51 protein-coding genes and 1 tRNA gene (1 of these 52 only partly in view) are annotated in these 57,096 nt (G+C 68.0%); 34 read left to right on the top strand and 18 right to left on the bottom strand.

The features are described 5' to 3' along the window. Positions 1–318, bottom strand: partial view of a recombinase RecA gene (gene recA / locus K309_RS0124315; RefSeq protein WP_029048829.1) — the 5' portion only. It extends 738 nt beyond the left edge of the window; the window shows 318 of its 1,056 coding nt (coding positions 1–318); the start codon lies at positions 316–318; its stop codon lies beyond the left edge, outside the window. A gap of 228 nt (positions 319–546) precedes the next feature. Between recA and K309_RS0124310 the strand changes: the two genes are divergently transcribed. The 5 genes from K309_RS0124310 to K309_RS0124290 all read left to right on the top strand — a co-directional run bounded on the left by K309_RS0124310 (position 547) and on the right by K309_RS0124290 (position 5,371). Then, entirely contained in the window at positions 547–1,236 is a 690-nt protein-coding gene (locus tag K309_RS0124310) for a response regulator transcription factor (RefSeq protein WP_029048828.1), read from the top strand. A 94-nt stretch (positions 1,237–1,330) separates the two neighbouring features. Then, entirely contained in the window at positions 1,331–2,884 is a 1,554-nt protein-coding gene (locus tag K309_RS0124305; protein ID WP_029048827.1) for a sensor histidine kinase, read from the top strand. Further along, positions 2,881–3,204 (top strand): DUF4212 domain-containing protein, encoded by a 324-nt coding sequence (locus tag K309_RS0124300; protein ID WP_029048826.1) that lies wholly within the window; start codon positions 2,881–2,883, stop codon positions 3,202–3,204. Before K309_RS0124305 ends, K309_RS0124300 begins: the two co-directional genes overlap by 4 nt. 251 nt (positions 3,205–3,455) lie before the next feature. Then, a complete protein-coding gene (locus K309_RS0124295; RefSeq protein ID WP_029048825.1) occupies positions 3,456–5,153 on the top strand; it encodes an MFS transporter in 1,698 nt (565 codons plus the stop codon). 141 nt (positions 5,154–5,294) lie between these two features. Beyond that, positions 5,295–5,371, top strand: a tRNA-Met gene (locus K309_RS0124290). A gap of 98 nt (positions 5,372–5,469) precedes the next feature. Here the strand turns inward: K309_RS0124290 and K309_RS0124285 are convergent. The 8 genes from K309_RS0124285 to K309_RS37265 form a co-directional block, all read right to left on the bottom strand. Then, positions 5,470–6,210, bottom strand: coding sequence for a GntR family transcriptional regulator (locus tag K309_RS0124285; protein WP_029048824.1), 741 nt, complete (start codon positions 6,208–6,210; stop codon positions 5,470–5,472). Positions 6,211–6,313: 103 nt separating this feature from the next. Continuing rightward, positions 6,314–7,345 (bottom strand): Bug family tripartite tricarboxylate transporter substrate binding protein, encoded by a 1,032-nt coding sequence (locus tag K309_RS0124280; RefSeq protein ID WP_029048823.1) that lies wholly within the window; start codon positions 7,343–7,345, stop codon positions 6,314–6,316. A gap of 77 nt (positions 7,346–7,422) precedes the next feature. Beyond that, positions 7,423–8,448, bottom strand: coding sequence for an Ldh family oxidoreductase (locus tag K309_RS0124275; protein WP_029048822.1), 1,026 nt, complete (start codon positions 8,446–8,448; stop codon positions 7,423–7,425). Beyond that, positions 8,445–9,380, bottom strand: coding sequence for a hydroxyacid dehydrogenase (locus tag K309_RS0124270; RefSeq protein ID WP_029048821.1), 936 nt, complete (start codon positions 9,378–9,380; stop codon positions 8,445–8,447). Before K309_RS0124270 ends, K309_RS0124275 begins: the two co-directional genes overlap by 4 nt. Further along, on the bottom strand, positions 9,380–10,555 hold the full coding sequence (locus tag K309_RS0124265; RefSeq protein ID WP_029048820.1) for a UxaA family hydrolase: 1,176 nt from the start codon (positions 10,553–10,555) through the stop codon (positions 9,380–9,382). The genes K309_RS0124270 and K309_RS0124265 overlap by 1 nt, the downstream gene beginning before the upstream one ends. Positions 10,556–10,610: 55 nt before the next feature. Beyond that, complete coding sequence (locus K309_RS0124260; protein ID WP_029048819.1) at positions 10,611–10,892, bottom strand: UxaA family hydrolase; 282 nt, start codon at positions 10,890–10,892, stop codon at positions 10,611–10,613. Between the two features lie 277 nt (positions 10,893–11,169). Further along, a complete protein-coding gene (gene mepK / locus K309_RS0124255) occupies positions 11,170–11,730 on the bottom strand; it encodes a peptidoglycan L,D-endopeptidase MepK (protein WP_029048818.1) in 561 nt (186 codons plus the stop codon). After that, complete coding sequence (locus K309_RS37265; RefSeq protein ID WP_232232472.1) at positions 11,727–13,520, bottom strand: L,D-transpeptidase family protein; 1,794 nt, start codon at positions 13,518–13,520, stop codon at positions 11,727–11,729. The genes mepK and K309_RS37265 overlap by 4 nt, the downstream gene beginning before the upstream one ends. Before the next feature lie 380 nt (positions 13,521–13,900). Here K309_RS37265 and K309_RS0124245 point away from each other — a divergent pair, with 380 nt between their 5' ends. The 3 genes from K309_RS0124245 (at position 13,901) to K309_RS37260 (ending at position 18,036) form a co-directional block, all read left to right on the top strand. Further along, positions 13,901–14,443 carry a fimbrial protein gene (locus K309_RS0124245; protein WP_029048817.1) on the top strand — a complete coding sequence of 181 codons (543 nt, stop codon included), beginning with the start codon at positions 13,901–13,903 and terminating at the stop codon, positions 14,441–14,443. Between the two features lie 180 nt (positions 14,444–14,623). Continuing rightward, the gene (locus K309_RS0124240) at positions 14,624–15,385 is read left to right on the top strand and encodes a fimbria/pilus periplasmic chaperone (protein ID WP_198030850.1); all 762 of its coding nucleotides are present in this window, start codon (positions 14,624–14,626) and stop codon (positions 15,383–15,385) included. Between the two features lie 89 nt (positions 15,386–15,474). Then, positions 15,475–18,036 carry a fimbria/pilus outer membrane usher protein gene (locus K309_RS37260; RefSeq protein WP_035878311.1) on the top strand — a complete coding sequence of 854 codons (2,562 nt, stop codon included), beginning with the start codon at positions 15,475–15,477 and terminating at the stop codon, positions 18,034–18,036. 9 nt (positions 18,037–18,045) lie between these two features. Here K309_RS37260 and K309_RS0124230 read toward each other — a convergent pair whose 3' ends face one another. Continuing rightward, complete coding sequence (locus K309_RS0124230) at positions 18,046–18,672, bottom strand: response regulator transcription factor (protein WP_029048815.1); 627 nt, start codon at positions 18,670–18,672, stop codon at positions 18,046–18,048. Positions 18,673–18,887: 215 nt separating this feature from the next. After that, positions 18,888–19,955: a CaiB/BaiF CoA transferase family protein gene (locus tag K309_RS0124225; protein WP_029048814.1), complete on the bottom strand. Its 1,068-nt coding sequence runs from the start codon at positions 19,953–19,955 to the stop codon at positions 18,888–18,890. A 376-nt stretch (positions 19,956–20,331) separates the two neighbouring features. Here K309_RS0124225 and K309_RS0124220 point away from each other — a divergent pair, with 376 nt between their 5' ends. After that, the gene (locus K309_RS0124220) at positions 20,332–20,769 is read left to right on the top strand and encodes a universal stress protein (RefSeq protein WP_029048813.1); all 438 of its coding nucleotides are present in this window, start codon (positions 20,332–20,334) and stop codon (positions 20,767–20,769) included. A 56-nt stretch (positions 20,770–20,825) separates the two neighbouring features. Here the strand turns inward: K309_RS0124220 and K309_RS0124215 are convergent, their stop codons facing one another. Beyond that, on the bottom strand, positions 20,826–21,878 hold the full coding sequence (locus K309_RS0124215) for a serine/threonine protein kinase (RefSeq protein WP_029048812.1): 1,053 nt from the start codon (positions 21,876–21,878) through the stop codon (positions 20,826–20,828). Between the two features lie 4 nt (positions 21,879–21,882). Continuing rightward, on the bottom strand, positions 21,883–23,550 hold the full coding sequence (locus tag K309_RS0124210) for a DEAD/DEAH box helicase (RefSeq protein WP_029048811.1): 1,668 nt from the start codon (positions 23,548–23,550) through the stop codon (positions 21,883–21,885). Positions 23,551–23,876: 326 nt separating this feature from the next. On the opposite strand from K309_RS0124210, the gene K309_RS0124205 reads away from it, so the two are divergent. The 15 genes from K309_RS0124205 (at position 23,877) to K309_RS0124130 (ending at position 39,928) form a co-directional block, all read left to right on the top strand. Continuing rightward, positions 23,877–25,562 (top strand): ClcB-like voltage-gated chloride channel protein, encoded by a 1,686-nt coding sequence (locus K309_RS0124205; protein WP_029048810.1) that lies wholly within the window; start codon positions 23,877–23,879, stop codon positions 25,560–25,562. A 112-nt stretch (positions 25,563–25,674) separates the two neighbouring features. Next, a complete protein-coding gene (locus tag K309_RS0124200) occupies positions 25,675–26,088 on the top strand; it encodes a hypothetical protein (protein WP_029048809.1) in 414 nt (137 codons plus the stop codon). A gap of 86 nt (positions 26,089–26,174) precedes the next feature. Continuing rightward, positions 26,175–27,527, top strand: coding sequence for a tRNA (N6-isopentenyl adenosine(37)-C2)-methylthiotransferase MiaB (miaB, locus tag K309_RS0124195; RefSeq protein ID WP_029048808.1), 1,353 nt, complete (start codon positions 26,175–26,177; stop codon positions 27,525–27,527). An 18-nt stretch (positions 27,528–27,545) separates the two neighbouring features. Beyond that, positions 27,546–28,553: a PhoH family protein gene (locus tag K309_RS0124190; protein ID WP_029048807.1), complete on the top strand. Its 1,008-nt coding sequence runs from the start codon at positions 27,546–27,548 to the stop codon at positions 28,551–28,553. Beyond that, entirely contained in the window at positions 28,554–29,315 is a 762-nt protein-coding gene (gene ybeY / locus K309_RS0124185) for an rRNA maturation RNase YbeY (protein WP_029048806.1), read from the top strand. Positions 29,316–29,448: 133 nt separating this feature from the next. Continuing rightward, complete coding sequence (locus K309_RS0124180; RefSeq protein ID WP_029048805.1) at positions 29,449–30,336, top strand: CorC family transporter; 888 nt, start codon at positions 29,449–29,451, stop codon at positions 30,334–30,336. Further along, entirely contained in the window at positions 30,333–31,940 is a 1,608-nt protein-coding gene (lnt, locus tag K309_RS0124175) for an apolipoprotein N-acyltransferase (RefSeq protein ID WP_029048804.1), read from the top strand. The genes K309_RS0124180 and lnt overlap by 4 nt, the downstream gene beginning before the upstream one ends. A 544-nt stretch (positions 31,941–32,484) precedes the next feature. Next, the gene (gene glyQ / locus K309_RS0124165; protein WP_029048803.1) at positions 32,485–33,441 is read left to right on the top strand and encodes a glycine--tRNA ligase subunit alpha; all 957 of its coding nucleotides are present in this window, start codon (positions 32,485–32,487) and stop codon (positions 33,439–33,441) included. Then, complete coding sequence (locus K309_RS0124160) at positions 33,438–34,067, top strand: hypothetical protein (RefSeq protein WP_029048802.1); 630 nt, start codon at positions 33,438–33,440, stop codon at positions 34,065–34,067. The genes glyQ and K309_RS0124160 overlap by 4 nt, the downstream gene beginning before the upstream one ends. Before the next feature lie 35 nt (positions 34,068–34,102). After that, positions 34,103–36,226: a glycine--tRNA ligase subunit beta gene (gene glyS / locus K309_RS0124155; protein ID WP_029048801.1), complete on the top strand. Its 2,124-nt coding sequence runs from the start codon at positions 34,103–34,105 to the stop codon at positions 36,224–36,226. Between the two features lie 31 nt (positions 36,227–36,257). Further along, positions 36,258–36,848 carry a D-glycero-beta-D-manno-heptose 1,7-bisphosphate 7-phosphatase gene (gene gmhB, locus K309_RS0124150; protein ID WP_029048800.1) on the top strand — a complete coding sequence of 197 codons (591 nt, stop codon included), beginning with the start codon at positions 36,258–36,260 and terminating at the stop codon, positions 36,846–36,848. Between the two features lie 47 nt (positions 36,849–36,895). Next, a complete protein-coding gene (locus K309_RS0124145; RefSeq protein ID WP_029048799.1) occupies positions 36,896–37,660 on the top strand; it encodes a lysophospholipid acyltransferase family protein in 765 nt (254 codons plus the stop codon). After that, the gene (locus K309_RS0124140; protein WP_029048798.1) at positions 37,657–38,511 is read left to right on the top strand and encodes a M48 family metallopeptidase; all 855 of its coding nucleotides are present in this window, start codon (positions 37,657–37,659) and stop codon (positions 38,509–38,511) included. Before K309_RS0124145 ends, K309_RS0124140 begins: the two co-directional genes overlap by 4 nt. Positions 38,512–38,594: 83 nt before the next feature. Continuing rightward, on the top strand, positions 38,595–39,002 hold the full coding sequence (gene gloA / locus K309_RS0124135) for a lactoylglutathione lyase (RefSeq protein WP_029048797.1): 408 nt from the start codon (positions 38,595–38,597) through the stop codon (positions 39,000–39,002). Positions 39,003–39,061: 59 nt separating this feature from the next. Next, positions 39,062–39,928 carry a DMT family transporter gene (locus K309_RS0124130; RefSeq protein WP_051320584.1) on the top strand — a complete coding sequence of 289 codons (867 nt, stop codon included), beginning with the start codon at positions 39,062–39,064 and terminating at the stop codon, positions 39,926–39,928. Between the two features lie 176 nt (positions 39,929–40,104). Here K309_RS0124130 and trpS read toward each other — a convergent pair whose 3' ends face one another. The 5 genes from trpS to K309_RS0124105 all read right to left on the bottom strand — a co-directional run bounded on the left by trpS (position 40,105) and on the right by K309_RS0124105 (position 47,225). Then, a complete protein-coding gene (trpS, locus tag K309_RS0124125) occupies positions 40,105–41,142 on the bottom strand; it encodes a tryptophan--tRNA ligase (RefSeq protein ID WP_029048795.1) in 1,038 nt (345 codons plus the stop codon). Positions 41,143–41,277: 135 nt separating this feature from the next. Beyond that, a complete protein-coding gene (rsmA, locus tag K309_RS0124120; protein ID WP_029048794.1) occupies positions 41,278–42,111 on the bottom strand; it encodes a 16S rRNA (adenine(1518)-N(6)/adenine(1519)-N(6))-dimethyltransferase RsmA in 834 nt (277 codons plus the stop codon). Positions 42,112–42,140: 29 nt separating this feature from the next. Further along, entirely contained in the window at positions 42,141–43,247 is a 1,107-nt protein-coding gene (gene pdxA, locus K309_RS0124115; protein WP_029048793.1) for a 4-hydroxythreonine-4-phosphate dehydrogenase PdxA, read from the bottom strand. A 42-nt stretch (positions 43,248–43,289) separates the two neighbouring features. Next, positions 43,290–44,762: a peptidylprolyl isomerase gene (locus K309_RS0124110; RefSeq protein ID WP_029048792.1), complete on the bottom strand. Its 1,473-nt coding sequence runs from the start codon at positions 44,760–44,762 to the stop codon at positions 43,290–43,292. Positions 44,763–44,771: 9 nt separating this feature from the next. Next, on the bottom strand, positions 44,772–47,225 hold the full coding sequence (locus K309_RS0124105) for an LPS-assembly protein LptD (protein ID WP_029048791.1): 2,454 nt from the start codon (positions 47,223–47,225) through the stop codon (positions 44,772–44,774). A 200-nt stretch (positions 47,226–47,425) separates the two neighbouring features. Between K309_RS0124105 and K309_RS0124100 the strand changes: the two genes are divergently transcribed. The 10 genes from K309_RS0124100 to purH all read left to right on the top strand — a co-directional run bounded on the left by K309_RS0124100 (position 47,426) and on the right by purH (position 56,697). Further along, the gene (locus K309_RS0124100) at positions 47,426–48,460 is read left to right on the top strand and encodes an aminoglycoside phosphotransferase family protein (RefSeq protein WP_029048790.1); all 1,035 of its coding nucleotides are present in this window, start codon (positions 47,426–47,428) and stop codon (positions 48,458–48,460) included. 88 nt (positions 48,461–48,548) lie between these two features. Beyond that, the gene (locus tag K309_RS0124095; RefSeq protein WP_232232473.1) at positions 48,549–49,250 is read left to right on the top strand and encodes an AzlC family ABC transporter permease; all 702 of its coding nucleotides are present in this window, start codon (positions 48,549–48,551) and stop codon (positions 49,248–49,250) included. Beyond that, entirely contained in the window at positions 49,247–49,570 is a 324-nt protein-coding gene (locus K309_RS0124090) for an AzlD domain-containing protein (RefSeq protein ID WP_029048788.1), read from the top strand. Before K309_RS0124095 ends, K309_RS0124090 begins: the two co-directional genes overlap by 4 nt. Continuing rightward, positions 49,570–50,307, top strand: coding sequence for an N-acetylmuramate alpha-1-phosphate uridylyltransferase MurU (murU, locus tag K309_RS0124085; RefSeq protein ID WP_029048787.1), 738 nt, complete (start codon positions 49,570–49,572; stop codon positions 50,305–50,307). The genes K309_RS0124090 and murU overlap by 1 nt, the downstream gene beginning before the upstream one ends. 119 nt (positions 50,308–50,426) lie before the next feature. Continuing rightward, positions 50,427–51,818, top strand: a complete 1,392-nt coding sequence (locus K309_RS0124080) for an aminopeptidase P N-terminal domain-containing protein (protein WP_029048786.1) — start codon at positions 50,427–50,429, stop codon at positions 51,816–51,818. Next, positions 51,815–52,297: a hypothetical protein gene (locus K309_RS0124075; RefSeq protein WP_029048785.1), complete on the top strand. Its 483-nt coding sequence runs from the start codon at positions 51,815–51,817 to the stop codon at positions 52,295–52,297. Before K309_RS0124080 ends, K309_RS0124075 begins: the two co-directional genes overlap by 4 nt. Further along, complete coding sequence (locus K309_RS0124070; protein ID WP_029048784.1) at positions 52,278–53,507, top strand: UbiH/UbiF/VisC/COQ6 family ubiquinone biosynthesis hydroxylase; 1,230 nt, start codon at positions 52,278–52,280, stop codon at positions 53,505–53,507. The genes K309_RS0124075 and K309_RS0124070 overlap by 20 nt, the downstream gene beginning before the upstream one ends. 295 nt (positions 53,508–53,802) lie before the next feature. Continuing rightward, entirely contained in the window at positions 53,803–54,870 is a 1,068-nt protein-coding gene (gene dusB / locus K309_RS0124065) for a tRNA dihydrouridine synthase DusB (protein WP_029048783.1), read from the top strand. Then, positions 54,867–55,100 (top strand): Fis family transcriptional regulator, encoded by a 234-nt coding sequence (locus K309_RS0124060; protein WP_019447044.1) that lies wholly within the window; start codon positions 54,867–54,869, stop codon positions 55,098–55,100. Before dusB ends, K309_RS0124060 begins: the two co-directional genes overlap by 4 nt. A gap of 22 nt (positions 55,101–55,122) precedes the next feature. Beyond that, positions 55,123–56,697 (top strand): bifunctional phosphoribosylaminoimidazolecarboxamide formyltransferase/IMP cyclohydrolase, encoded by a 1,575-nt coding sequence (gene purH / locus K309_RS0124055; protein ID WP_029048782.1) that lies wholly within the window; start codon positions 55,123–55,125, stop codon positions 56,695–56,697. The last annotated feature ends 399 nt before the right edge of the window (positions 56,698–57,096 follow it).

The following is a 57,096-nucleotide window of genomic DNA, read 5'->3' as shown; positions in this document are numbered from 1 at the left end:
ATGCTCGGCGTCGATAAAGGCGCAGGTGCCGCCCAGCTTCTGCATCTCGGCCACGACCTGCAGCGTCAGCGTGGTCTTGCCCGACGATTCCGGACCATAGATCTCGACCACGCGGCCGCGCGGCAGGCCGCCGACGCCAAGCGCGATGTCCAGGCCGAGCGACCCGGTGGAGACCACCTGGATGTCCTTCTCGACCTCGCCGTCGCCCAGGCGCATGATCGAGCCCTTGCCGAACTGCTTCTCGATCTGGGAGAGCGCGGCGGCAAGCGCCTTCTGCTTCTCGGCGCTCACGCCGGCACCTGCCTTCTTGTCGTCCATGGTCGTCCTTGAATCAAATGGTGTATAAATAGGCCGCATGTGGCGCGGCACCGGCTTTTGCCGGCTCCAGCGCCGGCCCGGCTGTCTGCGCGGCCGCCACTCAGGGATCATCCCAGGGCGGCCCCAGCGGAATGTGCGGGTACTGTATAAAAAAACAGTATGCTTGGCAAGCCCCATCGCGCCCATTCTCGAGGCGCCCGGCTATGCCGGCCAGGGGTGGAGACAACCATGCGTATTCTGATCGCCGAAGATGACGACACGCTGGCCGACGGCCTGACGCGGTCGTTACGCCACTCGGGTTATGCCGTCGACCACGTCGCCGACGGGCTGGGCGCCGACTCGGCCCTCTCCACCCAGACCTTCGACCTGCTGATCCTCGACCTGGGACTGCCGCGCATGTCCGGCCTGGAGGTGCTCAAGCGCCTGCGCGCCCGCGGCGCGATGCTGCCGGTGCTGATCCTGACCGCGGCCGACAGCGTCGACGAACGCGTCAAGGGCCTGGACCTGGGCGCCGACGACTACATGGCCAAGCCCTTTGCGCTGTCCGAGCTGGAAGCGCGCGTGCGCGCGCTGGTGCGCCGCGGCGCCGGTGGCGGCGCCACGCTGATGCGGCACGGGCCGCTGGCCTTCGACCAGGTCGGCCGCATCGCCTACCTGAACGAGCAGATGCTCGACCTGTCGGCGCGCGAGCTCGGCCTGCTGGAGATCCTGCTCACGCGCTGCGGGCGGCTGGTGTCCAAGGAACAGCTGGTCGACCACCTGTGCGAGTGGGGCGAAGAAGTCAGCAACAACGCCATCGAAGTCTACGTGCACCGCCTGCGCAAAAAGATCGAGGTGGGCGGCATCCGCATCGCCACGGTACGCGGCCTGGGCTACTGCCTGGAAAAATTCCAGCCGGCCGTGGCCGCGCAGCACTGACGCGGCCCTGTTGATGTGGCCCCATTGACGCGGCCCGTACCTTAGCCCCACCCTTGCAGGCGAGCACGACCGCACCCGAACGACCACCGTCGAGATGAGCCTGCTGCAACTGCCCTGGCGGCGCGCGCACCGCGCCGTGCCGCCACCCTCCCCTGCCACGCCGGCGGGCACCGCCGACCAGGAACTGGCCGACGCACTGCCGCACCTGGAGGAAAGCACGGCCACGCCCGCGCCGCGCTCGCTGTTCGGCGAGATCCTCGACTGGATGCTGGCGCCGCTGCTGCTGCTGTGGCCAATGAGCATCGCGGTGACCTACCTGGTCGCCAAGTCGATCGCCAACGGCCCGTTCGACCGGGCGCTGGAGGCCAGCGCCATCGTGCTATCGCAGCAGGTGCGCGAGGTCAACGGCCGCGTCACGCTGCAGTTGCCCCTGTCGGCGCGCGAGATCCTGCGCGCGGACGAGACCGACAGTATCTATTACCAGGTGGTCGGCAAGCACGGCGAGTACATCGCCGGGGACCACGACCTGCCGTTGCCATCGGAAGAAGACCAGGGCCACGCCGGCCTGGTGTCGCTGCGCGACGACCGCGTCGCCGGCAACGACGTGCGCGTGGCCTACACCTACGTCGACCTGCGCCATGTCAGCGGCAACCAGCCGGTGCTGGTGCAGGTGGCCGAGACGCTCGACAAGCGCGCGCGCCTGGCCAACGAGATCATCAAGGGCGTGATCCTGCCCCAGTTCGTGATCCTGCCGCTGGCGGTGGTGCTGGTGTGGTTCGGGCTCTCGCGCGGGCTGGCGCCGCTGACCGCGATCCAGCAGCGCATCCGCGCGCGCAACCCGGGCGACACCAGTCCCATCGACGAGCGCGCCGCACCGCAGGAGATCACGCCGCTGGTGGGATCGTTCAACGACCTGCTGGCGCGGCTGGACCAGTCGGTGCAGACGCAGAAGCGCTTTATCGCCGATGCCGCGCACCAGATGAAGACCCCGCTGGCGGGGCTGCGCATGCAGGCCGAGCTGGCGCAGCGAGAGCAGTCGCCGGAAGAGCTGCGGCGCTCGCTGGCCCAGATTGCGGGCAGCTCCGAGCGCACCGCGCACCTGGTTACGCAGCTGCTGTCGCTGGCGCGCATGGAAAACCTGGCCGGCGCCGGCGGCATGGGCGAGCTCGACCTGGGTGCACTGGCGCGCGAGGTGGTCAAGGACTGGCTGCCGCAAGCCTGGGCGCGCGACATCGACCTGGGGCTGGAAGCCGACGACCACCCGGTGACCGTGCTGGGCAACCGGCTGATGCTGACCGAGATGCTCAACAACCTGCTCGACAATGCCATCCGCTACACGCCGCGCGGCGGGCACGCGACGGTGCGCGTCAGCGCCGATGCCTTCGAGCCGTTTGCCTACCTGGACGTGGAAGATACCGGCCCGGGCATTGCACCGGCCGACCGCGAACGCGTGATGGAGCGCTTCTACCGCGTGCTCGGCACCAATACCGAAGGCAGCGGGCTGGGCCTGGCCATCGTGCGCGAGATCGTGCAGCAGCACGGCGGCGATGTGCAGATATCCGACCACGTCTACCAGCAATCGCCGCGCCTGGCCGGCGCGCATTTCCGCGTGACACTGCGCCGCCCCACCGATCTCTCCGCACCATGAACGACACCCCCGACCTCGCCGAGGCGCGCCAGCGCCAGGCCTGGCACCGCAACCTGCGCTGGATTGCCGGACTGCTGGCGGTCTGGTTCGTGGTCACCTTCGTGGTGGCGTGGTTCGCGCGCGAATTGCGCTTTGACTTCTTCGGCTGGCCGTTCTCGTTCTGGGTGGGCGCGCAGGGTGCGCTGGTGGTCTACGTGCTGATGGCCGCCCTCTACGCCTGGCGCATGAACCGCGCCGACGAAACGCACGACGAAGCTGACGCGCCCACCCCCCGGCCTTCGCAGGGCGCCATGCGCGGGCCCGGCTCCGATGCTGCATAGCGATATGCCGGCGGAGCCGCCAGGCAATGCCGGACATGAGCCAAGGCTGGCTGCACCGCAGCATGCGCGGCCCTGAAAACGGCTAGCGTATACCCCGACATTTTTGGCGGTTGCGCGCCGAAATCTGTCAGAACTCAGTAAGTTTCGCGAACCACAATCCTCTGCAACTCAGGCTCCCGGCCAGCGGCACGGGCCTTTTCCGCGATGTTGCCGCGCCTTGCCCGAGATCCATTCCAGACGGAGGAGACAAGATGGCAAACGTGCAAAACGTTGCGGTACCCGGAGGGGGCACGCAAAACGCACCGATGACACACGAGGAGCGCAAGGTGATCCTTGCCTCGTCGCTGGGCACGGTATTCGAGTGGTACGACTTTTATCTGTACGGCTCGCTGGCGGCGATCATCGCCAAGCAGTTCTTCGCCGGGCTGGATCCGACCTCGGCCTTCATCTTCGCACTGCTCGCCTTCGCCGCCGGCTTTATCGTCCGGCCGTTCGGCGCACTGGTGTTCGGCCGCCTCGGCGACATGATCGGGCGCAAGTACACCTTCCTGGTGACCATCCTGATCATGGGCCTGTCGACCTTCATCGTCGGCCTGCTGCCCGGCTTTGCCACCATCGGCTGGGCCGCCCCGGTGATCCTGATCGCGCTGCGCATGCTGCAGGGCCTGGCGCTCGGCGGCGAGTACGGCGGCGCCGCCACCTACGTGGCCGAGCACGCGCCGCACGGCAAGCGCGGATCGTACACCTCGTGGATCCAGACCACCGCCACGCTGGGCCTGTTCCTGTCGCTGATCGTGATCCTGCTGTGCCGCGAACTGACCGGACCGAGCTTTGAAGTGTGGGGCTGGCGCATCCCGTTCCTGCTGTCGATCCTGCTGCTGGGGACGTCGGTGTACATCCGGCTGTCGATGAACGAATCGCCGGCATTCCAGCGCATGAAGGCCGAAGGCAAGACCTCCAAGGCCCCGCTGACCGAGTCGTTCGCGCAGTGGCGCAACCTGAAGATCGTGATCCTGGCCCTGCTCGGCCTGACCGCCGGCCAGGCCGTGGTCTGGTACACCGGCCAGTTCTACGCGCTGTTCTTCCTGACGCAGGTGCTCAAGGTCGATGCCAAGACGGCCAACCTGCTGATCGCCGGCGCACTGGTGATCGGCACGCCGTTCTTTATCTTCTTCGGCTCGCTGTCGGACAAGATCGGCCGCAAGTGGATCATCATGGTGGGCTGCGCGCTGGCCGTGCTGACCTACTTCCCGCTGTTCAAGGCGCTGACCCACTACGCCAACCCGGCGCTGGAGCGCGCGCAGCAGACCGCGCAGATCGTGGTGACCGCGGATCCGAAGCAGTGCTCGTTCCAGGGCAGCCCGATCGCCCGCGAGATCGACTTCCGCAGTTCGTGCGATATCGCCAAGCGTACCCTGGCCCAGTCTTCGGCCAGCTATGAGGTGGTGAACGCGCCGGCCGGCACGGTGGCCTCGGTGAAGATCGGCGACAAGGAGATCAAGGCCTTCGACGCCAAGCTCGCCAACGGCCACAGCTTCGACGAGGCCAGCAAGGCCCAGATCGCGGCGTTCAAGAAGGAAGTCAGCAGTTCCATGTCCGCCGCCGGCTACCCGGCCAAGGCAGACCCGGCGCAGATGAACACGATCATGGTGCTGGTGATCCTGGTCATCCTGGTGATCTACGTGACGATGGTGTACGGTCCGATCGCCGCCATGCTGGTGGAGCTGTTCCCGACCCGCATCCGCTATACCTCGATGTCGCTGCCCTACCATATCGGCAACGGCTGGTTCGGCGGCCTGCTGCCCACCATCTCGTTCGCGCTGGTGGCCCAGAACGGGAATATCTACTACGGCCTGTGGTACCCGATCATCATCGCGGCCATCACCTTCGTGATCGGTGCGCTGTTCGTGCGGGAAACCAAGGACGTGGACATCTACGCCCACGACTGAACGGTCGGCTGGGCGAGACCGTGACCACAACGGCAGGCCGCCCCGGCCTGCCGTTTTTTCATGGACGCCGGTGCCCCGCAAAAATCTTCGCACGAGGGTGTTGACAGTGCCGAAAGCCCATGTATAATCTCAGTCTTCGTTGGCGAATTAGCTCAGTCGGTTAGAGCGACGGAATCATAATCCGCAGGTCCGGGGTTCGAGTCCCTGATTCGCCACCATCTATTTGAAAAGCCGCGTTCTCGCAAGAGAACGCGGCTTTTTGCTTTGGATTGCCGGGCGCGCTGCCGGCAGCTCTCGATGCCGGAAGCGTCACGCCCTACGGCTGCGACAACAGGAACTCATGCCGGCTCGTATCCAGCCGTGACACGCGGTACTCGATCCGCTCGTCGCGGTAGGACGAGGCCACGCGCAGGATCTTCAGCAACGGACTGCCCACGGCAACGCCCAGCAGCTCGTGGTCATCTTCGTCCGCCAGCGCCGAGCGCAGCCGCTCTTCGGTGCGGATGATATTGATGCCGAAGGTATCCTGGTAGAAGTTGTAGAGGGTATTGGGCCGCTCGCGCAGCTGCTTCTCTGTCAGGCCCTTGAAGCGCTCTTCCGGCACGGTGATGGCATCGATCATCATCGGCGTGCCTTCCAGCGACAGGACATTGGCGAAGCGAAACACGGGTTCGCCAACGGCCAGCCCGAGGGCGGCCGCCTCGTCCTTGTCGGCCTTCGCGCGCCGGAACCTGGCCAGGCGTACGGTCGGATATTCGCGATGGCCGTCCTGGCGCACGATACGGAAGAAGCGGAAGAAGTGATCCTCCTGCCGGTGCGTGGCGACGAAGGTGCCGCGGCCCTGGTGCCGGATCATGATGCCTTCGGCCACCAGTTCGTCGATTGCCTTGCGCAACGTGCCGATCGACACGCCAAAGCGTTCGATCAGCTTGCGCTCGGACGGAATGGCTTCTCCCGGCTTCCACTCACCCTCCGCCAGCGCGGAGAGAATGGCCTGCTTGACGTCCTTGTACAGGACGCCGCCGATCGCACTGGCGGCATCAAATCTGGCACCCACGTTAAATCCCTGTTCGCTGGCCCGCGCCGCCTTACCAGCTGCGCGGGCCGATTCATCTGGATAAGCCAGATCATACCGGAGGCCCCGTCACGCCCTGCCGGTGTTATTCGGCGCGGATGTGCTTCTCTTCGATCAGCCGTGCCCACCGCGTCACCTCGCCGTTGAAGTATTCGGCGAAGGGGCCGCTGGTCTGCGGCGCCGGGCTGAACCCCGCCGCCACGATGCGCTCGCGCATCGCGTCGGACTGCAGCATGCGCGCCACCGACGCCGCGACCTTGTCGACGATCGGCCTGGGCGTCCCCGCCGGCATCATCAGGCCGGTCCAGTTCTCGACGATCAGGTCGGGAAAGCCCGCCTCGGCCACGGTCGGCACGTCGGGCAGCAGCGGATGCCGTTCGCGCGTGGTCACCGCCAGCGCGCGCAGCTTGCCGCCCTTCACATAGGCCAGCGACTCCGGGAAATTGGAGAACACCACGTCGATCTGGCCGCCGATCAGATCGGTCATCGACGGCGCCCCGCCCTTGTACGGCACATGGGTCAGGTTGGCGCCGGTCTGGCTCTCGAACAGCGCAAGTGTCAGGTGCGGTGGTGTGCCGTTGCCGCTGGAGCCGGCATTGAGCTTGCCCTTCTGCGCCGCCGCGGCCAGGTCCTTCATCGACTTGACCGGCGAACTGGCCGGCACCACCACCAGCATCGGCGACGAGGCGATGCGCGCCACCGGCACCAGGTCTTTTTGCATGCTGAACGGCAGCTTGGGGAACAGCGTGACATTGGAGGCATGCGTCAGCGTGACCGCGAGCCAGGTATAGCCGTCGGCGGGTGCCTTCGCAACCTGGTCGGCGCCGATGTTCGCGTTGCCGCCGGGCTTGTTGTCCACCACCACGGGCCGCTTCCACTCTTCCGCGAGCTGATGCCCGACCAGGCGCGCCATGATGTCCGTCAGGCCACCGGCCGCAAACGGGACCACGTAGCGGATCGGCTTGCCTGGATAGTCATGGGCGGGCACCGACGCCTGCGCGGTGCCCTGTGCTGCGGCCGGCGCCGCGGCCAGTCCGGTGAGCGTGGATACTGCGGACAACGCGACAAGTGCGCCGGCTCCGTACCTGAGCGCGGTGCGAATCAAACCTCGATACATGGTGTGTCTCCGTTTTGTGGTCGCTGGCCCGTTCTGTGTCGGGTCCGCTTTCGTGGTGGGAATCGAATCGAAAACCGCTAGGCCTTGCCCTCCTGCAGCGCCTCGCCCGCCAGTTCGCGCAGCGCATCGAGCAGGGCGTCGGGGATGTCTATGCCGTGGGCCTGCGCGTCGGCCTGCGCGGCATCGCGCCGCGCGCCGGGCAGGCGCGTGCCCTCGTCATCCAGCATCGCCTGCAACAGGGCTTCGACACGCCCGGCATAAGCGTCGGAGCCCGCGAACGCGCCAGGGTCCAGCGCCATGAAGAGCTGGCCGATTCGCGGCCGGTTGCCGGCGTCGGTGAAAAAGGAATCCGCTTCGGCGCCGAAGCTGGCGCCTGCCAGCGAGGTCACCAGCAGCTCTACCATCAGCGCCAGCATCGCGCCCTTGACGCCGCCCGCGGGCAGCATCGAGCCACGCAGCGCGGCCTGCGCATCGGTGGTCGGCTGGCCAGTCTCGTCCAAAGCCCAGCCCAGCGGAATCGGCTTGCCCTGCTTCGCGGCCACCATGATCTTGCCGCGTGCGACTTCCGACAACGACAGGTCGATCACGACCGGCGCGTGGCCCCGGCGCGGAAACACCGCGGCAATGGGGTTGGTGCCGAACAGCGGGCGCCGCCCGCCCCAGGCGGGCATCGCGGCAGGCGAATTGCCCATGGCGATGCCAACCATGCCGACGCGCGCCACCGCGTCGAGCGGCAGCGCGGCCGCGCCAAAGTGATGGCTGTTGTTGACCGCCGCGACACCGACACCGGTTTCATAGGCCCGGCCCATTGCCTCGGCGATTGCCAGGTCGCATGCCGGGAAGGCAAAGCCGCACCCCGCATCGACCAGCGCGGCACTGCCGCGTCCGGAGCGCACCGTGGGCGTGGCGTGGCCGTCGACACGGTCCGCGTGCAGGTGCGCCACATACATCGGTACGCGCGATACGCCATGCGATGCCAGCCCCGCCGCATCGGCACGCACCAGCGCCGCGGCCGTCGCGTCGGCCTGCAGCTTGCTCGCCCCCGCACGCCGCAGCGCGGCGTTGGCGATCCGCTCCAATTGCGTGATCGGCACCCGGCTCATGTCATGTCCTCCAGCGTCTGCCGCACCTGTTGCGCGATCATCATCGACACCCGCGCATTAGCCTCCTGTGTCACGCCGCCGATATGCGGCGTCAGGATCAGGTTGGGCACGTCGGCGAGCACGCTGCCTGCGGGCAAGGGTTCATGCTCGAAGACGTCGAGCGCGGCACCGCCGAGATGCCCGTTGCGCAGCGCCTGCGCCAGCGCCGCCTCGTCGACCACGCCGCCGCGGGCGGTGTTGATCAGCACCGCGCCACGCTTCATGCCGGCGATTCGCTGCGCGTCGAGCAGATGCCGCGTAGCAGCGACCAGCGGCACATGCAGGCTGACCGCGTCGGATTGCGCCAGCAGCGCGTCGAGCGCGACGCTGCGCACGCCGGTCCGCGCCCATGCCGGGTCGGCCGCGGACAGCATCGGGTCATGCGCCACTACCTGCATGCCGAACGCCTGCGCCAGCGCGGCGGCCTGCCTGCCGATGTCGCCGAAGCCCACCAGCCCCAGCGTCTTGCCGAGTGCCTCCCTGCCCTCCGACAGGCGTGCGCGCGGCCACTGCCCCGCGGCCACTTGCGCGCTGCTGCCGTAGGCGCCGCGCAGCAGCAGCGCCGCAGTGGTGACCACGTACTCGGCCACCGAGCGCGCATTGGCCCCGGCCGCGGGGATCACGCGGATGCCGCGCTCGCGGCAGGCATCGACATCGATATTGTCGAGCCCGACCCCGAGCCGCCCGACCACGCGCAGCGACGGCGCACCGGCCAGCAGCGCGGCGTCGACCTGCGTGCGGTTGCGCACGATCAGCGCCTGCGCGCCGGGCAGCGCATCGAGCAGTTCGGCGCGGCGGTCCACCCAGCCCGGCTCGTAGCGCAGGTCAAAGCCCGCCCGCAGCGCCTGCACCGCGGCATCGTCCATGAACTCGCTGATGCAGATCCGCTTCATCATGCCGACTCGTGGATGCGGGTCAGCACGAACTCCCGGTGACCGAGCGCTTCCGCCGCGGTCCAGCGCCCGTTGACCGTGGCCAGCATGCACTCGAGCAGCTTGTCGCCGGTCTGGTCCAGCGTCAGCTCGCGCTGCAGCAGGCCCGAGCAATCGACGTCCATATGCTCGCTCATCAGCCGCACCGTGCGCGGATTGGCGCACAGCTTGATTACCGGCACGATCGGATTGCCGATCACGTTGCCCTGCCCGGTCGGGAAGAAATGCACCACATAGCCTGCCGCGGCGCACAGCGTGACCATCTCCGCCGCGGCCGACGACGAATCCATGAACCACAGGCCCGGGTGGGTCGGCTCCTCGGCCTTGTCGAGGACGCCGTCGACCGTGCACTTCTTGCCGATCTTCTGGATATTGCCCAGCGCCTTCTCTTCGATCGTGGTAAGGCCACCGGCGATATTGCCCTTGGTCGGCTGCGACTCCGACAGGTCCGAAGTCTTCCAGCGATCGATCATGCCCTGGTAGCGCTCGAACATGGCCATGAACTGGTGGCGCACTTCGTCGTTGGCGCAGCGCGCCGCCACGATATGTTCGCCGCCGGTCAGCTCGGAGGTCTCGCCGAAGACCAGCGTGGTGCCGAGCGGATGCAGCTTGTCGAAGGCATTGCCGACGGTCGGGTTGGCGCCGCAGCCGGAGGTGGTATCCGACTCGCCGCACTTGGTCGACACCCACAACTCGCTGATCGGACATTCCACGCGGTGCAGCGCGGTGGCGTACTGCACGTACTCTTTCGCGGCCTTCGACGCCCGCATGATGGTGTCATGGTCGCCATGGCCCTCGATGCCGAAGCCGACCACCGGCTTGCCGGTTTTGGCGATGCCATCGACCACCTTCTTGGTCCAGCCGTCCTCGATGCCGATCACCACCACGGCGGCGACATTGGGATTGCTGCCCGCGCCGATCAGCGTGCGGAAGTGCAGGTCGAGGTCCGGCCCGAACTGCAGCCGGCCATACGGATGGGGAATCGCCATGGTGCCCTTGATGGCGACGGCAACCGCCTCGGCGGCGGCGTTGGACAGGTCGTCCAGCGGCAGGATGATGACGTGGTTGCGCACGCCGACGCGGCCGTTGTCGCGGCGGTAGCCCCAGAAGGTGGTGTTTTGATCGATCACGGACATGGCTTGGGTCTCGGGTATGGGGTGGGGAGATGAATGGCGGGGACGGGGGCGCGGCTTACCAGCGCTTGGTCTTGATGTTGTGGACGTGGGCGTGTTCGCCCGCCTTGATCGGCGCCACCACCTTGCCGATGTCGATGCCGTACTTGTAGACAGTGTCGTTGGGATCCATGTCGCACAGCGCCACCTTGTGGCCGATGGGGATCGGCTGCAGCGCGGTCACGGTCACGATCTTGTCCTCATCCATGATCCAGGCGTTGAGCTTGGTACCGGCCTGGATCCCTTCCACCACGGCCACCGCCACGGTGTCCTTGGCGTCGTGCAGCACTACGTGAATCATCGTTGTCTCCTCTGTGTGGGTCGTCTTGGTGGATTCATGTTATGCAAACCAGTGATCCATGTCAACCAACTCATATATATCACTTAGTTGAGCGTGAATGGGCGCGTAGGGCGCGCGGGATTGCGGCAGGTCATCGCTGACCTGCCGATCATTCCGTGGCGGTGTCGTGGGGAAGGAGGTGCTGCCGTGGGAGCGGCCTGTTCAAGGCCGCCGTGCCGGGCATCGGCGTGCCCGGCCAGCTATCGGGAGCGCAAGCGGTGACGGCCTGCCGCAGCGGTTACCAGTAGCGTACCCGGCCCGTATCCAGGTGTACGAATTGCTCGCCCTGGTAAAAACCGACACCGCCGCCCTTCAGCGTCTTCGCGGCATCGCGCAGGTCGTCCAGCGGCACACCGGCCACGCGGATGTCGATGGCCTTGCCGTCCATGTGCAGGCTGTGCCTGGCGACCCCGCCGCCACGCGAGTTCCGCAGGCGTGAATTGGTGGCCGGGCTGCGATACCCCGAGATGACCTGGAACGGTTCGCTGGTACCGAGTTCCCGGCGCACCTGGTACAGCAGGTCGAACAGTTGCGGATCGATCACGCCTACCTGGCCGGAATAGTGGTCGCGCAGGAAACCATTGAGCGACGTGAGTGCCTCGGGCACAAAGTTGTCGCCGACGGCATAGACGAGCTTGATGCGCTCGCCGGTATGGGTGTGGTCGAAAGCCAGCGAGCGCGCATCGGGCAGGCTGGCAAGCGCCTGGCGCGGCGCCAGGGGCATCAGGCCGGCGGCCAGTGCCAGGCCTCCGGTGGTATGTAGAAAGCGGCGGCGTGCCTTGCGCGTCGCATCATTCATGGTACTTCCTCTGCATGTGCTGGGCGCGCCTTACTGCCTGCAGCAGCGGCGCGCGCTATGGCTGGCGGCGAGGGGCGCCCGTTGCGTTGCCGCAGCGCCTTGTCCAGCAGTTTGTCGTGACCGTAGATGTCAGGCAGGAAGGATACACGACCATCGGCCCGGGCGATGACCGTGCCATAGGCCAGCACCACCGGCAGCGGTTGCTGCAGCCTCACCGTGTTCGACTTCCCGCGTGTCATCGCCTCGCGGATACGCTCCTCGTTCCAGTCTGGCATATCCTGCAGCACGAACTGCGCCAGTGCCACTGGGGATTCCACGCGGATGCAGCCGTGACTGAAGTCGCGCCGGTCGCGCTTGAACAACTGCGGCGTCGGGGTGTGGTGCAGGTAGATGTTTTCGTTGTTGGGGAACACGAACTTGATGTCGCCCAGCGCATTCATGGGGCCGGGGCGCTGCCGGATGCGCATGCGGCCATTGAGCACGGCCTCCAGGTTGTCCTCGGACAGCGTGGTCACGGCCTTGCCGTCGCCGGCCACGAACTCGAAGCCCTGCCGGTTGAAATACGCCGGATCGCGCCGCAGCCGGGGCACCGTCTCGCGCTTGGCGATCGATGGCGGCACATTCCAGTACGGGCTGAACTCGATGTAGCGCATGTCTTCCTCGAACAACGGCGTGCGCGTGTCCAGCGCCTTGCCGACGATCACCTTCATCTCCAGCTTGATGTCGAGCTTGCCGTCGCGGATCTCGTAGGCGCGCAGCATGAACTCCGGCACGTTGACCACGATCATGCGCGGGCCATCCAGCGGGGTCCAGCGCATCCGCTCCATGGTCAGTTCGATCTGCCGCACCCGGCTGGCCATGGGCAGATTAAGTTGCGCCAGCGTTCCGGCGCCGACCACGCCGTCGGCCTGCAGCCCGTGCCGCGACTGGAACGCCTTGACGCCGTTGACGAGTGCGCCTTCATAGCGCGCCGGTGGCTTCGTACCGGCCGGCAGGTCGCCCAGCGCCACCAGGCGCGCCGTCAGCGCGGCAGTGCCCGCCCACGGCTGTCCCGGCGTCAGCTTGCCCGCGGGCAGCGCCGGCAGCGCTTGCGCCCAGACCGGCTGCGCGGCGATCTCGCGGTAGCGGGCCAATGCCGCGCGCAGCGTGCCATACAGCGGGAAAGTGGGGGCGGCCTGGCGCACGGCGTCCGGCAGGCGATGCTGCGCGACCGCTTCGCGCAGCACCGTCGCGGCGTCATACGGGCGTTCATCCTGTGGCGCGAAATTGGCCCGGACCGCGCTTGGATTGATACGGCCGCTGTGCAGATCGGCCAGCATGCGCTCCATCGCGGCGCTCAGCGCGGCGTCGAGACGGGCGGCGGCATCCGTTGCGAGCGCCGGCCCGGTGGCCGCCTGGTGCACTGCCTGCCGCAACGCCTCGGCATCGTAGTCGTGGGGATCGAGCCCATCAGCGGCCGAGCTGGACAGCGCGTCGACCGCCTGCCTGGCCTCCGGTATGGGCCTGCCCTGGGCGAACCACAGTGGTCCCTGAGGGGCCGGAGTGGCTTGTGGCACCGAGGCCTGTGGCGCCTGTGGTACTGCTTGTGGCGCTTGTGGGGTCTGGGTCGGCTGAGGCGGCTGGGCCAGGACCGGGGCTCCTAAGGCGCCTGCCAGCAGCAGTGCGGCGAACGCAAGCTTCATGTTGCCGGGACGGCGGCTCGGACGGTCGCCGCCGACGTGACGCGCGCCCAGGCAAAGCGAAGGGAGAGCAGCCTTGGCTGCAGCAAGACCGGCGCCGGTCAGGCGCATGGCGGCTGTCGGGAACGAAGGCATCGTGCGGATGGGCTCGTTTCGTGGCACACGCCCACAGTCTACCCGTCTTGTGGAAGCGGCGTCAGGAGCGCACAGCGGCCGCTTCGCGCCAGCGTCGAATCGGAGCAGATGCCCAGGCAGTCCGCCTCAGACCACATTGAACGACGCAAGTCACCGGTCCGGCTTGTTGAGTAGGCAAATTCAGCCGATTCAATCAGCTTGCTCGGAAGTTTCACACGGTGGGCGTATCGCCATATTCCTACACTGGGCCCGGTTCACAAGGCAATTCCGATGTCCGGATGCAGCCACCGCCTTGGAACGCCCGCGTGTCACGGCAATCGTGCGGCGGCACGCCATCCACAACCAAGAGACCCAACATGAAATTCGCATTTGCACCGGTGGTACTTGCCGCCGGCATCGTCTTCGCGTCGCAATCCGCGCATGCCGTCGACGGCACCATTACCTTCAACGGCAACATCACCCCCAACTCGTGCGAGATCAATGGCAATGGCACCGGCTTGAAGTCGTTCACCGTCACGCTGCCAACGGTGTCCGCAAATACGCTGAACTCGGCGGGTGCGCGCGCCGGCCGCACCCCGTTCACCATTGCGCTGAACTGCGATTTGGCTGCCGGCGCGATCCATACCTACTTCGAACCGGGACCGACCACCGATGCCAGCACCGGCAACCTCGTGATCAACAGTGGCACCGGCACGGCGGGCAATGTGCAGATCGGGCTGCTCAATGCCGACTTCACGCAGATCAAGGCCGGCTTTGCGGACAGCGCCCAGAACTCGCAGGCGGTGCCCCTGGTCAACGGCGCGGCAACCCTGTCCTACTTTGCCGAATACGTCGCCACCGGCCAGGCCACCGCGGGCGCGGCCAATTCCAGCGTGATGTACACCATCGCGTACCCATGACGCCAGCGTTGCTGAGATTTCCCTGAAGGGCAAATCCGATTCCGGGCCTGGCGCACATGTGGCGCGGTCCGGTGCGTCGGCACGCACCATGTTGGCGGCGAGTGCCGCCCCATTTCCCTCTGCTGTGCTTGCCGATCCTGCCAACGACTGGTTCCTCAAGCCCTGTTCTCCAGCCTCACCATGCTGTCCACATCCCTGCGAAACTTGCTGGCCGTCCCCATGGCCGCGCTGGCGTTATCGTGCGCATTGCCCGCCAGCGCCTCCGTCATCGTCGGCGGCACGCGCGTGGTCTATCGCGCCACGGACAAGGAAGTCACGCTAAAACTGACCAACGAAGGGCAATCGCCCGCGCTCACGCAGGCGTGGGTCGATGCCGGGACAGCGACCCCGACGCCTACCTCGATCGAAGTGCCCTTCACCGTCACGCCGCCGATCGCGCGCATCGACCCGGGCAAGGGCCAGACGCTGCGCATCCTCTATACCGGCGAGCCGCTGCCGCAGGACAAGGAATCGCTGTTCTGGCTCAACGTGCTTGAAATCCCGCCGAAGCCGTCCGCCGATGAAGCCGGTGTCAACTCGCTGCAAATGGCTTTCCGTTCGCGCTTCAAGCTGTTTTTCCGCCCCGCCGGGCTGCCAGGCAGTGCTACGGAGGCGCCGTCTGCGTTGCGCTGGGAACTCGGCAGCCGCGACGGCAAGCCCGTGCTGGTGGCCCATAACCCGACGCCGTACCACGTGTCGCCGGTTAGCGTCGAGGTCATCGCCGGCGAGCACCTTGTCAAGGCGACAGACCTCGACCTGATTGCGCCTGGCGCCAGCGCGACCTTCCACCTGGACAGCGACGTCCGCAACCCTGCCGGCGCCACCGTGCGCGTGCACTGCATCAACGACTTCGGCGGCAGGGACAAATTCAGCGCGCCGCTGAGCGCCTCCGGCTCCCGCTAGCCCTCACTCAACCCACGGTCCGTTACGCCCTCTCGGCAGCCGCTGGCTGCCGGGTGCCTGCGTGCGGCCATCGTCGACACGCCGGTGCCATGCCGCCACTCCCTCCCCGCCACGTTCCGTTTCGCCTGCGTCCGTTTCATGCCTTGCTGCTGGCCCTGTTCGCCAGCGGCGCAGGCGCAGCCGGACAACCCGACGCCAGCCCGCGGCCCGCCCGTTCCGTGCAGGACGTGGAGTTCAGCGATACCTTCCTGCAGGGCACTGCGGGCGGCGTTGCGGACCTCAGCCGCTTCAGCAAGGGCAATCCGGCGCTGCCCGGCCATTACCGTGCCGAGTTGTATGTCAACGAAATCTGGCTTGGCCGCGCCGACGTAGAGCTGCGCCAGTCCGGCGACCCCGCTGCCCCTGCGGTGCCGTGCTTCGATCGCAGCCTGCTGGAGCGCATCGGCGTCGACCTGGCCAGGCTGCCGGCCGCGCCATTGCTGGATGGCGACGGCTGCCAGCCGCTGCCAGCGCTGGTCGCCGACGCCACGGCGAGCTTCGACAACGGCGAGCAACGGCTCGACGTCAGCGTGCCGCAGGCTGCGATGGTGCGCCGCGCGCGTGGTTACGTCAGCCCGGAGAACTGGGACGACGGCGTGCCGGCGGCACGCCTGCAATACAACGCCAACGTCTATCACTCCGACGCATCCGGCCTGTCGACCACGCAGGCCTATGTGGGCCTGAACGCCGGCATCAACGTGGGGCCATGGCGCTTCAGCCACCAGGGTAGCCTGAACCGCGACGAACGGCAGGGCACGCGCTACCAGAGCGTGCTGACCAACCTGCAGCGCGCCATTGCGCCCTGGAAAAGCCAGTTGGTGATCGGCGATGCCTTTACCGACGGTACGTTGTTCGACAGCATCGGCTTTCGCGGCGTGCGCCTGGCAAGCGACGAGCGGATGTATCCCGAATCGCTGCGCGGCTATGCACCCATCGTGCGCGGTATCGCGCGCAGCAACGCCCGCGTGCAGGTCCGCCAGCAAGGCAGTATCCTCTACGAAACCACGGTGGCGCCGGGACCGTTCGAGATCGATGACCTGTACCCGACCGGCTATGGCGGCGACATCGAAGTCGTGGTCACCGAGGCGGACGGCAGCGTGCACGTATCGACGATGCCTTACGCCGCCGCGGTGAACGCCCTGCGTGCCGGCCAGAGCCGCTACAGCGTCACCGCGGGCCAGTACCGCAATACCGTGCTGCAGGGCTCGACGCTGCTGCTGCAGGGCACTTACCTGCACGGCTTCACCAATATGGTCACCGGCTACGGTGGCTTCGTGGCTGCGCAAGGCTACGCCGCGATCGCCGCGGGTGCGGCGCTGAACACCGACCTGGGCGCTTTTGGCGCAGACATCACGCATGCCGGCACGCGGCTGCAGGGTCAACCGGACCGCAGCGGCCAGAGCGTGCGGCTGAGCTACAGCAAGCTGGTAGCACCGACCAACACCAATTTTTCGGTAGCGGCATACCGCTACTCCAGCCGCGGCTACCTTGGCCTCGCCGATGCCATGTCCTGGCTCGCGCTTGACCAGGCGGAGCGGCTGCCGAGCCTGCCGACCGCGCGCGGCAAGCTGCAGCTGAGCATCAACCAGGCCTTGCCGCCCGGATATGGCAATTTCTACCTGACCGGGTCGGTGCAGAGCTACTGGCAAGGCAGCGGCACCGTCAGCCAGTTCCAGGCCGGCTACAACAATGCTTACCGCGCCATCGCCTATGGCGTGTCGGCATCGCGGCAGCTGAACGTCACCACCGGCAAGTGGGACACGCGCGTGATGCTGACCGTCGGCCTGCCGCTGGGCAAGTCGGCACGGGCTCCCTACTCGCTTACCAGCGTCGAGCGCGGCTCCGACGGCACCTTCACTGCACAAGAGACGGTGACCGGCACGCTCGGCAGCGACAATGCCTTCAGCTATGCGCTCAATGCCGGCCATAGCGGAGGGGGGGCCGGTAGTGCCAACAGTATCGGGGGCAGCGTCGCCTATATCTCGCCGTTTGCGACAATGACCGCCAACGCGTCCAGGAGTACCGCTTATACGCAGGCCGGCGCAGGCATTTCCGGCGGTATCGTGGCCTATGCGGATGGCGTGGCGTTTTCGCCTTCCCTGGGCGATACGGTCGCGGTGGTCGAGGCCAAGGACGCGGCGGGCGCGCGCCTGGCCAATGGCGCTGGGCTGCGGGTGGACCCGTGGGGCCATGCCGTGGTATCGAACCTGGTGCCATTCGCGCGGAACGAAATTGAAATCGATCCGCAGGGCCTGCCGCTGGAAGTCGCACTCAAGTCGACGCAGCAGCGGATCGCGCCGACCGCGGGCGCCGTGGTGCGGGTGCGCTTCGAAACCGAAAATCCCGGCCGCGCGGCAATCCTGCGCACGCGCCTGCCGGATGGCGCTCCGGTGCCGTTCGGCGCAGAAGTGTTCAATGCCGACGGCAAGCCGGTCGGGACCGTGGCGCAGGCTGGCCGCGTGCTGGTGCGCGGCCTGGCAGCGGACGCCGGCACGCTGACGGCACGGTGGAGCCAGGCCGGCAGCGATACCTGCACGCTGCGCTATGACCTAGGCAAGCCTGGCAACGAGGCGGCGGCGATGGTCGTCAGGGACGCACTTTGCACGCGCTGATGCAGCCGTTCACCAGACCAGTTGGTGGCGCCGCGCATAGTCGACCATTTCCACCAGCGAGCCGACATTGAGCTTGGCCATGATATTGGCCTTGTGCGTGCTGACCGTCTTGCTGCTGATCAGCAGCTCCGCGGCGATCGCCTTGTTGGAGTGGCCGCGCGCCAGATATTGCAGGATGGTGATTTCGCGATTGCTGAGCCGCGGGATGCCCGAGTCGAGCGCATCGCCGAGCTGGCGCGCGGCTTCCAGCGTGTGCATGGGGAACACCAGGTAGCCGCTCAGCACGCCGCGCGCGGCCTGCAGCACCTCGGGCACGCCGCGGTGCTTGACAACGAAGCCGTGCGCGCCGGCTCGCAGCGCCCGCACCGGGGCGGCGGTGGCGTCGGTGCCGGACAGCACCAGCAGGTGTACCGCGGGAAAGGTCGCCGACACGCGCCGGACGAAATCGACGCCGGGATTGCCGAAATACTCGACATCGACCAGCACCAGCCCCGGGCGGTGATCGCGCACCAGCCGGAAGGCATCGCGCACGCCGTCGGCTTCCAGCACTTCGGCGGCATCCAATGCCATCGCCAGTTGGCCGGACAGCGACGTGCGGAACCGGGAAGGCTCGTCGACGATCAGCGCGTGGTGCAATTGGAACTCCTTGACACTTGGGGAATTGCCAAGATTAAGGGCCATGCTGCGTGCTGAAGCGCGGAATACTCGCTGGTCGGGAGCAGCAGAATCTGCGCGGCAGTCGGGCAATTCCGCACGGGTGGACAGCCAGGCGTAGCCAGGCTGTCCCGCGCGTCAGGACTTGGCGGCGTCCGGCGCCGCGGGGAAACAACAGTGGACGGCGAACCCGCCACTCACTCCGTGCCGGCGGGCAGGAAGCGCGGCGCCGGGGCCGAGCGCGGCACTTCGCGCTCGCCCTGCCGGAACATCCGGTAGGTGCCGCGCGCCTGGTTGTGCGGATGGCAGGCGGCCTCATCCAAAGTCAGCACGCGCGCGAAGCAGACATCGGTGCCGCCCAGCAGCGCTTCCCAGTGCTTGCTCGGCTGCGCCGCGATGCAGGCGGCGATGCGCGCCTTCAAAGCGGGCCACTGGGCGCGGTCATATTGCGCAGCGGGATCGACGTCGGCCAGATCCAGCCGTTCGAGCAGTTCGCGGTAGAACTGCGGCTCGAGCGCGCCCAGCGTGATGGCGCGGCCGTCGGCGCAGCGATAGACGTCATAGAACGGCGAATCGTGGAACGGGCTTGGCTGGGGTCCGCCGAGCGTGCCGGCGGCCCGCGACACCTGCACCAGCGAGCCGAGCATGGCAACGATGTCGGTGATCGCCGCATCGACCACGCAGCCCTCGCCGCTGGCACGCGCGCTCAGGATGGCGCTGGTCAGGCCGAAGGCCAGGCCGAGGGCGCCGGTGGCGTCGCCCATCACGGTCGGCGGCACCATCGGCAGCGCATCGTCGCGCGCGGCCATCGACAGCAGGCCGGTCAGCGCGATGTAGTTCAGGTCATGGCCGGCGCTCTGCGCCAGCGGGCCACTCTGCCCCCAGCCGGTCATGCGGCCGTACACCAGGCGCGGATTGCGGGCGTGGCAGGCCTTGGGGCCCAGGCCCAGCCGCTCCATCGCGCCGGGGCGCAGCCCTTCGATCAGCGCATCGGCACCCGCCACGAGGTCGAGCGCCGCGGCGACGCCCTCGGGCGATTTCAGGTTCAGCTGCACTACCTGCTTGCCGTGCTCCAGTTCCATCTCCGGTGGCACGGCCTCGCCGCGCAGGATGCGGCGCGCGTCAGGGACGACCGGCCGTGTCACCAGCGTTACCTCGGCGCCGAGGCCGGCCAGCATGGCGCCGCACAGCGGGCCGGGGCCGATGCCTTCGAATTCCACCACCTTGATGCCGCGCAGGGGCAGCAGCTTGCCATGCTCACTCATTTCCTTGTCTCCGGTTGCCGTGCGCCGGGATCCGGGTCCCGGGCCAGCCTGTGTGGGATGTGTCGTGCGCCGCGTCAGTACGGCTGCCTGCCGGCCAGTCACGGCGCTCGCGAACCATGCTACGCGCCGAGGTGCCGGGGCGGCAATGGCCGAAACTGCCAGCCGGGTTGACGGATTTGCCACGCGGCCGGTTATCGCACGCGAGGCCGTGGCGGCATCGTAGTTTTCCGAACGAACTTGATCTAAGTCGGGTCACAGCGAGAAACTAGCTGCGATGATGGTTTCAGATGGCGCCGACGCCCCCCCGGCGGCAGCGTCAGGAGGTGTTCTTCAACCTGGCTCGTCCCGACAGCCCCCAATCCAGGAGATTCCCGTCATGACCAATATCGTGCTCGCCACCGATGGCTCGGCCTTCAGCGATGCCGCGGCGCGCTTTATCGCCGAAGGCAAGCTGCTGCAGACCGGCTTTACTGTGCATGTTGTGCATGTGGCCCCCGAAGTGAGCGGCCAGGTGCGCGCCTTTGTCAGCAAGGAGACCATCGACGACTGGCACAAGGAGGCCAGCGACAAGGCGATGGCGGGTGTCAGCGAGATCCTGTCGGCGGCCGGCGTGCCGTTCGAGCGGCATGCGCTGCATGGCTTCGCGCCGGAGCGCATCATTGCCTATGCGCGTTCGGTGAATGCAGAAGCCATCGTGATGGGCACGCATGGCCGCGGTTCCTTCTTCGATGCGGTGATCGGTTCGGTGGCCGGACGCGTGCTGGCCCAGGCGGATTGCCCGGTGCTGCTGGTCAAGGCGCCTGAGAAGAAGTAAGGCAGAAGTCAGGCAATCCCAGGACACGCGGCGCGCCCGGCGCCGCGGTTCGTTTTTCAGGCGCCCCACAGGGGCGCTTCGTCCATCAGCGCGACCTGTTCGCGCAGTTCCAGGATGCGGTCCTGCCAGTAGCGGGCCGTGCCGAACCACGGGAACGCGGCCGGGAACGCGGGGTCGGCCCAGCGGCTGGCCAGCCAGGCACTGTAGTGCAGCAGGCGCAGGGTGCGCAGCGCCTCCACCAGCCACAGTTCACGCGTGCGGAATTCGGCAAAGTCTTCGTAGCCGGCCACGATGTCGGCCAGCTGGTCCTGCATCGCCGCGCGGTCGCCCTCCAGCAGCATCCAGATGTCCTGGACCGCCGGCGCCATGCGGCTGTCGTCGAAATCCACAAAATGCGGGCCGGGCGCGCCGTGGCTGCCGCCGCGCGCATCGTCTTCGTCGATCCACAGCACATTGCCGCGGTGGCAGTCGCCATGCACACGCAGCAGCGGCACGTCGCCAGCGCGTTCGTAGCAGCGGCGCACGCCGTCCAGCGCGAGGTCGGCGACCGACTGCCACGCCGGCAGCAGGTCGGCGGGAATGCAGCCGTTGGCCAGCAGCCAGTCGCGCGGGGCAACGCCGAAGGTATCGATATCCAGTGCGGGCCGGGCCTGGTACGGCTGCGTCGAGCCGACGGCATGGATACGGCCGATGAAGCGGCCGAGCCAGGTCAGCGTGTCCTTGCGGTCGAGCGCGGGTTCGCGGCCGCCGCAGCGCGGGAACACCGCAAAACGGAAGCCGGCGTGGTGGCGCAGCGTGCCGGCATCCGGCGCGCCGGTCGGCAAAGCCAGCGCCGGCACGGCCGGGATCTCGGCATCGGCCAGCTGCTGCACGAAGGCGTGTTCTTCCAGGATGGCCGCGTCGGTCCAGCGGCCGGGACGGTAGAACTTGGCGATGACCGGCGCGGCATCCTCGATGCCGGCCTGCCACACCCGGTTCTCATAGCTGTTGAGCGCCAGCAGGCGCCCGTCGGGGCGCAGGCCGGCACTCTCCAGCGCGTCCAGAATCCGCTCAGGCGTCAGGCCGGCATAGGGAATACCGGAATCGGCCGGGGCGGTGGACGCTGTCATGGTGTCAGTCGCGGTTGCGGTTGCCGCCGAGCAGCGCGGCCTGCGGCGCCGGGCGGCGGTTGCGTGCGGGGGCCGGGGCGGCATCGTGCGGCTGGCGTGCCGGCTGGGCGGCGGCGCGCTGCTGGCCGCCCTGGCGCGATGCGCCGTTGCGCGCGCCGCCATTGCCGCCACCTTGGTTGCCGGCGTGGTTGCCGGCGTTGGCGTTGGCGTTGCCACCGCCGCGGCGCTGGCCGCCTTCGGCCTGGCGCTGGCGCGGCTGGCCACCCTGGCCCTGGCGCGGTGCGTCCTGGGCCTGGCGCGGCGCGCGTGCGCGTTGTGCCGGCTCGCCCTCGGCGCTGGCCTGGCGTGGCTGGCTGCGGCCGCGACCTTGACCTTGCCCTTGCCCTTGCCCTTGCCCTTGCCCTTGCCCTTGCCCTTGCCCTTGCCCTTGCCCTTGCCCTTGTCCTTGTCCTTGCCCTTGCCCGCCGCCGCGTTGCTGGCGGCCCTTCTGGATCGGCTCGGGCGCGATGGTCGGGTCGACTTCAAACCCCGGCAGCACAGTCTGCTCGATCTTGCGCTTGATCAGGCGTTCGATATCGCGCAGCAGCGCGTGCTCATCCACGCAGACCAGCGAGATCGCCTCGCCCTCGGCGCCGGCGCGGCCGGTGCGGCCGATGCGGTGCACGTAGTCCTCGGGCACGTTGGGCAGGTCGAAGTTGACCACGTGCGGGAGCTGGTCGATGTCGATGCCGCGCGCGGCGATATCGGTCGCCACCAGCAGCCGCAGCGTGCCGGCCTTGAACTCGGACAGCGCGCGCGTGCGCGCCGACTGGCTCTTGTTGCCGTGGATCGCCAGCGCCGACAGACCGTCCTTGGTCAGTTGCTCGGCCAGGCGGTTGGCGCCGTGCTTGGTGCGGGTGAACACCAGCACCTGGTGCCAGTCGTGCTGGCGCACCAGGTGCGCCAGCAACTCGCGCTTGCGTTCGCGGTCGACCGGGTAGACGCGCTGGTCGACGGTCTCGGCGGTGGTGTTGCGCCGCGCCACCTCGATCGAGGCGGGGTTGTTCAGCAGGCGGTCGGCCAGCGCGCGGATATCGTCCGAGAACGTCGCCGAGAACAGCAGGTTCTGGCGCTTGGCCGGCAGCACGTTGAGGATCTTGCGGATATCGTGGATGAAGCCCATGTCAAGCATGCGGTCGGCTTCATCGAGCACCAGCAGCTCTACCTGCGACAGATCGACGGTGCGCTGGGCCACGTGATCGAGCAGGCGGCCCGGCGTGGCCACCACGATATCGACGCCGCGCTTGAGCTGCTCGATCTGCGGGTTGATACCGACGCCGCCGAACATCACCATGGAGCGCAGGCGCAGGTACTTGCCGTAGTTGCGCACGCTTTCCTCGACCTGCGCGGCCAGTTCGCGCGTCGGCGTCAGCACCAGCGCGCGTACCGGCGGCTTGCCGGCGCGCGGCGCGTTGCCGGCGGCACGGGCCGCGGCGGACTCGGACAGCAGGTGCAGCATCGGCAGGGTGAAGCCGGCGGTCTTGCCGGTGCCGGTCTGGGCGCCGGCAAGCAGGTCGCCGCCCTTGAGGACGGCCGGGATCGCCTGCGCCTGGATGGGAGTCGGTGAGGTGTAGCCCTGTTCGGCCACCGCACGCACAATCTTTTCGGACAAGCCGAGTTCGGAAAAAGACATGAATTGCTGCTTCGGCCATCCCTGCGCACGCGGTGCGCCGAGTGCGGGATGGCTCGCGTAATCGATGTTCGGTATCGGTAACAGGAGCGGCCGGGGGGACCGGCCTGGCGGGCCAATGGCCCGTCCGCGGGAAAGGACGCTAGTGTACCAGTCCATCGCGAGCCGGTTCTGCACATGCGGCAGGGCCGCATGCGCGGCGGCGCACACCGGCGCCGGCCAGGTGGCGCTGCGCTATCATGGCTCGCTCTGCAGCGGTCCGCCCCCCTGTGGCCGCTGTCAAGCCTGCCCACCCTGCCTTGCCCCGGCCCCCGGCCCCGGAGCCCGCCATGCGCTTGCGTTTCCTTGAAGACCAGGAAGTCACCCTGTTTGCGGCCATCCCGGTCGGCATCGTGGCAGCGATTGCGACCACGCTGTTCAAGGAGGCGCTGGACGGTGCCGGCGTGGTGCTGTTTTCGACCCATGCCGATGTGGTGGTCGTCTTTGCGGCCCTGGCACTGGGCTGGCGCGTGGTGGTACCGGCAGTGGGCGGCGCGCTCGCCGGCGCGCTGCTGGTCCTGTCCAACCGGCTGGCCAAGGGCCACAGCGGCGCGACCGACTATATGGAAGCGGTGGCAAATGGCAGCGGCCGGCTGCCGGTGCGGATCACGCTGCTGCGGGCGATGTCGTCATTCTTCTCCATCGTCAGCGGCAGCTCGGTGGGCAAGGAGGGCGCGATGATCCAGCTGGCCGCGCTGTGCGGGTCGCTGTTTCCGACCACCCGGCTGGAGCGCGGCGGCGGCTCGAACATGCGCCGGATGCTGACCGCCTGCGCCGCCGCGGCGGGCCTGGCGACGGTCTATCACACCCCGTTCTCCGCCGCCGTCTTCGTTGCCGAAGTGGTGTTCGGCGCACCGGCCGTCCAGCGGCTGATGCCCCTGTTCCTTGCGTCGGTGGCCGGCGCCATGGTCAGCCAGTGGCACGGCGGATTGCAGCCACTGTATCCGGGGCTGGATATCGCGCCCGACCTGCGACCGCACATCCTGCTGGCGGCAGCCGGGCTCGGCGTGGCGGCTGGCATAGTCGGGGCGCTGTTCATGCGCGCGTCTGGCTTCGCCCGCAGCCGCTTCGCCGCGATGCCGGGCGGGCCGGTGGCGCGGCTGGCGCTGGGCGGCGCGCTGGTCGGCGCGCTGGCGATGGCCGTGCCGGAGGTGGTGGGCAACGGCTACCACACCATCCAGACCATCCTGCAGGAACAGCCGCTGAGCGTGCCGGTGGCCGGTGTGCTGCTGGCCAAGCTGGTGGCCACGGTGATCAGCATGGGCTCGGGCGCGGTCGGCGGGGTCTTCACCCCGTCGCTGTTCGTCGGCGCGGCGCTGGGGCAACTGCTGGCGCTGGCCATGCATGGCGTCGCCGACAGCGCCACGCCGCTGCTGCCGCTGGTCGGCATGAGCGCTTTCCTGGCGGCAACCAGCCAGGCGCCGCTGATGTCGGTGCTGATGGTGTTCGAGATGACGCTGGCGCCGGCGCTGCTGCTGCCGTCGATGATCGGCGCGGTGGCGGCGTACTACACGGCCTCGCGCTGCCAGACGCTGTCGCTGTACAGCGTGATCGCCGAGCGCGCGCAGGCGTCGGCCGCGGCCGAGCAAGCGCGCACCATGACGCTGGCGGGGCTGTGCGACCCGACCGCCACCGTGCTCGACCCCGACGCCAGCCTGGCCGAGGCCGCCGACAAGTTCGCCGAGACCGGTACCCGCTATCTCTACCTGGTGCAGTTCGACGGGCGCCTGCTGGGCGCGCTGTCGATCCACGCCGTGCAACGCGCCCAGCGCGAAGGCTCGCAGCAAGGCGTGCTGGAGCTGGCCGAGCGCGACTTCCCGGCGCTGACGCCCGATTCGCGCCTGCGCGATGCGCTCGAGGTGTTCGCCGAACACGGCATCAACCGGATCCCGCTGGTGCGGAACACGGTCGACCGTGAGCTGATCGGCACAGTGTCGAAGCAACGTGTGCTGCAAGAAGCATCCTGCCTGTTCTGAATGCTGTCTTGTCTGGCCGCCCCGGTGAAGCGCCAAGCGAGTAAAATGGCAGGTTGCGCCCGCTCCGGGCCATTCCCACCCACGCTTCGCCTCACTTGACGGAGTTTCCCCCATGCCAGCAGGTCGTGATACGCGCCGCGAGGCGCCGGAAAGTACCAGGTTCTTGCGCGGGCGGTTGCCGAGGCTGGCGTGCGCAACGGTAACAGTAACGGCAACGGCCCTGCTGCTCGGCGTGGCCGCCGCCTCCGCCCAGCCGGTGCGGGTGATCCCGCAGGACGCGCAGGCAGCCAGGCTGGTGCTCGCCGCCCCGTCGGCCAGCGCGCCGCAGACCGCCACGCTGGACGGCAAGACCGTGGGTGTGGCACCGGGCCTGCGCCTGTTCGGTACCGACAACCAGCTGCTGGCCACCACCGCGGTGGCAGGCCAGAAGCTGCCGGTGCGGTACAAGCTCGACCTCTACGGCCAGTTGCTGACCGCCTGGGTGTTGAGCGAGCCGGAGCAGAAGGCGCTGAAACAGAAATCGTAGTCCCCCGAAAGAGCGCGGCGTGCCCCACGCGACCGCGCGTTGTTGCAACACCCTGATGCCCCCAGGTCAACCACTGAGATCGGCATATGAAGAAAGTTTTCGTCAAGACGTACGGCTGCCAGATGAACGAGTATGACTCGGACAAGATGGTCGACGTCCTCAACGCCAGCCAGGGGCTGGAACCCACTGACAACGTCGAAGACGCCGACGTGATCCTGTTCAACACCTGCTCGGTGCGCGAGAAGGCGCAGGAGAAGGTGTTCTCCGAACTGGGCCGGATGAAGGCGCTCAAGGCGGTCAAGCCCGACCTGGTGATCGGCGTGGGCGGCTGCGTGGCCAGCCAGGAAGGCGCCAGCATCGTCTCGCGCGCGCCGTATGTCGACGTGGTGTTCGGCCCGCAGACGCTGCACCGCCTGCCCGACCTGATCGCGCGGCGCCAGCGCACCGGCCAGTCGCAGGTGGACATCTCCTTCCCCGAGATCGAGAAGTTCGACCACCTGCCGCCCGCGCGCGTGGAAGGCCCTAGCGCCTTCGTCTCGATCATGGAAGGCTGCTCCAAGTACTGCAGCTACTGCGTGGTGCCCTATACCCGTGGCGAGGAAGTGTCGCGCCCGTTCGAGGACGTGCTGGCCGAAGTGGCCGGCCTGGCCGATCAAGGCGTGCGCGAAGTCACGCTGCTGGGCCAGAACGTCAACGCCTATCGCGGCAAGATGGGCGACACCACCGAGATCGCCGACTTTGCGCTGCTGATCGAGTACGTGGCCGAGATCCCCGGCATCGAGCGCATCCGCTACACCACCAGCCACCCGAAGGAATTCACCTCGCGGCTGGTCGAACTCTACGGCCGCTGCGACAAGTTGGTGAATCATTTGCACCTGCCCGTGCAGCATGCTTCGGACCGCATCCTGATGGCGATGAAGCGCGGCTACAGCGTGCTGGAATACAAGAGCATCATCCGCAAGCTGCGCGCGCTGCGCCCGCAGATGTCGATGTCGTCGGACTTCATCGTCGGCTTCCCCGGCGAAACCGATGCCGACTTCGAGAAGCTGATGGCGATGATCGAGGAGATCGGCTACGACACCTCGTTCTCGTTCATTTTCAGCCCGCGTCCGGGCACGCCCGCCGCCAACCTGCACGACGACACCCCGCACGAGGTCAAGCTGCGCCGGCTGCAGCGCCTGCAGGCCACCATCGAGGAAAACGTGCAGCGCATCAGCCAGAACATGGTCGGCACGGTGCAGCGCATCCTGGTCGAAGGCCCGGCGCGCAAGGACCCGACCGAGCTGCATGGCCGCACCGAGAACAACCGCGTGGTCAACTTCGCGCTGCCCGGCGTGCCCCAGGCGGGGCGCGACCGGCTGGTCGGCCAGATGGTCGATGTCAGCATCACGCAGGCATTCCCGCACTCGCTGCGCGGCGAGATCGTGGTGCGCCAGTAATCGAGCCTCCGGCAAAAGATGAAGATCCCTTCGGCAGAATTCGTCGCCCCCAAGGACGACAACACCCGCCTGCAGAACCTGTGCGGGCCGCTCGACGAAAACCTGCGCCAGATCGAGCAGGCGCTGGACGTGACCATCCAGCGGCGCGGCCATCGCATGACGGTGCGCGGCAACCATGCGCAGGACGCCGCGCTGGCACTGGAGCGTTTCTATAACCACGCGCGCACGCCGCTGTCGATCGACGACGTGCAGCTCGGCCTCGTGGAGACGCGCCAGCTCAGCGCGCATGGCAGCTACCTGCCCGGCAACGACGCCGACAAGGGCAACAACGACGAGCGCGAGTTCGAAGATGAATCGCCAGTGCTGCACACCCGCCGCACCGGCCTGCAGGGCCGCACCGTGGCGCAGCGCGAGTACCTGCGCAACATCCTGTCGCACGACCTGACCATGGGCATCGGCCCGGCCGGCACCGGCAAGACCTACCTGGCGGTGGCGTGCGCGGTCGACGCGCTGGAGCGCGACGCGGTCAAGCGCATCGTGCTGACGCGCCCGGCGGTGGAAGCCGGCGAGCGCCTGGGCTTCCTGCCCGGCGACCTGGCGCAGAAGGTCGATCCTTACCTGCGCCCGCTGTATGACGCGCTGTACGACCTGCTCGGCTTCGACCGCACGCAGAAGATGTTCGAGCGCCAGATGATCGAGATCGCACCGCTGGCCTATATGCGCGGGCGCACGCTGAACCACGCCTTCATCATCCTCGACGAGGCGCAGAACACCACGCCCGAGCAGATGAAGATGTTCCTGACCCGGATCGGCTTCGGCTCCAAGGCGGTGATCACCGGCGACATCACCCAGATCGACCTGCCCAAGGGACAGAAGAGCGGCGTGGTGGAAGCGCTGCATGTGCTGCGCGACGTGCGCGGCATCGCCTGCACCCGCTTTACCAGCATCGACGTGGTGCGCCACCCGCTGGTGGCCCGCATCGTCGATGCCTATGACGAATACCACGCCCAGCACAAGGACGCGTAATTGAAATCCCCGAAAAACCAGAAATCCAAGGCCCCCGGCGTCAGCCTGACCCTGTTCGATGGCGATGGCCGCGCGCGCAAGAGCGCCGCGCACGCGCTGCGCGTGCAGCTGCCCGACGGCCGCAGCCTGACGCTGGACCTGTCGCAGGCCGCCGACGGCGTGGTCGCGCTGCTGGCCGAGCATACCGACACCAACCAGCAGGCCGGCCTGCTGGTGCGCCCGGACAACCATGACTCTCTGTCCGTGGCCGTGACCGCCACGCCGGTCGTGACCACCACCGGCACCCCGGCCACGCCGCCGGCGCTGGAACTGGAGATCCAGCAAGGGAACGGCATCGGCAAGCAGGACGGCCTGCCGCCGCGCCGGAAGATCGAAACCTGGGTCAAGTCGGCACTGTATGCCGATGCCGCGCTGACGATCCGCTTCGTCGGCGAGGAAGAAGGCCGCCTGCTGAACCGCACCTATCGCGGCAAGGACTACGCCACCAACGTGCTGACCTTTGCCTATGCCGAGAACGAGGACGACCCCGTGACCGGCGATATCGTGCTGTGCTGCCCGGTGGTCGAAGCCGAGGCGCGCGAGCAGCGCAAGCCACTGGAAGCGCACTATGCGCACCTGGTGGTGCACGGCGTGCTGCATGCGCAGGGCTACGAGCACGAGGAAGACGCCGAAGCCGAGGAAATGGAGGCGATCGAGACCGAGACCCTGCAGGCGCTGGGCTACGCGGACCCCTATCTCGCCGAGCGCACCGGCACCGCGTGATTGACGGCGCACCGGCGGCGCGACGCGAAGGCCGCCGGCATCACATCCGGCAGCCGCTGCCCGGCGGCTGTCACGGGATCGACAGCCTTTTGGTGTATCCTTCAGTCGATCTCCACCACGCGCTCGCCGCGAAATGAACGACCCCTATCCCAGTTCGAAGCCCGCCTACCTGAAGCAGGTCGATCGCCCCAGATCGCTTCTCGAACGCCTGTCAGACCTGATCTCCCCCGAGCCGGACACCCGCGCAGAACTGCTCGAAGTGCTCCAGGAAGCGCATGAGCGCAACCTGATCGACGCCGATTCGCTGTCGATGATCGAGGGCGTGTTCCAGGTCTCCGAACTGACCGCCGGCGACATCATGGTGCCGCGCGCGCAGATGGATATGGTCAATATCGCCGACGCGCCGGAGACCTTCATCCCGTTCATGCAGCAGACCGCGCATTCGCGCTTCCCGGTCTGTGAAGGCAGCCGAGACAACATCATCGGCATCCTGCTGGCCAAGGACCTGCTGCGCTACTACACCGATCCCGCCTTCGACCTGCGCGAAACGCTGCGCCCGGCGGTGTTCATCCCCGAATCCAAGCGCCTGAACATCCTGCTGCGCGAGTTCCGCATCAACCGCAACCATATCGCCATCGTCGTCGACGAATACGGCGGCGTGGCCGGGCTGGTGACGATCGAGGACGTGCTCGAGCAGATCGTCGGCGATATCGAGGATGAGTTCGACCTGGACGAAGACCAGGACAATATCCTGCCGATGCCCGACGGCAGCTGGCGCGTGCATGGCCTGACCGAGATCTCCCAGTTCAACGAGGCCTTCGGCACCGGCTTTTCCGACCACGATGTCGACACCGTGGGCGGACTGCTGTCCAACCACGTGGGCCACGTGCCCCACCGCGGCGAGGTCATCACCTTGCCGCCGATCCGCTTCGAAGTGCTGCGCGCCGACGCGCGGCAGGTGCACCTGCTGCAGGTCCGCCGCGAATCCCTGGCTGACAGCGCGAGCGCTGCCGGCGCATGAAGCGTCCCGCCCCGATCCCCAACGGCGCCGCTGCTGCCGACGCCGGTGCTGGCAGCGTGCCCGGCGCGCGTTCGCGCGCCGCCGCCATGGCGCGGCTGCTGCTGGCCGGCGTGCTCGGCATTGCCCATACCCAGGCCTTCGCCCCGCATGACTGGTGGTGGCTGCAGATCCTGTCGCTGGCCGGCCTGGCCGCGCTGATGGCCGACGCGCCGCGCGCGCGCATCGCCGCGGCCACCGGCTATGCCTTCGGCCTGGGTTGGTTCCTGTCCGGCATCTGGTGGCTCTATATCAGCATGCACGTCTACGGCGAGATGCCGGCGTGGATGGCAGCGCTGGCGGTAGTGCTGTTCTCGGGCTACCTGGCGCTGTGGCCGGCGCTGGCGGGCGCGCTGTGGCACCGGCTGACGGCACGGCTGCGCGCCGGCACATGGGCCGCGGCGCTGCTCGCGCCGCTGGCGTTCGGTGCCGCGTGGGGGCTGTCGGAGTGGCTGCGCGGTGTCGTTTTCACCGGTTTCCCATGGCTGTCTGGGGGCTATGCCCATACCGACGGCCCGCTTGCCGGCTTTGCGCCGCTGGCCGGCGTCTATGGCATCGGCGCGCTGGCGGCCGCCGTCGCGGCCTTGCTGGCCGGGGCCGTGCGCGGGCTGGGGCAAGATGCGCGCACGCGTGCCGTTGTATCGCTGGCGCTGGCACTGCTGCTGCCGGCTCTTGGCGCCGCGCTGTCGCCGCTGGCCTGGACCACGCCGGCCGGCAAGCCGCTGACGGTGCGCCTGCTGCAGGGCAACGTGCCGCAGGACATCAAGTTCGAGGCCGCCGGCATCCAGCGCTCGATCGCGCTCTACCGTGACATGATCACCGCCGCGCCCGCCGACCTGGTGGTGACGCCCGAAACCGCCTTCCCGGTGATCCTGCAGGACCTGCCGGTCGACGTCGCCGTGGCGGTGCGCGACTACGCGCTGCAGAGTGGCACCACGGTGCTGTTCGGCGCGGCCGGCGCCGATTCGCCGGTCGATTTCACCAACAGCGTGTTCGGGCTGGGGCCGCTGACCGAGCGCCTATACCGCTACAACAAGCACCACCTGGTGCCGTTTGGCGAATTTATCCCGCTGGGCTTCCGCTGGTTCGTCGACATGATGAAGATGCCGCTGGGCGATTTCCGCCGCGGCGGGCTCGACCAGCCTTCGCTGCCGGTGCGCGGCGTGCGCGTGGCGCCCAATATCTGCTACGAGGATCTGTTCGGCGAGGAGATAGCGCAGACGCTGCGCCAGCAGCCCGCGCCCGCCAATGTGCTGGCCAACCTGACCAACCTGGCCTGGTTCGGCGACACCATCGCGCTGGACCAGCACCTGCAGATCTCGCGGATGCGCGCGCTGGAAACGCGCCGCCCGATGCTGCGCTCGACCAATACCGGCATGACCGCGGTGGTGCGCCCGGACGGCACCGTGCAGGCGCGCCTGCCCACCTTCACGGTCGGCACGCTGGTGGCCGAGGTGCAGGGCATGCAGGGGCTGACCCCGTATATCCGCTGGGGGAATGCGCCGGTGCTGGCGCTGTTTGCGCTGGTGCTGGGCGCGGCCGCCTGGCGCTCGCGGCGCGCGGGCTGAAGCCCCCATTTGGCGGGGCGCGGCGGACGCGCCGGGTCTCCCGCCGCGTTCGCCCGAGCCGCGGCGTCCATGGCGCGTCAGGCGCGCGCCGGCTGCGTCAGTTCAGCAGCCCGGTCGCCACCGACACGGCGGCCGCGGCAATCATGACCGCGATTGCGACCAGGTAAGGTTTGCGAGAAAGGAGCGTCATGATCCCAAAGTCCCCATCGTTAATCGTCTACCGGCAGGACGGCCAGGCCTGCCAACCGCAACTCTCGAGCGGGTTGCTTACTGATACTGTATACAAAAACGGTATCGGCCAGCGGTCCCGCAACTTGAAAACGGGGTCGGTATTTTCCCCATGCGTTGCGAAAGACCGACATCCGCTGGCACCTCCACGCACCAGCCCACACCCCGCCAATCGGGGCGGGCGGCCAAAAAGCCGATAGAATTCAGGGTTTGGCAAAATCCGTAAGCGGCGGCCCCGGCACGGGCTGCGCCGCCAGCATGCCGGGCGGCGCAACTTCGCCCCCAGCCGACCGATCAGCCACTACCTAGTCTTCATATGCTGACCTTCCAACAAATGATTCTGACCCTGCAGGCCTACTGGGACCGGCAGGGTTGCGCGCTGTTGCAACCCATCGATCTGGAGGTCGGCGCCGGCACTTCCCACGTGCATACCTTCCTGCGCGCGATCGGCCCCGAGCCGTGGCGCGCCGCCTATGTGCAGCCGTCGCGGCGCCCGAAGGACGGCCGCTATGGCGAGAACCCCAACCGCCTGCAGCACTATTACCAGTATCAGGTCGTGCTCAAGCCCGCGCCGGAGAACATCCTCGATCTGTACCTGGGCTCGCTGGAGGCACTTGGCCTGGACCTGAAGCAGAACGACATCCGCTTTGTCGAGGACGACTGGGAGAACCCGACGCTGGGCGCGTGGGGCCTCGGCTGGGAAGTCTGGCTCAACGGCATGGAAGTGACCCAGTTCACCTATTTCCAGCAAGTCGGCGGCATCGACTGCAAGCCGATCACGGGCGAGATCACCTACGGTATCGAACGCCTGGCGATGTACCTGCAGAAGGTCGAGAACGTCTACGACCTGGTCTGGACCGAATGGGTAGAGAACGGCGACACGCGCCGCCTGACCTACGGCGACGTGTACCACCAGAACGAGGTCGAGCAGTCGACCTACAACTTCGAGCACAGCAACACCGAGATCCTGTTCCGCCATTTCGCCGAGCACGAGGGCGAGGCCAAGCGGCTGATGGGCAATGCCGAGGGCGCCGACGGCACCGGGGGGGGCCAGGCCACCGGCACGCGCCTGGCGCTGCCCGCTTATGAACAGGTACTGAAGGCCGCCCACACGTTCAACCTGCTGGACGCCCGCGGCGCCATCTCGGTGACCGAGCGCGCCGCCTATATCGGCCGCATCCGCCACCTGTCGCGCCAGGTGGCGCAGGCCTACTATGATTCGCGCGAGGCCCTCGGCTTCCCGATGTGCGGCAACGGCGGAGCCCGGGCATGACGCAACTGGCGCGCAGCGCGCTGTGCTGCGCCTTGGCCATCGCCACGCTGTCTGCCGCCGGCAATGCCGCCGCCGCGCGCGCCGTGGCCGCCCCCGCGCCGCAGGCGCTGCTGCTGCCGGCCGAACTGAGCAATGTGTGCGAAGCCGACCCGCAGGCGCTGCAACTGGCCATGTCGCGCCACTGGCGCCCTTCGCTGAACGCGCTCGACCAGTGGACGCAACTGGTGCGCTCGTTCGCCTGCGACCTGTCGGGCCAGCGCGACCTGGGCTGGCACCGCGTGCCGCTGCGCGCCTATGAAAGCGCGATCCGCTACCCGCTGACCTGGGTGGAGGTGGAAACCACCAACGGCCGCACCCGGCGCAAGACCAAGACCTATTACTCGGCGGCACAGCTGCCACCGAAGATCGATTTCTGGGTGGGCGGGCGCATCGACGAGATCCGCTACGACAAGCGCCTGCGCCGCATCGACGCGCGCTTCCCCGCAGCGGGCAGCCGCGGCGGCAGCAACGGCGCGGCCAGCGCCGCGGCGGCCGCGCAATGCGCCTTCACCACGCTGCAATTCCGGCAACAGAACGGCCTGTGGCTGCTGTCCGGAGTGGAACCTAATCATTCGCCGCGCTGCTGACAGCAGCGCGCGCCACAACCTGTTGGATACGATTCATGTCGCAACCCATGACCGACTCGCTGCTGATCGAACTGTTCACCGAAGAGCTGCCTCCCAAGGCGCTGGCGCGTCTGGGCGACGCCTTCGCGCAGGGCCTGTTCGCCGGCCTGGGCGAGCGCGACCTGCTTGAGCCGGGCGCCACCGTGACGCCGTTCGCCACGCCCCGCCGGCTGGCCGCGCTGGTGTCGGGCGTGCGCCGCAGCGCGCCCGACCGCGAGCAGCGCGAGAAGGTCCTGCCGCTGTCGGTAGCGCTGGGCGCCAACGGCGAGCCCACGCCGCCGCTGGCCAAGAAGCTGGCCGCGCTGGCCAAGTCGGTCGGCGTCGCCGAGATCGACTGGCAGTCGCTGGAGCGCGCCTCGGACGGCAAGGCCGAGGCCTTCTTCTATCGCTACACCGCCCGCGGCGCCGAGCTGGCCGCGGGTCTGCAGGCAGCGCTGGAAGACACCATCGCCAGGCTGCCCATCCCCAAGGTGATGAGCTACCAGCGCCCGGACGGCGGCACCGTGCACTTCGTGCGCCCGGCGCACAGCCTGATCGCGCTGTTCGGCAGCGAGATCCTGCCGGTGTCGGTGCTGGGCCTGCAGGCCAGCAACGTGACGCGGGGCCACCGCTTCCTGTCGCATGGCGCGATCGAGATCGCGCATGCCAACGACTACGCGAAGCAGCTTGAATCGGCCGGCCGCGTGCTGGCCAGCTATGCCGAGCGCCGCGAGCGCATGCGCGCCGCGCTGCTGGCCGAGGCCGGCGCCGACCAGGTGATCATCCCCGAGTCGCTGCTCGATGAAGTCAACTCGCTGGTGGAATGGCCGGTGGTCTATGCCTGCCACTTCGAGGAAGCCTTCCTGGCGGTGCCGCAGGAATGCCTGATCCTGACCATGCAGACCAACCAGAAGTACTTTGCGCTGACCGATGCCCAGGGCCACCTGCGCAACCGCTTCCTGATCGTGTCGAACCTGGCCACCGAGACGCCGCAGTCGATCATCACCGGCAACGAGCGCGTGGTGCGTCCGCGCCTGGCCGATGCCAAGTTCTTCTTCGACCAGGACCGCAAGAAGACGCTGGCCTCGCGCGTGCCGCAGCTGGCCGGCGTGGTCTACCACAACAAGATCGGCACGCAACTGGACCGCGTGCAGCGCCTGCAGCAGATCGCCGGCCATGTCGCCGATGCGCTCAACGCCGCCGGCGTGGCCACCGACAAGGCCGCCGCGATGCGCGGCGCCGAGCTCGCCAAGGCCGACTTGCTGACCGACATGGTGGGCGAGTTCCCCGAGCTGCAGGGCACCATGGGCACGTACTACGCCCGCCACGACGACGAGGCCGAGGAAGTGGCGCTGGCCTGCTCCGAGCACTATCGTCCGCGCTTCGCCGGCGACGCGCTGCCCGAAGGCTCGGTCAGCACCGCGGTAGCGCTGGCCGACAAGCTGGAGACGCTGGTCGGCATCTGGGGCATCGGCCTGCAGCCGACCGGCGAGAAAGATCCGTTCGCGCTGCGCCGCCATGCGCTGGGCATCCTGCGCATGCTGATCGAGAAGCCGCTGGCGCTGTCGGTGACCGGGCTGCTGGCGCTGACGCAGCAGACGTTCGAAGGCATTGCCGCGGTCAAGCCGGCGCCGGATGCCATCGCCGACTTCCTGTACGACCGCGTGCGCGGCTACCTGAAGGAAAAAGGCTACACCACCAACGAGGTCGAGGCCGTGGTCAGCCTGCGCCCGGACCAGCTGCATGACGTGCTGGGCCGCATGGAAGCGGTGCGCACCTTCGCCGCGCTGCCCGAGGCCGAGGCCCTGGCCGCCGCCAACAAGCGCATCACCAATATCCTGCGCAAGAACACCGAGCCGGTCGGCGCGGTGAACCCGGCGCTGTTCCAGGAAGAGGCCGAAGGCGCGTTGCACGCGGCCATCGAGAAGGTGCGCCCGGCCGCCGAAGCCGCCTTCGCCAGCGGCGATTTCACCGTCGCGCTGCGCGACCTGGCCCAGCTGCGCGATGCGGTCGACCGCTTCTTCAACGACGTGATGGTGATGGCCGAGGACGCGCAGCTGCGCGCCAACCGCCTGGCGCTGCTGGCCTCGCTGCATGCGCTGGCCAACCGCGTGGCCGACATCTCCAAGCTGGCCGCCTGAGCGCCGCCAGTACGCGATACCGGAGCCGCACATGCCGCAGACGCCGCCCAAGTTTGTCATCCTGGACCGCGACGGGGTGGTCAACCTCGACAGCGACCAGTTCATCAAGTCGCCCGACGAGTGGGTTCCCATCGACGGCAGCCTGGAAGCCATCGCCGCGCTGAACCAGGCCGGCTATCGCGTGGTGATCGCCAGCAACCAGTCCGGCATCGGCCGCGGCCTGTTCGAGATGAGCACGCTCAACGCCATGCACGAGAAGATGTACGCGGCGTTGGCACGCCTGGGCGGACGCATCGAGGCCGTGTTTTTCTGCCCGCATACCGCCGCGGACGGCTGCGACTGCCGCAAGCCCAAGTCCGGCATGCTCGAGCAGATCAGCGAGCGCTTCGGCATCGAGCTCAGGGGCGTGCCGATCGTGGGCGATTCGCTGCGCGACCTGGAGGCCGGTGTCGCGGTCGGCTGCGCGCCGCACCTGGTGCGCAGCGGCAAGGGCATGAAGACCCTCGACCAAGGCGGCCTGCCGCCCGGCACGCAGGTGCATGACGACCTGCGCGCCTTTGCGAGCTGGCTGACCGGCAACCATGGCGGCAACGACGGCGCCACCCGCGAGTCCGCACAATAAGCCATTGCCGAGGCTGGCACCGACCCTCTTTTTTTGCGCCCCCACGCATGACGTTTCTCCGTTCCCTGTTGTTTGCGCTGTACCTGCTGGTGCTGACGCCTCCCTACGCCTGCGCCTGCTTCCTCGTCTTTCCGTTCATGAACGCCGACCAGCGTTTCCGCTTCGTGCGCGGCTGGCCGTGGCTGGTGATCTGGGCCGCGCGCGGCATCTGCGGCATCCAGTACCGCATCGAAGGCCATGAACACATGGATGGCATGCTCGACAAGCCGGTGGTGCTGCTGTCCAAGCACCAGTCGGCATGGGAGACGGTGGCCTACGTGGCGCTGATGCCCAGGCCGCTGTGCTTCGTCTTCAAGCGCGAGCTGCTGCTGGTGCCTTTCTTCGGCTGGGCGCTGGGCATGCTGAAGATGGTCCATATCAACCGCAAGGAAGGCACCCGCGCCTTCGCCTCGGCCGTGCGCCAGGGCCGCGAGCGGCTGGCCGAAGGCGCCTGGATCATCATGTTCCCGGAAGGCACGCGCACGCCGTCGGGCCTGGAAAAGCCGCGCTACAAGAGCGGCGGCGCGCGCCTGGCGGTCGAGACCGGTGCCTGGGTGCTGCCGATGGCGGTCAATTCCGGCCGGGTGTGGCCGCGCAACAAGTTCCTCAAGTACCCGGGCATGGTGACGATCTCGGTCGGCCCGCCGATCGCCTCGGCCAACAAGACCGCCGACCAGCTCAACCAGGAAGTGGCCGACTGGATCGAGCGCGACATGCGCCGCATCGACGCGGACAGCTACCGCAGCGAAGTACGGGTAGAGCCGGCCGCATGAAGCTGCTGCGCCCCGCCTCCGACGTCGACGGCGCGCAGCTGGAACTGCCGCTGGCAGAGGCCGCTCCCGGTGTCCATGTACCGGCGGCGCCGCTGGCGCCGGTGCCGCCGGCGTGGCCGGTTCCGCAGCCCAATGGCCGGCTGCTGCATGTGGGCGAGCGCGCGCTGCACTATACGCTCAAGCGCTCGTCGCGCCGCACCATCGGCTTCACCATCGACGACCGCGGCCTGTCGATCACCGCGCCGCGCTGGGTCACGCTGGCCGACATCGAATCGGCCATCCTGGAGAAGCAGCGCTGGATCTTCAACAAGCTCGGCGAATGGCGCCACCGCGAGGCACGCCGCGTGCTGCCCACGGTGCAGTGGCGCGACGGCGCCAGCCTCCCCTTCCTGGGCCAGCCGCTGACGCTTTCGCTGGAGTCGCCGATCGGCGCGCTGCTGTTCGACGCGGACCGCCGCGTGCTGCACCTGGCGCTGCCTGCGCACGCCGACGAGCAGCAGATCAAGGACCGCGTGCAAGGCTGGCTGCAGCAACAGGCGCGCCGGCTGCTGCCGGAGCGGCTCGATGTCTATGCCGGCAAGCTGGGCGTGCGCCATACCGGCTTTGCGCTGACTTCGGCAGCCACGCGCTGGGGCAGCTGCACCGCCGACGGCAAGATCCGGCTGAACTGGCGCCTGATGCATTTTCCGCTGTCGATGATCGACTACGTCGCGGCGCACGAACTCGCCCACCTGAAGGAAATGAACCACGGGCCGCGCTTCTGGCAGACCGTGGAATCGATCTTCCCGGAATTCCGCGACGCCCGTGCGCAGCTGCGCGCGCATCCGCCCGAGCTGCTGCCGAGCTTTTAAGCCACGGCCAAGCAGCCGGTGCGTTTCGGCCAAACGCACTAAAATGGCGCCTTCCAATACCTAAAACAGTTGAAGGCCCTCACATGCGACTCCTCCACACCATGCTGCGCGTCGGCGACATGCAGCGCTCCATCGATTTCTATACCCGCATTCTCGGCATGCAGCTGCTGCGCGAGAGCGACAATCCCGAGTACAAGTACCGCCTGGCCTTCGTCGGCTACGGCCCCGAAAGCGAAACCGCGGTGCTGGAGCTGACCTACAACTATGGCGTCGACCAGTATGACCTGGGCACGGCCTATGGCCATATCGCGCTGGAGACCGACAACGCCGCGGCGGCGTGCGAGCGCATCCGTGCGGCCGGCGGCAAGGTCACCCGCGAAGCCGGCCCGGTCAAGGGCGGCACCACCGTAATCGCCTTCGTCGAAGATCCGGACGGCTACAAGATCGAGCTGATCGAGCGCCATTCCACCCGCGACGCCAGCCGCCCGTAACGCGTCCATCGACCGCGGCCGTGGACGCGCAAACCCTGAGCCGCCGGCCGCTGGACGGCATGGCGGTGGGACTGATGGTGCTGCTGTGCGCCGGCTGGGGCCTGCAACAGGTGGTGATCAAGGTGACCGCCCCGCTGATGGGCACGGTGCTGCAGGCGGGCGTGCGCTCGGCGGTGGCGGCGCTGCTGGTATTCGGCTTTGCCGCCTGGCGGGGCACGCCGATCTGGCGCCGCGACGGCACGCTCAACGCCGGGCTGCTGGCGGGGCTGCTGTTCGGCGCCGAGTTCTTCTGCATCTTTGTCGGGCTGGGCTACACCACGGCCTCGCGCATGGCGGTGTTCCTGTACACCGCGCCGATCTTCACCGCACTGGGGCTGCATTTCGTTGTCCCGGGCGAGCGGCTGCACACCGGCCAATGGCTCGGCGTGGCGCTGGCCTTCGTGGGCATGGCAATGGCGTTCGCCGATGGCATCGCAGCGCCGTCGGTCCATGGCAGCACGCTGCTGGGCGATGCGCTGGGCATCCTGGCCGGGGCGCTGTGGGCCGCCACCACCGTGGTGGTGCGTGCCAGCCCGCTGGCGAGCGCGCCGGCCAGCAAGACGCTGCTGTACCAGCTGGCGGTATCGGCGGTGCTGCTGCTGGCGATGGCGGTGGCCGCGGGCCAGACCGCGACCGCGCAGGTGGACGGCGTGGTGCTGGCGAGCCTGTTCTACCAGTCGGTGCTGATTGCGTTTGCCAGCTACCTGGCGTGGTTCTGGCTGCTGCGGCGCTACCTGGCGTCGCGGCTGTCGGTGTTTTCTTTCCTGACCCCGCTGTTCGGGGTGGCATTCGGCGTGCTGCTGATGCACGATGCGGTGGGGCCGCGCTTTGCGGTGGCGGCCGTGCTGGTGCTGGCAGGGATCGTGCTGGTCAATCGGCGCGCGTGAGGCGCACGTCAGGGTTCGGGTTAGAACCGTTGGCTTTGTTGGTGTGGCGCCTTGCTAGCCCACCCCTCACCCCGGGCCCTCTCCCCCTGAGGGGAGAGGGAGAACACCTTGCTTAGGCAAGCTCGGGCGGCCTGGGAGCACCCAAAACCGGTGGGCTCTTTTGGCCGCCCTCAAGATCAGCGGCGCGCCTCGAACGAGAACATTCCCAGCGCGTCGCGCACTTCCTCCAGCGTCTGCTGGGTCAGCTCGCGCGCCTTCTGCGTGCCCTGGCGCAGCACATCGAACACATAGTCCGGATTCTTGGCCAGCTCTTCGCGGCGGGCGCGGATCGGGGCCAGCATGTCCTGCAGGATGCCCTCGATGCGGCGCTTGAGCACCATGTCGCCCAGGCCGCCCTTGCGATAGTGCTCCTTCAGCGCCTCGACTTCCTCGGTGTTCGGGTCGAACGCGTCCAGGTACGTGAACACCACGTTGCCCTCGACCTGGCCTGGATCCGACACCTTCAGGTGGTTCGGGTCGGTGTACATGCTGTGCACCGCGGCCTTGATCTGCTCCGGCGACGCGCCCAGCGCGATCGCGTTGCCCATCGACTTGCTCATCTTGGCCTTGCCGTCGACGCCGGGCAGGCGGCCGAACTTGGGGATCAGCGCCTTGCACTCCGGCAGCACGTCACGGCCGACCTGGTGGTTGATGCGGCGCACGATCTCGTTGGTCTGCTCGATCAAAGGGGCCTGGTCTTCGCCCACCGGCACCACCTGGGCCTTGAAGGCGGTGATGTCCGCGGCCTGCGCGGCCGGGTAGCACAGGAAGCCGGCCGGGATATCGCGGCCGAAGCCGCGCGCCTGGATCTCTTCCTTGATGGTCGGGTTGCGCTCCAGCCGCGATACCGTGACGAAGTTCAGGTACATCAGCGTCAGCTCGGCCAGCGCCGGCAGGTGCGACTGCACGGTGATGGTGGTCTTGGCCGGGTCGATGCCGACCGCCAGGTAATCGAGCGCCACTTCCAGCACGTTGCGGCGCACCTTGTCGGGATCGTGCGCGTTGTCGGTCATGGCCTGGGTATCGGCCAGCAGCAGGTATTGCTCATGCGAATCCTGCAGCGCCACGCGGCTCTGCAGCGAGCCGACGAAGTGGCCGAGGTGCAGCGGGCCGGTGGGACGGTCGCCGGTCAGGATCACGGGACGCCGGTTGGTTTGGCTGGTTTGGGCTGTCATGGGACGGTCTTGCACGAAATAAGTCGCGGGGATTCGGGGATTCGGGGATTCGGGGATTCGGGGATTCGGGGATTCGGGGATTCGGGGATTCGGGGATTCGGGGATTCGGGATTTCGGGTTCGTTGATCTGTGGCTTCAGGCGGCCTGCCCTGTGGCGGCGCCGCCCAGGCGGCGGGCCAGTTCGACATACTCGCCGACGGGCACTTCCTCGGCACGACGGCCAAGGTCGAAGCCCATCGCGTCGAAGTCGACCTGGCCGCGCAGGAACGACAGGGTATTGCGCAGCACCTTGCGCCGCTGCGAGAAGGCCGCGGTGACCACGTCGCCGAGCACGGTGATGTCGCAGTCAGCATGCGGCGAGCGCAGACGGCCATCGTGATGGCGTGGCCACGGGATCATCCGCACCACGGCCGAATCGACCTTGGGCGGCGGGTTGAAACTGCCCGGCGGCACGTCCAGCACATGTTCCATGTAGTAGCGCACCTGCAGCATGATCGACAGCCGGCCGAAGGCCTTGCTGCCTGGCTCCGCCACCATGCGCTCGACTACCTCCTTCTGCAGCATGAAGTACTGGTCGCGAACCCGGTCGGCGAACTGCATCAGGTGGAACAGCAGCGGGCTCGAAATGTTGTATGGCAGGTTGCCGACGATGCGCAGCGGCCTGCCCGGCACTTCCAGCTTGCCGAAGTCGAAGTCCAGCGCGTCGCCGGCGTGTACCTGCAGGCGCTCGCCGTAGCGGCGGCGCAGGCGCTCGACCAGGTCGCGGTCGAGTTCGACCACCTGCATCTGCGGGATCCGTTCGAGCAGCGGGCTGGTCAGCGCGCCGAGCCCCGGCCCGATCTCGACCAGCACGTCCTCGGCTTGCGGATTGATGGCATTGACGATGCCGTGGATGATGGTGTCGTCGACCAGGAAGTTCTGCCCGAATCGCTTGCGGGCCACATGGCCCTGGTGCACGTTGGAACGCATGGTTCGATGTTGCAGCATGAGGTCCGGCTTCAGCAAGGCGGCTGCAAGCCAGGATTGGGATGGCCCGGATGGCTGGCGCCGCCGGCGCCATCGGGATGGCGGCCGTTGGCATGGCCGGCCATGGTGACCGCGCTGCGGATGGCCTCGATCATGCTGCCATGCTCGGCCTGGCCGGTGCCAGCCAGATCCAGCGCGGTGCCGTGGTCCACCGAAGTGCGGATGAAGGGCAGCCCCAGCGTGATGTTCACGCCGTGGCCGAAGGTGCCGTATTTCAGCGGCCCCAGCCCCTGGTCATGGTACATCGCCAGCACGCAATCGGCATCGCGCAGGTGGCGCGGCTGGAACAGCGTGTCGGCCGGGAACGGACCGCGCGCATCGATGCCGGCATCCTTGGCCTGCGCCAGCGCGGGCACGATCACGTCGATCTCCTCGCGGCCCATGTGCCCGCTTTCGCCGGCGTGCGGGTTCAGGCCCGTCACCAGGATGCGGGGGCGCGCGATGCCGAAGTAGTGGCGCAGGTCGGCATCGATGATGGTCAGGGTCTGCAACAGCAGCGGGACGGAGAGCGCATCCGGCACCGCGCGCAGCGGCAGGTGGGTCGTCGCCAGCGCCACGCGCAGCATGGCGTTGTCGTGCGCGGGCTGCGGGCCGGCCAGCATCATTACCACGCGCGGCACGCGGGCGCTGTCGGCCAGGTATTCGGTGTGACCGGTGAACGGCACGCCGGCGTCGTTGATGGTGCTCTTCTGCACCGGCGCCGTGACCATGGCCGCATAGCGCGGCGCGGCGCGGCCATGCGGGCGGCAGCCGGCGATGGCGGCATCGAGCAGCGCCAGCACGTACGGGCCGTTGCGTGCATCGAGGCGGCCGGGTTCGCATGCGACGGCCAGCGGGATGTCCTCGATCACCACATCGCCGTCGGCGATGCGCCGCTCCCAGGCGTGCGTCACGCCCAGCGCCGCGGCGCGTTCGGCCAGCAGGCGGGCATCGCCCAGCACATGGAAGCGGTAGTGCCCGCTGCCGCCATTGTTGCCATGGTTGGCGCCGGCGAGCTGCAGCAACGCCCCGATGGTGATATCGGGGCCGATGCCGGCGGGCTCGCCGGTGGAAATGGCCAGGGATAGCGGGTCAGGCATGTCGGCGTGGGCGGGAGGGCGGGTGAGCGGCGCTTGCGCGCGTCAGCGCTGCCGGTTGATGCGGTACTCGACGTACGCCTGCGAGCGCAGCTGGCGCACCCAGTCATCATACGCGGCCCGCAGCTTCTGTTCGCGGACCTCGGCGCGGGCAAAGTCGCGCTGCTTCTCGGGCGACAGCTCGGTCTCGCGGCGGTTCAGCACCTGGATCAGGTGCACGCCGAACTGCGTGACCACCGGCTCGGAGATCTCGTTCGGGCGCAGGCGGCTCATGGCCTGCTCGAATTCGGGCACCAGCTCGCCCGGCGAAACCCAGCCGAGGTCGCCGCCGTTCTGTGCCGAGCCATCCTGCGAGAAGCGCTTGGCCGCGTCGGCGAAGTCACCGCCGTGGGTGATGCGGTCGCGCAGCGTGCTGAGCTGGCGGCGCGCCTCGGCTTCGGGCATGTTGGGGCCGGTGCGGATCAGGATATGGCGCACCTGCGTCTGCGTGATCTTGCCTGCCGCGGCCTGGCCGGATGCCGGGGCAGCGCGCTTGGCCACCAGCTTGACCACGTGGAAGCCCGCGGCACTTTCCACCACCTGGGGCGCCACGGCGCCAGGCTGGAGGTCGACCACCGAGTTGGCGAACAGCGCCGGCAGGCGGCCGATCTCGCGAAAGCCCATGGCGCCGCCCTGCGCGGCTTCCGGGCCTTCCGAACTGGCTTGCGCCAGCTGTGCAAAGTCGGCGCCGCCCTGGGCCTGCTTCAGCAGCCCCTCGGCCTTGGCGCGCAGCGCCTGCTTCTGCGCGTCCGAGGCATTCTCGGGCACGCGCACGAGGATCTGCGCCACGTTGTATTCGGTCGGGCCGGTGGCCCCGGCCTGGCCACCGCGTGCAGCGAGGAAGTTGTCGATCTCGCCGTCGTAGACCTGCACCTTGGAATCGACCTCGCGCTCGCGCAGGCGGATCACCTGCACCTGCTTGCGCAGCTCGTCGCGGTACTTGGTCCAGGTCATGCCGCTGGCTTCCACGCGGCGGCGCAGCTCGGTGGCGTTCATGCGGTTCTGCTGCGCCACCGATTCGATGGCGCGGTCGATCTCCTGGTCGGTCACGCGGATGCCGGCTTCCTGCGCGGCCTGGGTCTGCACGCGTTCCATCACCAGGCGCTCCAGCACCTCGCCGAGCAGGTCGGCGCGCGGCGGGATCGGACGGCCGGCGGCGCGCAGCTGGCCTTCGATCTCATCGGCGCGGTCGAGCAGCTCGCGGCGCGTGATCACGCTGTTGTTGACCACGGCAACCACCTCGTCGACCAGCTGCGAGCGCTTCTGGTCGCCGGGCTGCGGCACGCCGAGCTTGGGCTGGCTCGCCGGCGCGGTGACGTCGGACGACTGCGGCACGAAGATGCCAGTGGCACGCCCGGTGCCTGGCGCCTTCAGCTGCGCGGCGGCCGGAACGGCGATCGCGGCCAGCACGGCCGGCAACAGCAGGCGGTGCCACGACGTCATGAGAAAGGAAAACAAGGCGAATTCTTGACGTTTCATCTTAATCCGTCATTCATAGTGATCGTACTGGGTCGTCGGCACCGGCTTGGCGGACACGGGCTCGTAGCCCGGCACGTTCAGGCGCAGGATGTTCAGCGGATTGGACCCGATCTTGGAAAGGCCACGGAACTCCACCTGCAGGAAGACCCGCCCGGTGTAGCCCTGCGTGGTGTTGCGGAAACGCTGGTAGACCACGCGGCCGACCCAGCAGTCCGCGGCGTATTCGACGCCGGCCAGCGTATCGACCATCTGGCTCGCGCTCAGGTCGAAGGCGAAGCGCGCGATGGCGTAGGCACGCCGCGTGATCGGCCACTGGCCCGACAACTCGAACTGGTCGATCGCGGTATTGTCGGTCACGGCGGTCGGACGGCGGTAGCGGTAGCCGGCGTTGAAGACCTTGCGCGGCTCGGGACGGTATGAAAACGCCACGTTGCCGTAGTTGACCCGGTCGGTATCCAGGTTGTACTGCACGCCCATGTCCAGGTAATAGCCCCGGAACATCTGGATGGTCGTCGCGGCGAGCAGGTCGGAGGCGCCAGGCTTGGGGTCCGCCAGCGTGCCATTGATCTGCACGCGCTGCCCGGTGAAGTCGTAGCGCTGCGCGATGGTGCCGCGGAAGCGCTCGATGCCGGAGTCCGACTCGATCAGGCGCGTGGTCAGGCCACCAGTGATCTTGTTGTTGTCGGCGATCCGGTCGTAGCCGGTGAACGGGTTCTCGCTGAAGATCTGGCCATAGCCGAAATCGGACTGGACCGTGTCGAACAGCGGGAACAGGCTCTGGTCGCGGAACGGCGTGTAGACGTAGAACAGGCGCGGCTCCAGCGTCTGTAGGTAGTTCACGCCGAACAGCCGGCTCATGGTCGGCGCCTCGCGCTCGAACGTCATGCCCGAATCAAGGCTGACGGTGGGCAGCACGCGCGAGAAATTGGTCTGCGCGTTGGGCGTATTGTCCTGCGACTCCATCTGGTACTGGGTCGCGTTGAACGTGACCTTCGGCGTCACGTACCAGCCGGCGCGCACGATCGGGTAGCTGATGCTCGGCTGGACATACATGCGCTCGCCCTGCGGCTGCTGGAAGCCGGTGGACGTCAGCGGGATGCGGAAGCGGGTGTAGTCCGCCTCCACCTGCACGTCGAAGCCGCCCAGGTCATAGCGGATGTACTTGCCGTTGAGCTGCGGCTCGCGCTCGTACGATGGCTCGCTGGGGCGCAGCGTCTGGAACTTCTGCACCCGCGCCATCAGGAAGAAATCCTGCCAGTTATAGGTGACGCCGCCTTCCTGCACGTACTGGCGCTGCGCGGACTGCGCCACGCTGCGGTTGAAGTCGTCCGGGTACTGGTCGTCCGAGACCCGGTTGACGTTCAGGTAGGCGTTCAGGCCCTTGGCCAGGTTCTGGTTGTGCTGGATCGAGTAGGCCCAGCGGTTCGAGTTGGTCTTCTGGTCGTCAGGCAGGAACTCGGCGCGGATGCGGCCGGAGTAGCCCTGCCCCAGGTAGCGGTACTCGCCGCCGAGCTGCAGGCCCCGCTCCGTCATCAGCCGCGGATAGATGGTCAGGTCGCGGTTCGGCGCGATGTTGAAGTAGTACGGCATCGTCAGGTCGAAACCCGAGCGCGAGCCGTAACCCATCAACGGCGCCAGGAAGCCGCTGCGGCGGTCATCGTTCAGCGGAAAGCTGAACGCCGGCGCCGCCGCGATCGGCACCCCGAAGAAATTCAGCACCCCGCCATAGGCCACGCCCACCTGGCGGTCGCTGTCCAGATCGATCTGGTTCGCGCTGAAATACCAGTCCGCGTTGTCCGGCGAGCAGGTGGTGTACGACGCCCGCTTGATAGTGCTGCGGTCCTTGTCCAGGAAATCGATGCGCTCGGCCTTGCCGGCGCCGCCGGTCTGCTGGAAGTAGTAGTCCGGCGAAAGCATGTAGCCTTCGTTGGCCTCGACCTTCAGCTTGGCCTCGGGCCCCACCGCCAGCGTGCCGCTGCGCGACAGCCGCACGTTGCCCTCGGCATGGGCCTCGTCCGTATCCTGGTCGTAGCTCAGCTTGTCGCCCTTGACCACGCCGCCGTCGCGGCGCAGCTCGGCATGGCCTTCGAGTTCGACGCCGCGCTCGCTGTAGCCCGTCATGCGGTCGCCTTCAATGAAGGTCGGCGCGCCGGAATCAGGCTCGCTGGTCTTGGGGGGCTCGGCCAGCCGCGGCACCAGTTCGCCGGAGACCGTGGGCGGCTCGGGCGCCTGCGGTGCGGCTTCGAACACCGGCTCGACCTGATCCAGGTCCGGAATCGCCGAGCCCGACATCTGCGCCTGGGCGCCGGCCGACAGGCCGGCCATGGCCAGCACCAGCGGGCGCAGCCGGCCAGCGTTCAGGCGGCCATTCAGGCGACCAGCGAGCCTGGCGCGGGCGGCGGCGCCAGTGGAGGCAGGCGAAAGCAAGGCCTTGTTATTCGGTGTTCGTCGTTGTTCGGTCATTCGCACGGGTTGTCAGTCTCGGCGTGGGCTGCGGCCGCCTGCAAGCCGCCAACCCCTGCCAGAGCAGGCTGCGGGGCAACGAAGGCCCCTCCCGGGGGCCGCCCGGCGCCCGGGTCTGGTCGGGTATTATACGGGGCATCCAAACCTGCCCTTGCGGCCGGCTTGCCCCGCTCCACGATATTTTTCCGCGCCCTTCCTGTATGGCAGCTCTTCCCCACGACCCACGCCTGGACCAGCTCAAGGCCTGGGTGTCCGGCCTTGGCCCCGCCTGGTCCGCCGATCCCGATTCCTGCGTGCCCGCATCGGCCGATGCCAGCTTCCGGCGCTATTTCCGCGTGCGCACCGGCAACCCGGCGCACCCGACCGCCATCGTCATGGACGCGCCGCCGGCACACGAGGACTGCCGACCCTTCATCCACGTCTGCCAGCTGTTCGGCGAGGCCGGCGTGACCGTGCCGACCGTGCTGGCGCAGGATCTGGCGCAGGGTTTCCTGCTGCTTGCGGACCTGGGCAGCCAGACTTACCTGTCGCGCCTGGACGACTCCACGGCCCATGGCATGTATGCCGATGCCGCCGCGGCGCTGGTCCGTATCCAGGCCGCCACCCGCCCCGGCGAACTGCCCGCGTACGACCGCGCGCTGCTGCAGCGCGAGCTCGACCTGTTCCCGCAGTGGTACGTGGCCAGGCACCTTGGCGCCACACTGAGCGACGCCCAGCAGGCCGATCTGCGCGAAGTGATGGATACGCTGCTTGCCAACAACCTGGCGCAACCGCAGGTCTACGTGCACCGCGACTACCACTCGCGCAACCTGATGATGCTGGACGGCGGCGCCAATCCTGGCGTGCTGGATTTCCAGGACGCGGTGATCGGCCCGATCACCTATGACGCGGTCTCGCTGTGGCGCGACGCCTATATCGAATGGGAAGAGGAACAGCAGCTCGACTGGCTGATCCGCTACTGGGAGCGTGCGCGCAAGGCCGGCCTGCCGGTCAATGCCGATTTCGGCGAGTTCTACCGCGATTTCGAATGGATGGGCCTGCAGCGCCACCTGAAGGTGCTGGGCATCTTCGCGCGCCTTTACCACCGCGACGGCAAGGACGGCTACCTCGCCAACCTGCCGCTGGTGCTGAAGTACACCCGCAGCGTTGCCGGCCGCTATACCGAGCTGCGCAAGCTGATCCGCCTGCTGGATGCGCTGGAAGGCGTGGCCAGCCCGGCCGGCTATACCTTCTGACGAAGTGCCTGACGTCAACGATCCGGCCCGCCCCCCCGCCATCACCGCCTTCGGCGAGTGGCTGGCCGGCGCGCGCGCGCTCGCGCCGATGCTGCTTGGCGTGGTGCCGTTCGGCCTGATCTACGGCGTGCTGGCGGTCGGCGCCGGCATGCCGGCATGGCTGGCCTGTGCCATGAGCGCGATCGTGTTCGGCGGCGCCTCGCAGATGATCCTGACCCAGCTGTGGACCGCCGGCACGCCCGCGGTGGTGATCACGCTGACGGTGGCGATGGTCAACCTGCGCCACGCGCTGTATTCCGCCACCATCGCGCCAACGCTGGCCCACCTGCCGCGCCGCTGGAAGGCGCTGATCGCCTACCTGCTGACCGACGAGGCCTTCGCCGCGATGACGCACCGGCTGGGCGATACCGGCCCGCGCGCGCAATACCGCCACTGGTACTACTTCGGCGGCGGCTTCGCGCTGTGGGCCAGCTGGCAAGTGTCGACGCTGGCCGGCGTGCTGGTCGGCGCCCAGGTGCCGCGCGACTGGCCGCTCGATTTCTTCCTGCCGCTGACCTTCATCGGCATCATCGTGCCCGGTCTCAAGCACCGCTCGCACGTGGCCGCCGCAGTGTCCGCCAGCGTGCTGGCGGTGGCCTGCTTCGGCCTGCCGCACAAGCTCGGGCTGATGGTGGCGGCGCTGGGCGGCATCGCCGCCGGCATGCTGGTGCTGGGCCGTGGCAACCGCCCCGGCGCGCGCCGGGCCGGGGCGGCGGATCGTTCCGGCTCGGTCGGCAAGGAGGCCGCATGAATGCGCTGACCTTGCTATGGGTCTTCCTGGCTGCGGGCCTGGCGACCTTCCTGATCCACCTGTCATTCATCGCCGTGGAAGGCCGCGTGCGGCTGCCGGCGTGGTTCCGCACCGCGCTGCAGTTCGTCCCGGCCGCCATGCTGTCGGCGCTGATCGCCCCCGACCTGCTGATGCAGGGCGGCGAGCTCGCGCTTACCCCAACCAATGCGCGGCTGGTGGCCGGCGTGGTCGCCATCCTGATCGCCGCGCGTACCCGCAGCGTCGGCTGGACCATTGCCGGCGGCATGGCCGCGCTCCTTGCCCTGGAGGCCCTCTTCTGATGAAGGTCATGATCTTCGCCGCCGGCCGCGGCGACCGCATGCGCCCGCTGACCGATACCTGCCCCAAGCCGCTGCTGGCCGTGGGCGGCAAGCCGCTGATCGTCTGGAAGATCGAGGCGCTGGCGCGCGCCGGCCTGCGCGACATCGTCATCAACCACGCGTGGCTCGGCGAGCAGATCGAGGCCGCGCTCGGCGACGGCAGCCGCTTCGGCGTGCGCATCGCCTACTCGCCCGAAACCGAGGCGCTGGAAACCGCCGGCGGCATCGCCAAGGCCCTGCCGCTGCTGTCGCACGACCCGGCACGCGGCGAGATCTTCCTGGCCGTGTCTGGCGACATCTTCTGCGACTACGACTTCCGCACCCTGCTGCCCCGCGCCGCCGCGCTGGCAGGCGCGGCCGAGCCGCGCATGCACCTGGTGATGGTGCCCAACCCCGCATTCCACCCGCGCGGCGACTTTGCGATGGATGCCCAGGGCCGACTGTCGCTGGACGAGCATCCGACGCATGGCGAGCGCCTTACCTTCGGCAATATCGGCCTGTACGACACGCGCCTGTTCACTGGCATCGCCCCCGGCAGCCGTGTCGCCATGACGCCGCTCTACCGCGCCGCAATCACCGCGGGCACCGCTACGGGCGAACGTTTCGCAGGTCGCTGGGAGAACGTCGGCACGCCGGCGCAGCTGGACGAGCTGAACGCCAGTATTGCGCCTGTGGCGGCCGCCTTCGTGGGCCGCTGATCGAGGCGGACCCGAGCCGTGCCATGGCAGTGGCGCGGCGCGCCTTTTGCTGCACCGACGCTGCAACCTGCCCGGCGGCGTTAGAATCGGCCTGATCCTCCTCTTTCCCAGGCCACACCATGTCCGCACCCGACAACGCCCTTCTCGCCGCCTGCCGCGAACGCCGCGCCCGTGTGCTGCAGCACCTGCGCGCCGGCGGCGGTGGCGTGGCGATCCTGCCTACGGCGCCGGAAGCCATGCGCAACCGCGACAGCGACTATCCGTACCGGCACGACAGCTATTTCTATTACCTGACCGGCTTCACCGAGCCCGAGGCCGTGCTGGTGCTGGTGGCCGGCGCGCCCGGCGACCCGGACGATGCCGACCGCAGCATCCTGTTCTGCCGTCCCAAGCATGAGGAGCGCGAGATCTGGGACGGTTTCCGTTACGGCCCCGAAGGGGCACGCGCCGCGTTCGGCTTCGACGAGGCGCATTCGTTCGAAGAAATCGACGCGACGCTGCCGCCGCTGCTGGCCAATCGCGGACAGGTGGCCTACCCGCTGGCCGAGTCGACCCGCACCGACATGCAGATGCGCCGCTGGCTCGACGCCGTGCGCATGCAGGGCCGCGCGGGCGTGTCCGCGCCGTCGGCGGCGATCGATATCCGCACGGTGCTCGACGAGATGCGGCTGTTCAAGGACGCGGGCGAACTGGCGATCATGCGCCGCGCCGGCGAAATCTCCGCCGGGGCCCATGTGCGCGCGATGCAGGCCACGCGCCCGGGCCTGCGCGAATACCACCTCGAAGCCGAACTGCTCTATGAATTCCGCCGCCACGGCGCGCAGAGCGTGGCCTACAACTCGATCGTCGCCGCCGGCCCCAACGCCTGCGTGCTGCACTACCGCGCCGGCCCGGCCGAGCTGAAGGATGGCGACCTGTGCCTGATCGATGCCGGCTGCGAGCTTGACGGCTACGCTTCGGACATCACCCGCACCTTCCCGGTGTCGGGACGCTTTTCGCCCGCGCAGCGCGAGTTGTATGACCTGGTGGTAGCAGCGCAGGAAGCCGCGATCGCCGAAACCCGCGCCGGCGTGCCCTACAACGTGCCGCACGATGCCGCCGTGCGCGTGCTGGCGCAAGGCATGCTCGATACCGGCCTGCTCGACCGCAACAAGGAAGGCACGCTCGACGACGTGCTGGCCAGCGGCAGCTACCGCCGCTTCTACATGCACCGCACCGGGCACTGGCTTGGCATGGACGTGCACGACGTGGGCGAGTACCGCGTCGCCAGCCACAGCGGCGAAGGCGAGCGTCCGTGGCGGCCGCTGCAGCCGGGCATGGTGCTGACCATCGAGCCCGGCATCTACGTGCGCCCGGCGGAGGACGTGCCGGAGCGCTACTGGCATATCGGCATCCGCATCGAGGATGACGCCGTGGTGACCGATGGCGACTGCGAGCTGATCACCCGCGGCGTGCCGGTACATGCCGACGAGATCGAAACGCTGATGCGCGACGCCGGAGGCCGGCGATGATCGGCTGGCTGCGCAGAATCTTTCCCGGCCAGGGCCGCACCCAGGCTTCGGCCTCGCCAACGCGCGATCCGTCAGAACCGTTCATCATCAACCTGTTCGACGACCGCGTCGTGGTGCACCGCCCCGATGGCCAGCGCGAGGAAATCGCGTGGGACACGCTGGAACGCGTCGTGGTGCGCGTCTCCAACCGCGAGCCCTGGGCGGGCGCCGCCTGGCTGATCCTGGTCGGCGCGCCCGACAGCGGCCAGGGTTGCGTGGTCCCGGCCGATGCCGCCAACTATGCCGCGCTGCTCGAGCAACTGCGCGCGCTGCCCGGTTTCAACCAGCAGAAGCTCGACAATGCGCTGCGCGACGCCGCGGCCGGCAAGTCGCGCACTGACGCGATCTGCTGGAAGCGCGGTGCCGGCGAGACTGGCGGCGGCAGCGATGCCCCGGGCGGCAATACCGGAGGCAGTGACAATGCCGGTCGCACCAGCTGATCTCCACGACATCGCCATCGTCGGCGGCGGCCCGGTGGGACTGGCGCTGGCCTGCCAGCTGCTGCGCACCACCGACTGGCGCATCGCGCTGATCGATGCGGCCACGCCGGCGCGCGCCGCGCGCGATCCGCGCGCGATCGCGCTGTCGTACGGCAGCCGCCAGTTGCTCGAACAGATCGGCGCCTGGCCCGTGCCAGGCTGCCCGATCGAGCATATCCACGTGTCGCAGCGCGGCCGCTTCGGCCACGTCCGGTTGCACCATGATGACTACGGCGTGCCGGCATTGGGCTATGTAGTCCGCTATGGCGAGCTGTGCGACGTGCTCGAACGCGCCCTCGCGCGCGCCGCGCAGGCTTGCCCGGCCGACCGGCTGCAGCGCGTATTCGAGACCCGCATCGACCAGATCGAGCAGCCACCATCGGCCGGCACCGGCGACGATGCCGACGGCGGCACGGTGCAGCTGACCGGCACCGCCCATGACGGGCAGACAGCGGTCTTTGCCTCCCGGGTGGCGATCCAGGCCGAGGGCGGCTTGTTCCACGAGCAGGCCCGGCACCAGGGCCGCGGCGCGCGCACGCGCGACTACGGGCAGACCGCCCTGATCGCCCATGTGGCCTGCTCACGCCCGCAGCCGGGTTGGGCCTGGGAACGCTTTACCGAGGAAGGCCCGCTGGCGCTGCTGCCGCACGACCAGCATGGCGTGCCGGGCTACGCGCTGGTGTGGTGCTGCCCGCCGGAACAGGCCGCACGGCGGCTGGCGCTGCCCGACGCGGAGTTCGCACTGGAACTTGGCCGTGCCTTCGGCGACCGCATGGGCTATTTCACGCTGGCGGGCAAGCGCCATGCCTTTCCGCTGGGGCTGAACGCCGCGCCGGTCACGGTCAGCGGCCGCGTCGCTGCGGTCGGCAATGCGGCGCAGACGCTGCACCCGGTGGCGGGCCAGGGCCTCAACCTGGGCCTGCGCGACGCCTTCGCGCTGGCCGACTCGCTGCGTGCGGCCTGCACGCCGCAGGCGCTGCAGGCCTTTGCCAGCCGGCATCGGCTCGACCGCGCGGTCACCATCGGCGTCACCGACCTGCTGCCGCGGCTGTTCGGTGTGCCCTACCCGCTTGCCGCGCATGCCCGCGGGGCGTCGCTGGCGGCGCTGGCCTGCCTGCCGCCGTTGCGGCACGCGCTGGCGCGCCACATGATGTTCGGTATGCGCCGCTGAAGTCGGGCATCGGGGATCTGTGGCGCGTGCGCCACGTACCACAGATCCCGCTACAGATTGCGCCATCGATGCTCAATTCTTGGGCAGTCGCTCCCGTTTGGCGGTAGAATCTCGCCCTCGCACATGTCCCGATCCATCGCCGGCTGCAGTTTCGGCAGGGGCATGTTTTTCCGTTTCGTCTCTGTTTCGCCCGATCGTCACAAGAAGGTCCCCGAACCAGAGCAGGCCATCCCGATCCTTCCCGGCGCGCGCGCCGCCAGGGCGGCAGGGCCCCCAGCAGAACCGCCGCCCTATCGTGCAGATCGGACCTCACCAACTCCGCAACAACCTGTTTGTCGCCCCCATGGCGGGCGTGACGGACCGGCCGTTCCGCCAGCTGTGCAAGCAGCTCGGCGCGGGTTATGCGGTGTCGGAAATGGTGGCGTCCAACGCACAGCTGTGGAAAAGCGAAAAGACCATGCGCCGCGCCAACCACGCAGGCGAGGTCGAGCCCATCGCCGTGCAGATCGCCGGCGCCGAGCCTTCCATGATGGCCGAGGCGGCGCGATACAACGTCGACCGCGGCGCGCAGATCATCGACATCAACATGGGCTGCCCGGCCAAGAAGGTGTGCAACGTGGCCGCCGGCTCGGCGCTGCTGCAGAACGAGCCGCTGGTGGTGCGCATCGTCGAGGCGGTGGTCGCCGCCGTCGGTGATCGCGTGCCGGTCACGCTGAAGATCCGCACCGGCTGGAACCGCGAGAACCGCAATGCGCTGCGCGTCGCGCGCATGGTCGAGGACGCGGGCATCAGCATGCTCACCATCCACGGGCGCACCCGTGCCGACCTGTACCACGGCGACGCCGAGTACGAGACCATTGCCGCGGTCAAGGCAGCGGCCTCGATCCCGGTGGTTGCCAACGGCGACATCACCACGCCGCAGAAGGCCAGGCAAGTACTGGCGCTGACCGGCGCGGACGCGATCATGATCGGCCGCGCGGCGCAGGGCCGGCCGTGGCTGTTCCGTGAGATCGAGCACTTCCTGAAGACCGGCGAGATGCTGCCGTCGCCCGAGGTGGCCGAGATCCGCGCGATCATGAACGCGCACCTGGAAGACCACTACGCCTTCTACGGCGAGTTCACCGGCGTGCGCACCGCGCGCAAGCATATTGCCTGGTACACGCGCGGCCTGCGCGGCGCGAACCTGTTCCGGCACCGGATGAACACGCTGGAGTCCACCACCGAGCAACTGGCGGCGGTCAACGCCTTCTTCGACGAGCAGGCGCAGTTCTCGGACCGGCTGGTGTACGTGGACGACGATCAGGGCAGACAAGATAAAGACGAAGCGAACAACAACAAAAACGGGGAGTTGCTTGCCGCATGAGCCGCAACGCTATCGACCAGTGCATCCGGGATAGCCTGGACACGTATTTTCGCGACCTGGACGGTGAAGAGCCTTCCAATATGTACAACATGGTGCTCGAGGCCGTCGAACGGCCGCTGCTGGAAGCCGTGATGGTGCGCGCCGAGCGCAACCAGTCGCTGGCGGCCGCCTACCTGGGCATCAATCGCAACACGCTGCGCAAGAAGCTGCAGCAGCACGGTTTACTTTGAATTTGAAGCGTTTCCCACAGCCATGATCAAGCAAGCCCTCCTTTCCGTTTCCGACAAGACCGGCATCGTCGAATTCGCGCGCGAACTGAACGCGCTCGGCGTGACGCTGCTTTCCACCGGCGGCACCGCCAAGCTGCTGGCCGACAGCGGCCTGCCCGTGACGGAGGTGGCCGACTACACCGGCTTCCCGGAAATGCTCGACGGCCGCGTCAAGACGCTGCACCCGAAGGTCCACGGCGGCATCCTGGCGCGCCGCGACCTGCCCGAGCACATGGCCGCGCTGGCCGAGCACAATATCCCCACCATCGACCTGCTGGTGGTGAATTTGTACCCGTTCCAGCAGACCGTGGCCAAGGATGACTGCACGCTGCCGGACGCGATCGAGAACATCGATATCGGCGGCCCGACCATGCTGCGCTCGGCGGCCAAGAACCACCGTGACGTGACCGTCATCGTCGACCCGGCCGATTACGCCGTGGTGCTCGGTGAAATGCGCGCAAACGGCAACAGCGTCGGCTACGACACCAACTTCCGCCTCGCCACCAAGGTGTTCGCGCACACGGCGCAGTACGACGGCGCCATCACCAACTACCTGACCAGCCTCGGCGCCGACAAGTCGCACCAGGCCCGCAGCGCCTACCCGCAGACGCTGAACCTGGCGTTCGACAAGGTCCAGGAAATGCGCTACGGCGAGAACCCGCACCAGTCGGCGGCGTTCTACCGTGACCTGAAGGCGGTGGATGGCGCGCTGGCCAACTACGTGCAGCTGCAGGGCAAGGAGCTGTCGTACAACAACATCGCCGATGCCGACGCGGCTTGGGAATGCGTCAAGTCGTTCGACGCGGCCAATGGCGCGGCCTGCGTGATCATCAAGCACGCCAACCCTTGCGGCGTGGCGCTGGGCACCAACGCGCTGGAAGCGTATGAGAAGGCGTTCAAGACCGACTCCACCTCGGCCTTCGGCGGCATCATCGCTTTCAACGTGGAACTGGATGAAGCCGCTGCGCAGGCCGTGGCCAAGCAGTTCGTTGAAGTGCTGATTGCGCCGTCGTTCAGCGCCGCCGCGCGCGCCGTATTCGCGGCCAAGCAGAACGTGCGCCTGCTGGAGATTCCGCTGGGCAAGGGGATCAACCAGTATGACTTCAAGCGCGTCGGTGGCGGCCTGCTGGTGCAGAGCCCGGATGCCAAGAACGTGCAGCCGTCCGAGCTGCGGGTGGTGACACGCCGTCATCCGACGCCGAAGGAAATGGATGATCTGATGTTTGCCTGGCGTGTGGCGAAGTTCGTCAAGTCCAATGCCATCGTGTTCTGTGGCGGTGGCATGACGCTGGGTGTCGGTGCCGGGCAGATGAGCCGTGTGGATTCGGCTCGCATCGCCAGCATCAAGGCGCAGAATGCCGGGCTGACGCTGGCTGGCTCCGCCGTGGCGTCGGATGCGTTCTTCCCGTTCCGTGATGGGTTGGATGTTGTTGTGGATGCGGGTGCTATGTGCGTGATTCAGCCGGGTGGGTCGATGCGGGATGATGAGGTGATTGCTGCGGCGGATGAACGTGGGATTGCGATGGTGTTGACTGGGACGCGGCATTTCAGGCATTAAGCGTTTTGGTTGACGGCTGGGGTTGTTGCTGTTGGTGACATGCTGTCGGCTTTTGAAGCTGTGTTGTCGCCGTTGATGACATGCTGTCGGCCGTTGAAACGCCTGGTTCCGCCCTCCTGGGCGGGTCACTTTTTGTCCGAGCGACAAAAAGTAACCAAAAAGCGCGTCGCCTTAGCGGCTGGCTATCAAGTTGGCGGTGTGGGTGGTTCGGGCGGTGGTGATTTCCGTTCGATGTAGCCAGTGGTTCGAGCCTGCTACGCCAGGTGAGTCTGGGATAGTGGCTGCGTCGACCCACCATTGAACGATCCCCATGCCGGGCGTAGGCCGCCTGCTGCCGGCGTCAACGCGAGGACGCCTACGGCTGCGCTGCGCGCGCTCAGTATCGTAGGTCGGGGGCTC

This window comes from Cupriavidus phytohabitans, assembly GCF_000426345.1.
Taxonomy (GTDB): Bacteria; Pseudomonadota; Gammaproteobacteria; order Burkholderiales; family Burkholderiaceae; genus Cupriavidus.
The sequence above is the reverse complement of the archived record's forward strand: the minus strand, read 5'-3'. Positions and strand labels throughout refer to the sequence as shown.

Excerpts from the sequence above, each read along its gene's own strand:
- lnt (WP_029048804.1), top strand. The coding sequence starts at position 30,333 with ATGAAGCGTCCCGCCCCGATCCCCAACGGCGCCGCTGCTGCCGACGCC.
- mepK (WP_029048818.1), bottom strand. The coding sequence starts at position 11,730 with ATGAATGATGCGACGCGCAAGGCACGCCGCCGCTTTCTACATACCACC.
- K309_RS0124130 (WP_051320584.1), top strand. The coding sequence starts at position 39,062 with ATGGCGGTGGGACTGATGGTGCTGCTGTGCGCCGGCTGGGGCCTGCAA.
- murU (WP_029048787.1), top strand. The coding sequence starts at position 49,570 with ATGAAGGTCATGATCTTCGCCGCCGGCCGCGGCGACCGCATGCGCCCG.
- rsmA (WP_029048794.1), bottom strand. The coding sequence starts at position 42,111 with ATGCGTTCCAACGTGCACCAGGGCCATGTGGCCCGCAAGCGATTCGGG.
- K309_RS0124280 (WP_029048823.1), bottom strand. The coding sequence starts at position 7,345 with ATGTATCGAGGTTTGATTCGCACCGCGCTCAGGTACGGAGCCGGCGCA.
- K309_RS0124060 (WP_019447044.1), top strand. The coding sequence starts at position 54,867 with ATGAGCCGCAACGCTATCGACCAGTGCATCCGGGATAGCCTGGACACG.
- pdxA (WP_029048793.1), bottom strand. The coding sequence starts at position 43,247 with ATGCCTGACCCGCTATCCCTGGCCATTTCCACCGGCGAGCCCGCCGGC.
- K309_RS0124080 (WP_029048786.1), top strand. The coding sequence starts at position 50,427 with ATGTCCGCACCCGACAACGCCCTTCTCGCCGCCTGCCGCGAACGCCGC.
- K309_RS0124205 (WP_029048810.1), top strand. The coding sequence starts at position 23,877 with ATGCGCTTGCGTTTCCTTGAAGACCAGGAAGTCACCCTGTTTGCGGCC.
- K309_RS37260 (WP_035878311.1), top strand. The coding sequence starts at position 15,475 with ATGCCGCCACTCCCTCCCCGCCACGTTCCGTTTCGCCTGCGTCCGTTT.
- K309_RS0124075 (WP_029048785.1), top strand. The coding sequence starts at position 51,815 with ATGATCGGCTGGCTGCGCAGAATCTTTCCCGGCCAGGGCCGCACCCAG.
- K309_RS0124275 (WP_029048822.1), bottom strand. The coding sequence starts at position 8,448 with ATGAGCCGGGTGCCGATCACGCAATTGGAGCGGATCGCCAACGCCGCG.
- K309_RS0124105 (WP_029048791.1), bottom strand. The coding sequence starts at position 47,225 with ATGACCGAACAACGACGAACACCGAATAACAAGGCCTTGCTTTCGCCT.
- K309_RS0124145 (WP_029048799.1), top strand. The coding sequence starts at position 36,896 with ATGACGTTTCTCCGTTCCCTGTTGTTTGCGCTGTACCTGCTGGTGCTG.
- K309_RS0124220 (WP_029048813.1), top strand. The coding sequence starts at position 20,332 with ATGACCAATATCGTGCTCGCCACCGATGGCTCGGCCTTCAGCGATGCC.
- K309_RS0124215 (WP_029048812.1), bottom strand. The coding sequence starts at position 21,878 with ATGACAGCGTCCACCGCCCCGGCCGATTCCGGTATTCCCTATGCCGGC.
- K309_RS0124140 (WP_029048798.1), top strand. The coding sequence starts at position 37,657 with ATGAAGCTGCTGCGCCCCGCCTCCGACGTCGACGGCGCGCAGCTGGAA.
- K309_RS0124160 (WP_029048802.1), top strand. The coding sequence starts at position 33,438 with ATGACGCAACTGGCGCGCAGCGCGCTGTGCTGCGCCTTGGCCATCGCC.
- K309_RS0124295 (WP_029048825.1), top strand. The coding sequence starts at position 3,456 with ATGGCAAACGTGCAAAACGTTGCGGTACCCGGAGGGGGCACGCAAAAC.
- K309_RS0124190 (WP_029048807.1), top strand. The coding sequence starts at position 27,546 with ATGAAGATCCCTTCGGCAGAATTCGTCGCCCCCAAGGACGACAACACC.
- gloA (WP_029048797.1), top strand. The coding sequence starts at position 38,595 with ATGCGACTCCTCCACACCATGCTGCGCGTCGGCGACATGCAGCGCTCC.
- K309_RS0124300 (WP_029048826.1), top strand. The coding sequence starts at position 2,881 with ATGAACGACACCCCCGACCTCGCCGAGGCGCGCCAGCGCCAGGCCTGG.
- K309_RS0124095 (WP_232232473.1), top strand. The coding sequence starts at position 48,549 with ATGCTGCTTGGCGTGGTGCCGTTCGGCCTGATCTACGGCGTGCTGGCG.
- K309_RS0124210 (WP_029048811.1), bottom strand. The coding sequence starts at position 23,550 with ATGTCTTTTTCCGAACTCGGCTTGTCCGAAAAGATTGTGCGTGCGGTG.
- K309_RS0124110 (WP_029048792.1), bottom strand. The coding sequence starts at position 44,762 with ATGAAACGTCAAGAATTCGCCTTGTTTTCCTTTCTCATGACGTCGTGG.
- K309_RS0124270 (WP_029048821.1), bottom strand. The coding sequence starts at position 9,380 with ATGAAGCGGATCTGCATCAGCGAGTTCATGGACGATGCCGCGGTGCAG.
- K309_RS0124100 (WP_029048790.1), top strand. The coding sequence starts at position 47,426 with ATGGCAGCTCTTCCCCACGACCCACGCCTGGACCAGCTCAAGGCCTGG.
- K309_RS37265 (WP_232232472.1), bottom strand. The coding sequence starts at position 13,520 with ATGCGCCTGACCGGCGCCGGTCTTGCTGCAGCCAAGGCTGCTCTCCCT.
- K309_RS0124200 (WP_029048809.1), top strand. The coding sequence starts at position 25,675 with ATGCCAGCAGGTCGTGATACGCGCCGCGAGGCGCCGGAAAGTACCAGG.
- K309_RS0124245 (WP_029048817.1), top strand. The coding sequence starts at position 13,901 with ATGAAATTCGCATTTGCACCGGTGGTACTTGCCGCCGGCATCGTCTTC.
- purH (WP_029048782.1), top strand. The coding sequence starts at position 55,123 with ATGATCAAGCAAGCCCTCCTTTCCGTTTCCGACAAGACCGGCATCGTC.
- K309_RS0124070 (WP_029048784.1), top strand. The coding sequence starts at position 52,278 with ATGCCGGTCGCACCAGCTGATCTCCACGACATCGCCATCGTCGGCGGC.
- K309_RS0124240 (WP_198030850.1), top strand. The coding sequence starts at position 14,624 with ATGCTGTCCACATCCCTGCGAAACTTGCTGGCCGTCCCCATGGCCGCG.
- trpS (WP_029048795.1), bottom strand. The coding sequence starts at position 41,142 with ATGACAGCCCAAACCAGCCAAACCAACCGGCGTCCCGTGATCCTGACC.
- gmhB (WP_029048800.1), top strand. The coding sequence starts at position 36,258 with ATGCCGCAGACGCCGCCCAAGTTTGTCATCCTGGACCGCGACGGGGTG.
- glyS (WP_029048801.1), top strand. The coding sequence starts at position 34,103 with ATGTCGCAACCCATGACCGACTCGCTGCTGATCGAACTGTTCACCGAA.
- K309_RS0124180 (WP_029048805.1), top strand. The coding sequence starts at position 29,449 with ATGAACGACCCCTATCCCAGTTCGAAGCCCGCCTACCTGAAGCAGGTC.
- K309_RS0124260 (WP_029048819.1), bottom strand. The coding sequence starts at position 10,892 with ATGATTCACGTAGTGCTGCACGACGCCAAGGACACCGTGGCGGTGGCC.
- K309_RS0124090 (WP_029048788.1), top strand. The coding sequence starts at position 49,247 with ATGAATGCGCTGACCTTGCTATGGGTCTTCCTGGCTGCGGGCCTGGCG.
- glyQ (WP_029048803.1), top strand. The coding sequence starts at position 32,485 with ATGCTGACCTTCCAACAAATGATTCTGACCCTGCAGGCCTACTGGGAC.
- miaB (WP_029048808.1), top strand. The coding sequence starts at position 26,175 with ATGAAGAAAGTTTTCGTCAAGACGTACGGCTGCCAGATGAACGAGTAT.
- K309_RS0124265 (WP_029048820.1), bottom strand. The coding sequence starts at position 10,555 with ATGTCCGTGATCGATCAAAACACCACCTTCTGGGGCTACCGCCGCGAC.
- K309_RS0124310 (WP_029048828.1), top strand. The coding sequence starts at position 547 with ATGCGTATTCTGATCGCCGAAGATGACGACACGCTGGCCGACGGCCTG.
- K309_RS0124305 (WP_029048827.1), top strand. The coding sequence starts at position 1,331 with ATGAGCCTGCTGCAACTGCCCTGGCGGCGCGCGCACCGCGCCGTGCCG.
- K309_RS0124225 (WP_029048814.1), bottom strand. The coding sequence starts at position 19,955 with ATGAGTGAGCATGGCAAGCTGCTGCCCCTGCGCGGCATCAAGGTGGTG.